The sequence below is a fragment of the Pseudorhodoplanes sp. genome (assembly GCF_046289595.1).
Taxonomy (GTDB): domain Bacteria; phylum Pseudomonadota; class Alphaproteobacteria; order Rhizobiales; family Xanthobacteraceae; genus Pseudorhodoplanes.
Genome location: NZ_JBKBVB010000030.1, coordinates 1 through 40,524 on the forward strand (window position 1 = coordinate 1; position 40,524 = coordinate 40,524).

A 40,524-nucleotide genomic window follows, 5' to 3' on the forward strand; every position below is an offset into this window, starting at 1 on the left:
GCCACGCGCGAATTGATCGCGCCGAAACCGACGAAGACGATGCGAAGCCGCGGTTGCAATGCTATCCCTTCGCCGGACGGCCCGGATTCGCATGGCCGCAGGACTTGCAGCGCTGGTTGTCAGGATCGCCATAATAGGCCTCGAAAACCGGGGGCATGTCGCGCTCGAGAATCTCGATCGACACCGTGCGCTCGAACAGGACGTTGTTGCATCTCTCGCAATACCAGCGATGGGTATCCATCATGCCGTTCTTGCGGATACGCTCGACGATCAGGCCGACGGTCTCGGGTCCGCGCATCGGCGCATGCGGAACATCGGCGGGCAGGAGATAGATCGAGCCTTCGGGCAGCACCACGTCATGTGGCTTGCCCTCATGCTGGATGCGCACGGTCACCGTGCCCTTGAGCTGGAAGAAGAATTCCTCGGTCGGGTTGACGTGATAGTCGGTGCGGGCGTTGGGTCCGCCGACGACCGTCACCATGAAGTCTTGTTCGCGGAAAATCGTCCTTGCGCCAATCGGCGGCTTCAGCTTGTCGGGATTCTCAGCGATCCACTTCATCAGGTTGAATGCAGCGGGCTTTTGCGTCTGTTCGGCCTGCAAGGCGGCGGATTGTGCCATGGGCGCTCCTTAAACGGGGTGTTGCTCCGGCTCCCGCAAACGATTTTCGTCGTATTGCTATTCATTCAACAAGACGACAAAATGTTATTTGTTGATACCAAACAGCAATAAATCCATTCAGCGCCTCACCACGCTGGCGATGGCGCTGCGGGTCTGCTTGCGCAATGTCCGCGCAAAGCCCTCCGCCGCGGGCGACAGCGAGCGGCCGTCCGGCTGAATGAGATAGATATTGCGGGCCACCTGCGGCTCGACCAGGGGCCGGGACACGACGTTCCGGCCATGCGCGAACGACCATGCATAGGCCGGCAGAACGCTCGCGCCGAGACCGGCCTCGGCCAGCATCACCGCGGTGGTGATCTGCGACACTTCGTAAAGCGGCCTGCCGGGATCGTGGCCGGCCTGCACCAGCGTGCCCTCGGTCAGGGTGCGGATCGAGGAGTCGCGGGTCAGCATGATCAGCTTGTGGTCGCGCAGATCGGCCCATTTCACCCGCCGCTTGTTCGCAAGCGGGGAGGCAGGGGCGAAGAACACCGCAAGCGCATCCTGGGCCAGCACCTCGCGGCGGATGCCGTCGGCGCGTTCGTCGAAGGTGCCGATGGCGAGATCGGCCTCGCCCGCGCGGAGCCGGTCGAGAATCTGGTCGTTGCGGACATCGACGATGCCGACATCGATGCCCGGAAAGGCCGCGTTGAAGTCCGCGATCGCCGCCGGCACGATCATGGCTGCAAGGAGAGGCGGCGCCGCGACCACGATGCGGCCGCGCTTCTTGTCGGAGAGATCGCGGGCGTCGCGGACCGCGCGCTCGAGATCGGCGAGCAGCTTGTCGGCCGATTGCAGGAATTCGCGGCCGGCGCCGGTCAGTTCCACCCGCCTTGTGGTGCGGTCCAAAAGCCGGAGATTCAGTTCGCGCTCCAGTTCGCGGATCGACAGCGACAAGGCCGGTTGCGCGACATTCAGACGCTCGGCGGCGCGGGTGAAGGAGCCGAATGCGGCGACGGTGCGGAAAGCCTGAAGCTGGCGCAGGGTGATATTCATAAGTGAATTATATCAATAGATATAACAATGTCATCTTGTCCAATGAATGTCGGAGCCGGAAAGTGGTCGCGGATGACCCGCAAAGCGGGCGCATGACCGTTTTCGCCGGATGGATCGCACGCGGAATGGATCGGACGCGGGATCAGGTATTGCGGACGCACTGGACCGGCCGGCCGCTGCACCGTTTCGAGGATGTCCGTCTGGTCACGGGGCAGGGCCGGTTCGTCGACGACCTCTGTCTGCCGGACATGCTCCACGTCGAGTTCGCGCGCAGCAATCATGCGCGCGGGCTGATCGTGGATCTCGGCATTGCGCAGGCCGCGGCGTTGCCGGGCGTTGCCGCCGTGCTGACCGGTGCGACGCTCGGCCCGCTTGGGCAGGCGGCGGTCAATCGCGTGCTGCCGGACATGCGGCTCCTGCCGTTCACGGTGCTGCCGGTGTCCGAGATCGAGGCGGTCGGCCAGCCGGTCGCCGCGGTTGTGGCGGCGTCGGCGTCGATTGCGGCGGATGCCGTGGCGCTGATCGGGGCCGAGATCGAGCCTTTGCCGCTGCTGGAGGACGCGGAGCCGGTCTATCGCCATGAATACAAGGCGGGCGATGTCGGCATGGCTTTCGCGAATGCCGCGCATGTGGTGAGCGTGACTCTCGACTGTCAGCGCCTTGCGCCGGCCGCCCTCGAACCGCGTGCGGCGATGGCGTCCTGGGACGAGCATGCGCAACTGCTGCATGTCTTCCTCTCGACCCAGACGCCGCATCGCGCGCGAAGCGATATCGCCGCCATTCTCGGTCTTCCCGAAGAACGCATCCGCGTCACAGCGCCCGATGTCGGCGGCGCGTTCGGCGGCAAGGCGTCACTTTATCCGGAGGACGCGCTGGTGGCGCTTGCCGCCATCAGGCTGAAGCGGCCGGTCAAGTGGCGCGGCTCGCGCAGCGACGATTTTCTCGCCGCGTCGCAGGGGCGGGGCGGCACGCTTCACGGCGAACTCGCTGTCGATGCTGACGGTACGTTCCTCGGTCTGCGGGCGCGGCTCGATTATCCCCTTGGGCATTGGCTGCCCTACAGCGCTGCAATGCCCGGCAAGAATGCGGCGCGCTGCCTGCCCGGCCCCTATGTCTGCAACCATGTCGACATCGTGCTTGAGGGCCGCGCCGCGAACACCGCAGCGGTCGGCATCTATCGTGGCGCGGGCCGCCCGGAAGCGGCGATGCTGATGGAGCGGCTCACCGACAAGGCCGCCTTCGCTCTTGGTCTCGATCCGGCGGAAATTCGCCGCCGCAATCTCATTCCCGCCGATGCCTTCCCGTACCGCATGGCGACGGGGTCGGTGCTCGATTCCGGCGACTATCCGCGGCTTCTTGAGAAAGCCACGGAAATGGCCGGATACGACGATGCGCTGCGCGAACGCGATGCGCGCCGTGCACGGGGCGAAATTTGCGGCGTCGGCGTTGCGGTTTACACCGAGCCCTGCGGCCATGGCTGGGAAAGCGCGGAGGTCCGGATCGATCCGGACGGGAGCATCGTTGCAGCCACCGGTTCGAGCGCGCAGGGGCAGGGACGCGTGACCGCCTATGCCCAGATCGTCGCCGATGTGCTGCGGACGCAGCCAGATCGCGTGGCCATCGCGCATGGCGACACGGCAACCTGTCCTCCAGGCATCGGCGCGCTGGCGAGCCGGTCGACCCCGATCGGCGGCAGCGCGCTGCTGCGCGCGGCCGAGCAATTCCGCGAGAAAGCGCGGCTCTGCGCGGCGCGGCTGTTGCAGGCCGAGCCCGATCATCTTGCCCTGACCGAGAGCGGGTTCGAGACCGCAATCCCTGTGCGTCGCACGTTGAGCTGGTGCGACCTCGCCCGCATGGCGCAGACCGACGCGGAGATTGCCGCAGAATTCGGCGCAGGCCTCCGCACGCATTGCGTCTACGAGGCGGAAGGCGAAGCCTGGTCGAGCGGCTGCGTGATCGCGCAGGTTGCCATCGACCGCGACACCGGCGTGCTCTCGGTAGAACGCATTGTCTGGATCGACGACGCCGGAACCATCGTGAACCCGCTGCTGGCCGAAGGACAGTTGATCGGCGGGCTGGCGCAGGGGCTCGGCGAGGCCACGCTCGAACGCATCGTTTACGATGCGGACGGGCAGCTCGTGACCGCAAGCTTCATGGACTATGCTATACCGCGCGCGGCCCATATTCCCGGACTGGTGCTCGGCAAAATCGAGACGCCGAGCCCGTTCAACGCGATCGGGGCCAAGGGCATCGGCGAGGCCGGCTGCGTCGGCGTCCCGGCCGCCATCGTGAATGCTGCGGTGGATGCGCTGCGGCCATTCGGGGTCACCCATCTCAACATGCCGCTGACCGGCGAGAAGCTGTGGTCGGCAATGCAAAACGGACCGGCGCAAGAAGGAACGAAGCGATGAAATACGGCAGGAAGGACGCGAAGGCCTATTCCCGCGAACACATGAAAGGCGTCTGGGCCGCGGCGCTGACGCCGTTCACGGACGACCACAAGATCGACGAGAAGGGGCTGTCGTCAAATCTCGCGCATTGGCACAACGATCTCGGCATCGACGGCGTGTTCATCGCCGGCAAGCAGGGCGAGTTCTTCTCGATGTCGGTCCCGGAGCGCAAACGCACCTTCGAGATTGCGGTCGATGCCGCTAAGAAGCACGGGTTCCAGACCATCATGTCCTGTTCCGACCAGAACATGGACGTTGTGATCGATCTTGCCAAACACGCCGAAGCGATCGGCGCCGATTACATCGTGGTTCACGCGCCGGTGCTGCACTTTTTCAAGGCGCAGGACGAGACGCTGTACGAATATTACAGATATATCGGCGAGCAGGTGAATATCGGCATCGCGATGTGGAGCCATCCGGATTCCGGCTATCTGATGAGCCCGGAATTGTGCGCGCGGATCGCGGAACTGCCGACCGTGGTTGCGATCAAGTATTCGGTGCCGCGCGAGATGTATGCGAAACTCACGAAGCTTGCCGGCGACAAAATCCTCGTCTCGACCGCCTCGGAAGAGGAATGGCTCGACAATATCCTGGAGCTTAACTGGCGGCTCTATCTGTGCTCGAACCCGCCCTATCTGTTCCAGACCGCGGCCGACAAGCGCATTCGCGAATACACCGACCTCGCCTTCAAGGGCGATGCTGCGGGCGCCCGCAAGATCCGCGACAGCCTCAATCCGGTGCGCGAGGCCTTCAAGAAGACCCGGCCGGCGGAAAAGCCGCACGCCCATGCAAAATACTGGCAGTCGCTGCTCGGTCAGGCGGCGGGTCCGGTTCGGCGTCCGATGCTGGAGCTGACGGATGCCGAGAAGTCCGCGATTCGTGCTGCGCTCGCGGGCTGTGGCTTGAAACTTGCTAATCCGGCTAATGAGGCGAGGTCATCGGCGGCGTGAGCGCGAGGGAAGACTTGCAGGACACAAATTGCATCCATGTCACCGGGCTCCCGCCTTGGCATCGCAGAGGCCTCGCTCATGCGCGTTCCGTCGCAGGTTGCTTGACGCTCGCGCGGGGTCGGACACAATCGCCGTAACTTTCGTTTTTGCCGGTTGCCGCGTCGGTATCGGCAGCTTCGGTCACCACAGGAGGGTATCGTGAAGTTAGTCAAATTGGGCGCTGGACTGGCATTGTCGGCTTTGCTCGCGACGAGCGCGGTTGCGCAGCAGCCGGTGAAGATCGGGTTCATCACCACGCTGTCCGGACCGGCCGGATATCTCGGCGCCGATTCCCGCGATGCGTTCAATCTCGCGGTCGAGATGGAAGGCGGCAAACTCGGTGGCGTACCGGTGCAGGTGGTGGTGGAAGACGACGGCCTCAAGCCTGGCCAGGGCAAGCAGATCGCCGACCGCATGCTGAAGACCGACGGCATCAAGCTGTTCACCGGCATCATCTTCTCCAACGTGCTCGGCGCGACCGCCCCGGACGTTTTGGATGCCGGCGGCATTTACGTCAGCAACAATGCCGGGCCGTCAAATTTCGCCGGCAAGGATTGCCACAAGAACTATTTCGTCGTGTCCTGGCAGAACGACACCCTCCACGAAAGCGCCGGCCAGAACGCGACCAATCTCGGCTACAAGAAGGCCTTTATTCTCGCCCCGAACTATCCGGCAGGTAAGGACGCGCTCGCCGGCTTCAAGCGCTATTTCAAGGGCGAGATCGTCGGCGAGATCTTCACGCGCCTCGACCAGACCGATTTCGCACCGGAAATGGCGCAGATCCGCGCGGCCAAGCCCGACATGGTGTTCCACTTCCATCCGGGGGGCCTCGGCATCACCTTCGCGCGGCAGTATCAGCAGGCCGGCCTGCTCGGCACCATCCCGCTGGTTGTGGCTGCGCCATCGGTCGATGCGACCATCGTGAAGGCGCTGGGCGACGCCGCGATCGGCACCAACGGCTCGACGCACTGGAACACCGACTTCGACAATCCGGCGAACAAGAAGTTCATGGAGGCCTGGTCGAAGAAATATCCGGGCCGGCTGCCGACCTATTATGCCGGCCAGGCCTACGACACCGCACTGGCGATCGGTGCCGCGCTGAAAGCGGTCAACGGCGACCTGAAGGACACCGAGAAATTCCGTCAGGCGATGCTGAAGGCGGATTTCGAAGCGGTTCGCGGCAAGTTCAAGTTCGGTCCGAACCAGCATCCGATCCAGGACTGGGTCGCGACCCGCGTCGAGAAGGGGCCGGACGGGGCGCCGATCATCAAGACCATCGGCAAGGTCTTTACCGACAAGGGCGATTTCTACTCCAAGGATTGCAAGCTGTAAGCATTGCGGATCGTTGGCCGGGAGGCGTTACGCCTCCCGGTTTTCGTGCGGGGTGAGGGGACGAACGATATGACGTGTTGTCCGTTATGACGCTGGCACTCGAACAGCTTCTCAACGGCTTTCAGTTCGGCATCATGCTGTTCCTGATGGCGGCGGGCCTGACGCTGATCTTCGGCATCATGAACGTCATCAATCTTGCGCATGGCTGCCTCTACATGATCGGGGCCTATGGTGCGGCGCTGGTGGCGGCGCGCACCGGCTCGTTCCTCCTCGCCGTGCCGGCGGGTCTGCTGTCGGCTGCGATCGCCGGCCTGATCATCGAATTCGTGGTGATCCGCAAACTCTACGACCGCGACCACCTGCAGCAGGTGCTGGCGACCTTCGGCCTGATCCTGTTCATCAACGAAGGCACGACCATGCTGTTCGGCCGAACGCCGCTCTTCGTCGGCATGCCGTCGTTTCTCTCAGGCTCGGTCGAAATCATCCCCGGCATTCCCTATCCGACCTACCGCATCGCCATCATGGTGGTGGGCTTGCTGGTGGCGCTCGGGCTTTATCTTCTGGTCAACAAGACGCGGATCGGCATGCTGGTGCGCGCAGGCTCGACGCATCGCGAGATGGTGCGTGCGCTCGGCGTCGATATCCGGCTGCTCTACACGGTGGTGTTCGGACTTGGCGCGCTGCTGGCAGGGCTTGCGGGCCTGATGGCCGGTCCGCTGCTCGCGGTGCAGGTCGGCATGGGCGAGCAGATCCTGATCCTGACATTTGTCGTGGTGGTGATCGGGGGGCTGGGCTCGATCCGCGGTGCCTTTTACGGCGCGCTGATCGTCGGCGTCACCGATACGATGCTGCGCGCGTTCCTGCCGGGCCTGCTCAAGACCTTCATGACCGCATCGGAAGCTGATGCGCTGGGCGCCGGGCTCTCGTCGATGGGCATTTATCTGGTCATGGCGCTGGTGCTCCTGATCCGGCCGCAGGGGCTATTCCATGCTCAAGGTTGACGAGAAATATGCCGCGCTCGCCGACGCGCCGCCGCAGCGCAGCTGGTGGCCGGTCGTCGGCACCATCGTCTTTATCCTTTGCGCGGCGGCGTTCCCGGCCTTCGCCAACGCCGTCGGCGATCCGTCGCTGATCGGGCTCGCGATCCGCATCACGATCTATGCCATCGCGGCTGCGAGCCTGAATCTCATCCTCGGCTATGGCGGCATGGTCTCGTTCGGGCATGCGGCCTATTTCGGCATCGGCGGCTATGTGGTCGGCATCCTCTATCATCACTTCGTCGACGGCGATCCGTTCCTCGGCTTTGTCCCCGGCACCAACCAGTTCCTGATCACGATCCCGGCCGCGATCCTGGTCAGCGGGCTGTTTGCGCTGGTGCTCGGCGCGCTTTCGCTGCGCACCACGGGCGTGCCCTTCATCATGATCACGCTCGCCTTCGCGCAGATGCTGTTCTTTCTGTTCCTGGCGCTGAAGGCCTATGGCGGCGACGACGGCCTGATCGTGCGGCGGCGCAATGTGCTGTTCGACATCAACATGGCCGACGACACCAATTTCTACTATCTCACGGTCGCGATTGCGGTGATCTACTTCATCGGCTTCGCCCGGCTGGTACGTTCGCCCTTCGGGCTGGTGCTCGGCGGCATCCGCCAGAGCGAGCGCCGCATGGCCGCCATCGGGGTCTCGACCTATCAGTACAAGCTCACCGCCTTCGTCATCGCAGGGATGGGCGCGGGGCTCGCCGGCGCCCTGATGGCCAATTATTCGAAATTCGTCTCGCCCGATATGCTGCACTGGACCAAGTCCGGCGACCTGATGATCATGATCATCATCGGCGGCACCGGCACGCTGTTTGGACCTGCGCTCGGCGCGGCGGTGCTGATCGGGCTCGAAACCTTCCTGACCTCATGGACCGAACACTGGAAATTCTTCCTTGGACCGATCCTGATCGTCATCGTATTGTTCTCGACCGGCGGTTTGGCCTCGCTGTTCTCGGGCTGGAGCCGCAAACGTGAGTGAGCCGCTTCTCAAGGTCGACGGCCTGACCAAGCGGTTCGGCGGTCTGGTCGCCACCAACAACCTCTCGCTCGATGTCGTCGAGGGTGAATTGCACGCGCTGATCGGGCCCAATGGCGCAGGCAAGACCACGTTCATCTCGCAGATCGCCGGCGAACTGCATCAGGATTCCGGCACCATCCATTTCGACGGCACCGAGATATCCGAATGGAAGACGCCGGCCCGCGTCCAGCACGGTCTCGCGCGTTCGTTTCAGATCACGCAATTGCTGCCGGATTATACGACGCTCGACAATGTCGCGCTGGCGGTGCAGGCGCGGCACGGCCATTCCTACCAGTTCTTCGTCGATGCACGGACCCGGACCGATATCCGCGAGGAGGCGCGCACCCATCTCGGCCGCGTCGGTCTCGGCAGCCGCGCCGATATCGTGGTGTCCGAACTGTCGCATGGCGAGCAGAAGCAGCTCGAACTCGCGATTGCGCTGGCGACAAGACCACGGATGATGCTGTTGGACGAGCCGATGGCGGGGCTCGGCACCGCCGAATGCGCGCGCATGATCGATCTGCTGAAAGTGCTGAAGACCGAAGTCACGATCCTGCTGGTCGAGCACGACATGGACGCGGTGTTTGCGCTCGCCGACCGCATCTCGGTCTTGGTCAACGGCGAGCGGATCGCGACCGGCTCGGCCGAGGAAATCCGCGGCAATGAGGCGGTGCGTGTCGCCTATCTCGGCGAGGGCGACGCATGATGCTCAAGGTCGAAAAGCTTGAGGCGCGCTACGGCCGCAGCCAGGTGCTGTTCGATATCGATCTCGCGGTCGGCGAGGGCGAGATCGTGACGCTGCTCGGCCGCAACGGCATGGGCAAGACCACGACGATCCGCTCGATCATGGGGCTGACGCCGCCCGCCGGCGGCAAGGTGGAATTCGCAGGGCAATCGGTCGCCGGCCGCGCGCCGGAAGTCATCGCGCGCGGCGGCATCGGCCTTGTGCCGGAGGGCCGGCAGGTGTTTCCGCTGCTCACGGTGTTCGAGAATCTGGTCGCGACCGCCGCCAACCGGCTGAAGCGCGCCAATCCCTGGACGCTGGAGGACGTCTTCAAGCTGTTTCCGCGGCTGGAGGAGCGGCGCAATCAATTCGCGCGCACGCTGTCGGGCGGCGAGCAGCAGATGCTGGCAGTCGGCCGCGCGCTGATGACCAATCCGCAGCTTCTGATCCTCGACGAGGCGACCGAAGGGCTTGCGCCGGTGATCCGCGCCGAGATCTGGAATTGCATCGCTTTGCTGAAATCGCGCGGCCAGTCGATCCTGATCGTCGACAAGAATCTGTCGGTTCTGAAGCGGCTTGCCGACCGCCATTACGTAATCGAGAAGGGCCGCACGGTGTGGCGCGGCACCAGCGCCGATATGGATCGCGACGCCGATCTCGTGCACCGCTATGTGACGGTGTAGCACAAACGGCGCGCGCCTTATCTGATCCGGGCTGAATCTCTATCCGCTCGTCCCCGCGAAAGCGGGGACCCAGATTCTGGATTCCCGCTTGCGCGGGAATGGACAGGGTTCGTCGCTGCGCCACAGACCGACCCGATCATCACAATCGTCGGTCCATCGGGAAGCACGGCATCCGCAAGCGCGCCGATGCTTGCCGCAACCACCTCTTCGTCGGGCCTTGTCGCATTGGCGATGGCGAGCGCGGGCGTTGCCGGATCGAGGCCGGCCGCGAGCGCGCGATCGGTAAATTGCCGCAGCGTCTTCTTCGGCATGTAGACCACGGTGGTCGCGCCCGGGTCTGCGATGCTGCGCCAGTCGATATCGTCCGGCAGCGCGCCTTTCTCGCCATGGCCGGTGACATATTGCACGCGGCGCGCCGCGCTGCGGTGGGTCAGCGACAAGCCGAGCCGGCCCGCCGCGCCTTGCGCCGCAGTCACGCCCGGCACCACCTCGAACGCAATCCCGGCCTGGCGGCAGGCATCGATCTCCTCGCCCGCGCGTCCGAAAATCATCGGGTCGCCGCCTTTCAGGCGCACCACGCGGCGGCCGGATCTGGCGAGACCCACCATCAGCGCATTGATTTCGGATTGCTTGCAGGATGGACCATGCCCGGTCTTGCCGACCAGCATGCGCCTGGCTTCGCGCCTGGCGAAGTCGAGAACTTCCTTCGAAACCAGATCGTCGTAGAGGATCACGTCGGCCGATTGCAGCGCGCGCACCGCGCGCAGCGTCAGCAATTCCGGATCGCCGGGCCCGGCGCCGACCAGCGTCACCGAGCCTTGGTCCGCGGCGCCGGCTTGCGGTTTCGTCTCGTCCAGCAGCGCGTCGAAATCGGCGCGCGAGGGTTCGCCATTGGGGTTCTGCAATGCGGCGCGGGTGAATAGTTGCCAGAACAGACGCCGGCCGTTGAAGGACAGGTCGGTCTGTTTCAATGCGCTGCGCCAGTTGCGGGCGGCTTCCGCCCAGCGCGCAAAGCCCGCGGGCAGCATCGCCTCGATCCGCGAGCGGATCGCCTGCGCGAAGACCGGGGCTGCGCCATCGGTTGAGATGGCGACGACGAGCGGCGAGCGGTTGACGATGGCGCCGAACGAAAAGTCGCAATAGTCCGGCTTGTCGACCACATTGCTCGGCACGCCGGCAACTTGCGCAGCGCCTTGGAATTGCCGTGCCTCCGCGTCCGTTTCAAAGGCGCCGATGGCGAGCGCGCATCCATCGAGAACGCCGGCGGTCCAGTGCTCATGGTGCAGCTTGACCGAGCCTGCGGGCGGCGCCGCCGCCGCCACAGCCAGCATGTCCTCCGACATCTCGCCGGCATAGACCTCGACGTCTGCACCCGCGGCGGCGAGCAACTCCACCTTCCATGCCGCGGCAGCACTACCGCCGGCGACCAGGACGCGCTTGCCATGCAGGGCGAAGAAAACCGGCAAACGCGCCAGCGCTTCCATGCGCGGGGCTGCGCTCTCAACCGGTATGCGCGGGCTGTCGTGCATGCTGGTCATGATGAACCTTTGGTTGACCCGCCTGAACGACGATTTTCTTCAGTTCGGGCAGGCAGGAACCGCAATTGGTGCCACAGCGCAGTTGCTCGCCGAGGCCTGTGACGTCGGTCGCAGCACCGGTGACGAGCGCGTCGCGGATCGTATTGAGGCCGACGCCGAAACAGGCGCAGATGACGGGTCCGGCATCGGCGACGCCGTCGGCCGTCTGTCCCGACAGCAGCATGCGGCGCTGCCGTTCTTCCAGCCGTTCGGCCGCGAGCAGAGCCTTGGCGGCATCCCATTGCGGGCGCTGCGCGGCTGGACCGGCAAACAGGCAGAAGACAAGCTGTCCGTCCGCGAAGGCCGCGGCGCGGTAGGTCGAACGCGGCTCGTCGAGATACTCGGACAGCGGCAAAGCGCCGGCTTGCGCCCACGCAAAGGCCTGCCAGCTTTCCAGCCTATCGTTTGCCGCGAACAGGAAACCATGACCGCCGCTCGCAGCCGACTGCGCCCACCATGTGCCCTCAGGCAACGCCACCGGCCGCCGACTCAGGATGAACCCGGCGAAGCGATAATCGGCGCGTGCAATCGCGGCGGGCGTGGCCTTGGCTTCGGGCTGGCCGGACAACGGATCGGTGGCCGGTTTGACGAGTTCGCCGACGCGCGCCGACGAGGCGGTCGTGCCGCTCCAGTGAATCGGCACGAACAGCGACCCGCGCCGCTGGCCATCGCTGAGCCGGACCCGCATCACGCAGCGTCCATTGGGTGTTGCGATCCGCACCAGGCTGCCGTCGGCGAGACCCGCATGCAGGGCGTCGGCCGGATGGATTTCCACGAAGGGTTCGGGCAGATGCGCGGCGAGGCGCGGACTGAGCCCTGTGCGGGTCATGGTATGCCATTGATCGCGGATGCGGCCGGTATTGAGCACGAACGGAAAGGCGGCGTCGGTGTGCGATTGCAGGGCGGGCGGCTCCGGCGCGACGAAGCGTCCCTTGCGGTCCGGCGTGAAAAAGCCGCCATCGGCGAAGAAACGGGTTTCCGCGGCTGCGTCTTGCGACGGCTTTGGCCACTGAAACGGTGCAAGCGCATCGAATGCCGCGTTATCGAGTGCGGCGCAGGCGCCGATGTCGAAATCGCGGCTGCCGCCGTTTTCGAAGGCGGAGAGGGCGGCGTGCTCGCGGAAGATGTCGGCCGTGCTTTGGTAAGCGAATGCGTCGCCAAAGCCGAGCCGCTGCGCGACCTGCGCGACCATCCACCAGTCCGGCTTCGCTTCGCCCGGCAACGGCAGAAAGGCGCGCTGGCGCGAGATCCGGCGCTCGGAATTGGTCACCGTGCCGTCCTTCTCGCCCCAGGCAGCAGCGGGAAGCAAGATATGCGCGCCGCTGGTCACTGTGTCATTCGACAGTACATTGTCCGAGACCACGAATAAGTCGAGCTTCTGCAAAGCCGCGCGTACGCCCGCTGCATCGGGCAACGACACGGCGGGGTTGGTTGCCATCACCCACAGCGCCTTGATTTCGCCGCGCGCGATCGCCTCGAACATCTGCACGGCTTTCAGGCCCTCGCGCTGCGCCATGTTCGGCGCGCCCCAGAACCGGCCGACGCGGTCGATCTCGGCCGCAGAGAAGCCCATATGCGCGACAAGCTGGTTGGCGAGCCCGCCGACCTCGCGTCCGCCCATCGCATTGGGCTGGCCGGTGAGCGAGAACGGCCCCATGCCGGGTTTGCCGACGCGGCCGGTTGCAAGATGGCAATTGATAATGGCGTTGACCTTGTCGGTGCCCTGCGCCGACTGGTTTACCCCTTGCGAATAGCAGGTGACGGTGCGTTCGGTGATGCGGAACAGATCGAAGAATTGCACGATGTCGGTCGCGGTCAGGCCGGACTTTGCGGCAACCGCCTCAATACTTGGCGCAATCGCCCGGCAGCGCTCCAGCGTTGCTTCGAAACCGGATGTGTGCGCATCGACATAGGCGAAATCGAGCGCGTCGGTATCGGCAAGATAGACGAGAAGCCCCGCAAACAGAACCGAATCCATGCCGGGGGCAACAGATAGAAACAGGTCCGCTTCTTCTGCCGTGGCAGTGCGGCGCGGATCGATGACAACGAGCGTTGCGCCGCGGTCGCGCTTGTTCTTCATGATGCGCTGGAACAATACCGGATGGCACCACGCAGCATTCGATCCGACCAGAACGATGAGGTCGGCCTGATCGAGATCGGCATAGCAGCCGGGCACGGTATCGGCGCCGAAGGCGCGGCGGTGGCCCGCGACCGAGGACGCCATGCAGAGCCGCGAATTGGTGTCGACATTGGCGGTGCCGACGAAGCCCTTCATCAGCTTGTTGGCGACATAATAATCCTCGGTCAGCAATTGGCCGGAGAGATAGAAGGCGACCGCGTCCGGCCCATCGCTGTCGATGATGCGGCGGAATCCGTCGGCGATCTTGTCGAGCGCGGTGTCCCAATTGGTGCGGCCGAAAGTGCCGTCCGGCCGGCGCAGCATGGGATGCAAAAGACGGGTATCCAGCGCCAGCGTCTCGCCGAGCGCCGAACCCTTTGAGCAGAGCCTGCCGAAATTTGCCGGGTGCTCCGGGTCGCCGGAGATCGCGGCACCGCCGCGCCCGTCGGGTGAGGCCAGCACGCCGCAGCCAACGCCGCAATAGGGGCAGGTGGTACGGACGACCGGCGGGGTGTTGGAGGGGGCGTTCATTCAACCGCAACCGAAGCCTTGTTCTCCGCTCATTCCCGCGAAAGCGGGAATCCAGTCTTCCTGCATCCGGGTCCCGCCTTCGCGCGGACGAGCGGGTGGATGGAGCGCCCGTGGTTCATCCTCAATACACGTCCTGCTGATAGCGGCCGCGCTTCTTGAGATCGGCCACGTACGCAATCGCCTCATCGGTCGAGCGCGCGCCGTATTGTGCGACGATATCCACCAGCGCGCGCTCGACGTCCTTGGCCATGCGCTTGGCGTCGCCGCAGACATAGAGATGCGCGCCGTCGGCAAGCCAGGACCACAGATCGCGGCCGACCTCGCGCATGCGGTCCTGGACGTAGAATTTCTGGTCGCCGTCGCGCGACCATGCGAGGGAGAGCCGCGTCAGCACACCGCTCGCTTTCATGCCGTTCAGCTCATCTTCGTAGAAGAAGTCGCAGTCTCGCCGCTGATGCCCAAAGAACAGCCAGTTGCGGCCGGGCGCGCTCGTTGCCATGCGTTCGTGCAGAAAGGCGCGGAACGGTGCGATTCCGGTCCCGGGTCCGACCATGATGACCGGCATCGATGGATCGGCCGGCAGGGCGAAGGCGTGCGCCTTCTGGACATAGACCTGAATAGGATCGCCCGGCGCGATCCGGTCGGCGAGATAGGTGGAGGCGACGCCGAGCCGGGTGCGGCCGCCGACTGGATAGCGCACGGTATCGACGGTGAGCGACAGCAAACCCGGCTCGACCTTGGGCGAGGACGAAATCGAATAGAGCCGCGGCTGCAGCGGTTCGAGCGCCTCGATGAAGGCTTCCGGGTCGGGCGTGACGCCTGCAAATTTCTCCAGTGTCGCCAGCACGTCGAGCGTTGCCGCATCGCCGTCCGGGTCTTCGCCGGAGGCGAGCGCCTTGGCCTTTTGCCGCCGCTCGCCGCCGGTGATGTAGGAAAATAGCTGGAACAGCGAATCCGGCGCGGGCGAGAGCGCGACTTTCTCGATCAGAATGTCGCGCAAGGCTTCGTCCCCGATCGCGTAGCCGGACGAGACGCCGAGCGCCTTGACGATGGCATCGGCGAGCGCCGGATCGTTCTTCGGAAACAGGCCGAAGGCGTCGCCAACCACATAATCGAGCTTTGCCGCGCTGAGATCGAAATCGAGGTGCCAGGTCTCCTTCTCGGATCCCGGCTTGTTGAGCCGGTAGCGTTTCACGAAGGTCGCCGTCGCCGGGTTGTCGCGCGAGCGGCCTGCGTCGGCTGCGGGTTGCGGCGCCGTGGCAGACTTGACTTCCGCCGGTATGTTCGCCGCAACGGGCGCCTTGTCCATCTCATCGTAGAGCGACTTCAGCATCCGGGCAGTTTCCTTGCCGCCGGGCACGCAGAGGTTCAGCCGCTCTTCCGACCTGTCGAAAATCCTGTCGGCATAGTCGTTACAGTTGTAGCCGCACTGGCCGCAATCCTGCTGGGCCATCGCCGCCATCATGCGCCGCCGCAGCGGGCGGCCCTCGGCGAGCGCCATGCGCTCAGGCATAGGCAAGGTCTGGTCGTGCCATGGCGCTTCGCCATCATCGCCGTCGCCCGCGCCGCCGGGCATCAGCGCGGCATTCTGCTCGGGCGATAGCGCGGTGACGCCCGCGCCATCGAGCGAGACGAGGCCGGCGAAAAAGCCGTTCAGCCATGCCCGCTGCTCCGGCGAGAATGGCGCGGTCTCGGGGATCAGGCTGGGGATCGGGGGAGGCGCGGCGTTCACTCGATCGCCTCCGCATCAAACATGGCTTTCAGCGCCTCGACCTCATGCCGTTTCGCGAAGGCAATGAACGTTTCGTTCGCGGAGGCGCGATGCGCGAGATAGCCCGTCAGCATGCGCTCCACGAGCATCGGTGCAGCCTCTGCCCTCACGTCGCGGTAGATTTCGCGGCCGATCGCGGCATCCGGCCCGTATCCGCCGCCGATGAACACGTGATAGCCGTCGACGGTGTCGCCGTCGTCGTTGACGGCGATACGCGCGCCGATCAGCCCGATATCGCCGATATAGTGTTGCGCGCAGGAATGGTGGCAGCCGGTGAGGTGGATGTTGACCGGTGTGTCGAGCGCCACCCGCGCATCGCACCAATGCGCGATCTCCTCGGCATTTTCCTTGGTATGCGCGCCGGCGAAGCGGCAGCCGGTGGCGCCGGTGCAGGCGACCAGTCCGGCGCGGACCGAGGTTGCTTTGGTGGAGAGGCCCAGTGCGGCGATCTCCGCCTCAACCTGGGCCACCTTGCCGGCCGGTACGCCGGAGATCAGCAGATTCTGCCAGACCGTGAGGCGGATATCGCCATCGCCATGCGCGCGTGCGATCTTTGCAATGCCGCGCATCTGCTCCGCGGTCATCTTGCCGACGGGCAGCACGATGCCGATCCAGTTGAGGCCGTCCTGCTTCTGCGGATGCACGCCGATATGGGCGAGCCGGTCGAACATCGGGCGCGGCTCGAGTGCATCGGCGGGAATGCGGGTGAGGGAGCGGCCGAGCTTCTCCTCCACCGCGCTCAGGAATTTGTCGAAGCCCCAGGCATTGAGCACGTATTTCAGCCGCGCCTTGTTGCGATCGGTACGGTTGCCGTGCTCGATAAAGACGCGGACGATGGCGTCGGCCACCGCAGTCGCGTCTGACGGCTTCACGATCACGCCGGTATCGCGGGCAAAGTCCTTATGTCCGGTGATGCCGCCGAGCGTCAGCTTGAACCAGATGCCGGGCTCGACGTCGAAACCATCCCGAACCACGACAGCCTGGAAGCCGATGTCGTTGGTGTCCTCCAGCACGGCAATAAGGCCGGCGCCGTCGAAGGCGACATTGAACTTGCGCGGCAGGCCGTAGAGCGAACGGTCATTGAGGATGTGATGATGCCACTCCCGCGCATAGGGCCGCGTATCCAGCAATTCCTGAGGATCGATCCCGGCGGTCGGCGTGCCGGTGACATTGCGGATATTGTCGGCGCCGGAGCCACGCGAGCACAGGCCGAGATCCTGAATCGCTTCGACCACATTGGTCGCGTTCTTCGGTTCGATCTCGCGCAGTTGCAGGTTCGCGCGCGTGGTCACATGCGAATAGGGCCCGGCATATTTTTCAGCGACCGCGGCGAGACCGTCCAGTTGCCAGTGCGAAAGGATGCCGTTCGGAATGCGGAGCCGGCACATATACGACGACTGTGCCGGCGCGACATAGAACAGGCCGAAATAGCGCCAGCGGAAATTATCGGCGGGCTTCGGAGCCTCGTTCCTTGCGGCCTGTTCGCGCAGCTTGCCGTAGGCGTCGAACGGATGCAGCTCGCGCTTGAATTTTTCCTGGTCCGAAAGCTTGCCGCCGGCCGCAATGGTGCGGTCCTGCGCCCTGAGATGGATCGCATCCGGGCCGGTCGGCTCGCCCTGATTGCCAGTCTTGCCGCCGTTTCCGACTTTCGCGACGCGGGCGGCGGAGAGTCCGGAGACGAAGCCTTCCAGATAGCGTTTTTGGTCGGGGGTGAAGTCGCCGGACATGTCAGGCCGCCATGTCCAGGGTGATCATTTCCGCAGTCTTTTTGTCCGGGCTCGTCTTGCGCTCGGCAAGCGCGCGCCCGAACGCAATCTCGTTGCGAAACGCACCCGTTGGCAAGCCGGTCCGGATCAGGTCGAGATACCAGAGCCCGTCCGCAATGTCGCCGAACAGCACCGCGCCGACCAGGCGATCGTTTCGGAGAACGAATTTCTTGTAGAGACCGAGGCCCGGGTCGCGGAGCAATATCGTCTCGGTGTCGGCGCCGCCGCTGAAATCGCCTGCCGAAAACACATTGACGCCGGTGACCTTCAGGTTCGTGGCCGCAATGCTGGCGGTGTACCGCGCGTCACGGCCGCGCAGCCGCTCGGCGAGCACCGCGGCCTGTTCGTAGGCGGGTTCGACAAGTCCGACGCAGCGTCCATCATGCTCGGCGCATTCGCCGATGGCAAACAGGCCGGGAATGTCGGTCTGCATCCCGTCGTCGACCACGATGCCGCGGTTGATCGACACGCCAGCGCTGCGCGCCAGCGCCACGTTTGGGGCGATGCCGGTCGCCATCACGACGATATCGGCGCCGATGGTCCGGCCGTCCTTCAGCTCGACGCGTTCGACCTTCTTGCCGCCCGCCAATCGCGCTGTCTCGGCGCTCAGGAGCACATCAATGCCCTTCCTCTCCACCGCGGCTTTCAGCATCCCGGCCGCTTCTGCATCGAGCTGACGCTCCATCAGGCGATCCATCAGATGCACCACCGTGACTTTCGCGCCCGCCTTGGCGAGGCCGTAAGCCGCCTCCAGTCCGAGCAGCCCGCCGCCGATCACCACGGCATTGCAGCGGCCCGCATTTTTCAGCACAGCGACGTCGCGCAGATCGCGGAAGGTCATCACGCCGGCAAGTTCGCGCCCCTCGATCGGCAGCACGAGCGGACGCGACCCGGTGGCGAAGACCAGCTTCGAATAAGGAATGGTGGCACCGCCTGCGAGCCGGACGCGGCGGATGTCGCGGTCAACAGCAATCGCGGCCTGACCGTAGAGCACGGTGACGCCGCGGTCGCGCCACCAGCGCTTCGATTTCAGCTCGATCTCGGAATGCGCGATCTCCTCAGCGAGGACCGACGACAGCAGCACGCGGTTATAGGCGAGAGCCGGTTCCTCGCCGATGACCGCGATGGCATAGCGGCCGAGTGCCTGCGTGGAGAGGCGCTCAACGAGCTTCGCAGCGGCCATGCCATTGCCGACGACGACGAGGGGCTCGCTCATCGTGGTTACGCCGCCTCGACGAAGCGGTGGCGCTCGTAGAGGAATTCGAGGACGCGCTGGCGGCATTTCAGGTAAGTCTGGTTGCCGGCGAGATCGAGCCGCTTGCGCGGACGCGGCAGCGGCACGTCTAGGATTTCGCCGATCCGCGCCGCCGGGCCGTTGGTCATCATCACGATCCGGTCCGAGAGCAGCACCGCCTCGTCGACATCGTGGGTGATCATCATCACCGTGTTGCCGAGCTTCTGATGGATCGCCATCACCGAGTCCTGCAAATGCGCGCGTGTCAGCGCGTCGAGCGCCCCGAACGGTTCGTCGAGGAGCAGTACCTTCGGCTCCATCGCGAGCGCCCGGGCGATGCCGACGCGCTGCTTCATGCCGCCCGAGATTTCGCCGGGGCGTTTGTCCTTGGCGTGTGTCATCTGCACCAGGTCGAGATTGTGCATGACCCAGTCATGCCGTTCGGCGCGCGACTTCGCGCCCGAGAACACCTTGTTCACCGCAAGGCTCACATTGTCGTAGACCGTGAGCCAGGGCAGCAGCGAGTGGTTCTGGAACACCACGGCGCGGTCGGGGCCCGGCTCGTTGACCTCGCGCTCCTCCAGCAGCACACCGCCGCTGGTGGAGGAAATCAATCCGGCGACGATGTTCAGCAGCGTGGATTTTCCGCATCCGGAATGGCCGATGATGGAGACATATTCGCCCTTTTCGACGCCGAGCGTGATGTCGGTCAGCACCTCGGTCGCATGTATGCCCTTGTTGAAGCTTTTGCTGACGTGATCGACTTTCAGATAGCTTTTCATGGTGCTGATCCTTCAGTTTGCGGCGGTGCCGCGCGTCAGAAGCGTTGCGACCAGCGCGACGCAGCGATCGAGGATGAAGCCGATGATGCCGACATAGACCAGCGCGAGGATGATCTCGCTGATGCGCGACGAATTCCAGGCGTCCCAGATGAAGAAGCCGATGCCGACGCCGCCGATCAGCATTTCCGCCGCGACGATCGCGAGCCAGGACAGGCCGATGCCGATACGCAGCCCGGTGAAGATGTAGGGCGCCGCCGACGGCACCATGATCTTCCAGAAAAACTCAAGATGATTGAGCCGCAGCACCGCCGCGACGTTGCGGAAATCCTGCGGGATGTTGCGGATGCCGACTGCGGTGTTGATGATGATCGGCCAGATCGCGGTAATGAAGATCACGAAAATCGCGGCCGGCTGGCCCTGCCGGAACGCCGCAAGCGACAGCGGCAGCCAGGCGAGCGGGGGCACGGTGCGCAGCACCTGGAAGATCGGATCGAGGCCGCGCATCGCCCAGGTCGACTGGCCGACCAGCGTGCCGAGCGCGATGCCTGCGAGCGCCGCAAGCGAATAGCCGACGGCAACGCGCTGCAGACTGGCCGACATATGCCAGAACAGACCCTTGTCGATGCCACCGCGGTCATAAAACGGATCGACGATCAGCTCCCACGTCTCCGACAGCACCTGACTCGGCGGCGGCAATGTTGCGCCGGGCGCGCTGCACAGGATTTCCCAGGCCACAAGCGCGGCCGTGAGCACGACGACCGGCGGAATCAGGCGTTCGGAAACGGACTTCGCTTTCTCGATTGCGCGTTCGGCAAAGGGCGCGCGCTTGACCTGGAGCGGCAGGACCGCAGCCGCCGGCCGCGGAAGCGGAACGGCCGACGCAGTTTCGGTTTTTGCGAGGGGCATGTTCATGTCTGTCTCTCTGGAAGGGCGGAGCGCAAGGCGGGGCCGCGCATCAAGCGCGGCCGCTTTCGGATCAGCTGATCTCCACGCGCTTGATCGCGAGGCTCTTGAGATACGCCTTCGGATCGGCGGGATCGAAGACCTTGCCGTCGAAGAAGGTTTCCTTGCCGCGCGAGGTCGAGGTCGGAATCTGGGCATCGGGTATCGAGAGGGCTTTCGCCGCTTCGCGCCACAGGTCCTCGCGGTTGACCTTCTTGATCAGGCCTGCGGCGTCGACCTCGGGTTCGAACTTGCCCCAGCGGACATCCTCGGTGATGAACCAAAGGTCGTGGCTCTGGAAGGGATAGGATGCGAAGTCGTTCCAGTAGCGCATCATCTGCGGATGCTTCTCCACCACCTTGCCGGGGAGACCATAGTCGAAGCGGCCTTTCACACGATCGGTGATGTCATTGACCGGGCAGTTGATCCAGTTGCGCTTCGAGCAGATCTGCGCCACCTCCTGATGGTTCTCAGGCTTCTCGCACCACATCTGCGCTTCCATCACCGCCATCAGAATGGCCTGCGCCGCCTTCGGATTTTTGTCGACGAAAGAGGCGCGCATGCCGAGCGACTTTTCCGGATGCAGATTCCAGAGTTCGCCGGTGGTGATCGCGGTGTAGCCGATCTTCTGGTGGATGAGCTGCAGGTTCCACGGCTCGCAGACGCAGAAGCAGTCCATCGTGCCGACCTTCATGTTCGCGACCATCTGGGCGGGTGGAACGGTGATGGTCTCGATGTCCTTGTCGGGGTCGATGCCGCCGGCGGCGAGCCAGTAGCGGATCCACAGGTCGTGGGTGCCGCCGGGGAAGGTATTGGCCGCCTTCACCGATTTGCCGGAAGCCTTCTTCTTTTCCAGCGCGTCCTTGAACGCCGTGGTGTCGACGCCGACCTTGAGGTCTTCGTATTCCTTGCCGACCGAGATGCATTGGCCGTTCAGATTCAGCCGCGCCAGGATATACATCGGCGTCGGCACGTTGTTCTGCGTCACCTTGCCCGCGGAGATAAGATAGGGCATCGGCGTGAGAATATGCGCGCCGTCGATGCCGCTGGCTTCGCCGCCGAGCACGAGATTGTCGCGGGTGGCGCCCCAGGATGCCTGTTTGAGAACCTCGACATCCGGCACGCCGTATTTCGCGAAGATGCCCTTTTCCTTGGCGACGAATAGCGGTGCGGCGTCGGTCAGCGCAATGAAGCCGAGCGCGGCCTTCTTGGTCTCGGGACCGGATGCTTCGGCGACGTGAACGCCAAAGGGAAACTGCGTCTTGACCGCGCCGAGCAGCGCCGCAGCGCCTGCGGTGCCTTTCAAAAGCGTGCGGCGGCTCAGTCTGATCTTCGAGGTCTCGCGGTCCTTTGACATCAACTATCCCTCTGTCTCTCTCTGGTTGGCCCGGCGGGGTCCAATGGGTCGCCACAACGAAAAAGCCGCTCATCCGTCCGGGGCCTTCCCTGAACGGGACGGCTCCTTGGGATAGCGGCGTTGCTTGATCGACCCGTCGTTGGATCGGTTGGGGTGCCCGAGGACACGGGCGCCTCTCAGCCCTTTCCTTACAAACTTCGTGCCAGTTTCCGTCGGTAACGATTCCAGAGTGGAGTCAAGTGACTAGGGCGATGCCCGCGAATCGTGCATCCGCGGCAAGCCGAAGATTGGCGCATTGGTGCAGGCAGATTGGCGCTGGATTGTGCATCGCACAAGAAACAGGCGCAATTGCAACTTGACGCGCTACAGCCTACCGCCGCCGGATTTTCCAGCCGTCGAGATGGGCGGCGATGTTGTCGGGATCGAAGGGCGGCCCGGTAAAGGCGCCGACGCGGTCGGCCGGCTCGGACCGCGGGAGCTGGGGCTGCGGCCCGAAAATCTCGTCGTAAAGATCGGGCCGGAATGTCGCCTTCGCCTCGGCAAGCCCTTCCGCCGACATCAATGCCTGGCCCCAGCGGATCATCTGCGCATAAAGCCAGGCCGCCTGTACCTGATCGGGCCGCGCCGCGCCCGAGCGTCCAACCAGAAGATAGCGGTCGCTCGACCGGTAGGTGCCGTCCGGCGAAACTTTCAGGCGGCCGTCGAGCGTGCGCCGGATCACCTCGGGCGCGACGGCGATGCGATCCGGCGCCGACAAAATGGCGGCAACTTCGTCGCGATTGTTCACGTCCTCGACGAACTCGGCGGCGCGGCCATGGGCGCGCACCAGCCGGCGGAACACATCCGGATTGTCCTCGGCCCAGCGCGCCCGCACCGCCAGAACCTTCTCGGCGGCGCGCTGAAAGATTTCCGAGACGAAATGCAGAATGTGTCCGATGCCGAGATCGACCGCGACCGAATTCCAAGGCGCTCCGACACAAAATCCGTCGACATGCTTGTTGGCGAGACTCTCCACCATATAGGGCGGTGGCAGCACGATCAGCCGCACGTCCTGGTCGGGATCGACGCCGCCCGCGGCCATCCAAAAGCGCAAGTGGTAATTGTGGGTGGAATAGGGAAAGGTCATGCCGAAGGTCAGCGGCTCCTCGCCGCGCGCCCTGCGGTCCATCACCACGCGGGCGAGTGCGCGCGACGAGACCATCGGATTGGTCAGATCGCCGTCGGCGGCGTCCTTCAGCGCCGCATACAGCGCGGGCGATACGGTAATGGCATTGCCGTTCAGGCCGAGCCCGAAGGCGGCGATGATCGGCACCTTGACGTGGCCCAATCCAAGGCTCGATGCGATCGCCACCGGGGCCAGCAGGTGGGCCGCGTCGAACAGCCCGATATTGAGCTTGTCGCGAACATTCGACCAGGATACTTCGCGCACCAGCTCGACATCGACGCCTTCCTCCGCCGCAAGGCCCTTGTCGACCGCGACGATCAGTGCGGTGGCGTCGGCCAGCGGGATGAAGCCGATGCGAATGCGCTTGCCGGGGGTCATTTGAACATCTCCGCGGCGGTGATCACCGACTGCGCGATCTCGGCGATCTTCTTGTTCTCTTTCATCGCGGTACTCCGCAACAGCGCATAGGCTTCGTCTTCCGTCAGTTTCTTTGCCGTCATCAGAATGCCTTTGGCGCGATCGATGACTTTGCGTTCTTCCAGCGCATTTCTGGTGCGGTCGAGTTCCTCCTGCAGCTTCGCAAAGGCGTTGAAGCGCGAGATGCAGGTATCGAGGATGTATTTGATGCGTTCTTTCTTCAGCCCGTCGACGATATAGGATGCGACGCCGGCATCGACCGAGGCCTGGATCGAGGCGGAATCGCTCTGGTCGACGAACATGGCGATCGGCCGTTTCACGATGCGGCTGACCTGGAACATCTGCTCCAGCACGTCGCGGCTCGGATTTTCCAGGTCGATCAGGATGACGTCGGGGTCAATCCTGTAGATGCGCGCCAGCAGGTTCTGCATTTCGGCGATGCGGATCACCTCGGTGAAGCCAGCTTCGCGCAGGCCCTCTTCGAGGATCGCCGAACGCACCGGACTCTCGTCGACGATGACGATTTTCAGTGAAAGGTCCGTCCCTGGGGTGGGGGTCATGCCGGGTCGACAAAGCGCTTTGGGGCCGGGTTTGTTAGCCAAATCGCCGGGCATCGCACTGCCAAGGGAATGTGCATATACTGCTATGCGAACCGGCAGGCCATCTGGCCTTCCGCCCCGCGGTCGATTTACAATTCATGCGAAAAATCCGGCGCATGCCCGGGGCAATGCAGGAACGGGGCCATCCGGGCTCGGTCCCTCCCCGCAGAGCAGCGTCAGTGAGGGAGAACGTCAATGTCCGCTGTTTCATCCGCTGTGAAAAGCTCCGTCGCCCCGATCCATGGCCTTCATCATTTTGCCTGGCGTTGCCGGGACGCGGAGGAAACCCGCCATTTCTACGAGGATCTTCTCGGCCTGCCGCTGGCCCATGTCATCAAGGCCGACCGTGTGCCGTCGACCGGCGAATATTGTCCCTATGTCCATGTGTTCTTTGAGATGAAGGATGGCTCCTACATCGCGTTCTTCGATCTCGGCGACAACGAGGCCGCCGCGCCGTCGCCAAACACGCCGCCCTGGGTCAATCATCTCGCGCTGCGCATGAACACCATCGAAGAGGTGATCGACGCCAAGAAGCGGCTGGAGGCGGCCGGCATCGACGTTATTGGCGTCACCGATCACGGCTTCATCCATTCGATCTATTTCTTCGATCCAAACGGCATCCGGCTCGAACTGACGGCGGAGAACCTGTCCGAGCAGCAGGCCGCCGACTTCAAGGCGAGCGCACATGCCGAACTTGCGGCGTGGACCAAGGAAAAGGCCGGGCGGGCAAAGGCGCCGGCGGCCTGAATCCGGTCATTGACGCATGGCAGCGCGGCCTGCAATGCAACGGCCGCGCTTGACCGGAAGGGGCAGGGCCCGCACAACCGTCACGGCATGAACCTCCATCAGACCTTCACCGCGCCGTCCCCGTCGCAGCGCGCCGACCTCACCATGAAGGACGGTGCGATCATCCGGCTGCGCCGCTATGGCAAGCCGGGCGCGACCCGCATCGTGCTGAGCCACGGCAACGGCCTTGCGATCGACGCCTATGCGCCGTTCTGGCTGCCGCTTGCCGAGCGCTACGATCTGGTTGTGTTCGACATGCGCAATCACGGCGAGAACCCGCTGCATACGCAGGAGGGGCATGTCTGGGAAAATTTCTATTCCGACATCGAGGAAATTTTCCAGGGCATCAAGGCGCAATTCGGCGCGGCGCGCACGGTTGCGGCGATGCATTCCCTGTCCTCGATGTCGACGCTGGAACATGCGTATCGCAACCGCGGACGCTGGGACGCGATCTGCGTGTTCGATCCGCCGATGGCGCCACCCGCAGGACATGCGCTTGAGGCCGCGGACGGTCCGGATTCGCAGAAGCTCTCGGAGCGCGCGGCGCGCCGGCAATTCATCTTCGATTCTCCCGAGCAGCTTGCAGAGCAATACCGCAGGCCGGCCTTCGGGCGCTGGCGGCCGGAACAGGCCGGCCTCCTGGCGCGGGCGACCGCGCGCCAAATGCCGGACGGGCGCTGGACCCTGTGCTGTCCGCCCGCCTTCGAGTCTTATGTGTTCGGCTGCAAGAAGGATCCGACGCTGTTTCACCGCATGCGCGATATCGGCGTGCCGCTGCGGATCATCGCGGGCGATCCGGATTCGCCCTATACCAGCCCGGCCGCCGCGATCGCAAAGGCGGCGCGCGATGAACACGGAGTCGATGTGGTCATGGTGCCGGACACCACGCATTTTCTCCAGTTCGAGGAGCCGGAGGCGTGCCGCGAACACCTCGTCGACTTTATCAAGATGCATGGCCTCGACTGACTGAACGAGCAGACTCATGACCTCGCTGTCCGAACTGCGCATTCCCTATGGGGCTTACTGGTCGACCCCGTTCGCGCGCTGGCAGGGCAGCCTGTCCGATCTCAACAGCCTGAAGCTTGCGGCGGCGACCGGCGCGAAAGTCGCCAGGGACAAAGGCTGGGCGCTGGAGACGCTCGACCATGCCGTGCTCGGCATCACGGTGCCGCAGGAGAAGAGCTTCTGGGGCGCGCCCTGGGTGATGACCATGATGGGCGCGCCGTTCGTCACCGGGCCGACGGTGTCGCAGGCCTGCGCCACGTCGGCGCGCGCCCTGTCCGCCGCGGCTGCCGAGATCGCCGGGGGTGCCGCGACCGCCTCCCTCGTCGTCACCTGCGACCGCACCTCAAATTCGCCGGTGGTGGTGCATCCCAATCCGAAGGCGCCGAGCGGCGCGCCGATCATCGAAAACTGGATGCTCGACAATTTCAACGACGAGCCTGTCGGCCATTTCGCCATGGTCGATACCGCTGAGAATTGCGCGCGCGACTGGCAGATTTCCACGCAGGAACAGCATGAGCTGACGGCGCTGCGCTACGATCAGTACCGCAATGCTCTGAAAGATGACAAAGCCTTCCTGCGGCGTTTCATGACGCTGCCCTTCGCCGTGCCCGATCCGCGCTTCAAGAAAGATGTCGCCATGCTCGACGGCGACGAGGGCATCCACGACACCACGCTTGAGGGTCTCGCCAAGCTGAAGCCGGTGCGCGAAGGCGGCACCGTCACCTTTGGCGGCCAGACCCATCCGGCCGACGGCAATGCCGGCATGATCGTGACGGCGAAGGATCGCGTATCCGACTTCACGAGAGAGCCCGGCATCGAGATTCGCATCCTCGGCTTCGGTCAGGCGCGCGAGCGCCACGCCTATATGCCGGCGGCGCCGGTGAAGGCGGCGAAGCGCGCGCTCGGCGCCGCGGGGCTATCGATCGATAAAATCGATGCATTCAAGTCGCACAATCCGTTCATCGTCAACGACATCGTGTTCGCGCGCGAGACCGGAGTCGATCCGGCGAAGATGAACAATTATGGTTGCTCGCTGGTGTTCGGTCATCCGCAGGGACCCACCGGATTGCGGCTGATGATCGAATTGGTCGAGGAGCTTGCGATGCGCGGCGGCGGCACCGGCCTGTTTCATGGCTGCGCCGCGGGCGATACCGCGATGGCTGTGGTGCTGCAGGTTGCGGACCGGCGCAATTGAGAGCTTACCGCTGCGCGCCGGCGCGCCGGGTTTTCGGCTGACGCAAAGCGCAGAAAGTTTCGACCGCCTCGGTCACGGCGCCGGCGATGACCAGCTGGTGCTCCTCCCGACCCATCAGCACCTCCTCTTCGGGATGGATGATGGATCCGGCTTCGAGCAGCACGCTTGGCATGCGCGTCGTGCGCAGGATGATGAGCTGATCGTAGCGATAGACGCCGGTTTCGGCGTCGACCAAGGGCCGCCGCCGCGAGCCCATTTTCGGCTCATTGTGATAATGTGGCGTATAGACCAGCCCGCGCGCCTTGAGGCGCGCGCCGAGAAGCTTTGCGAAGTTAAGGCTGCCGTCGTAATCGGCATTGTCGCGCGAAACGAAGATCGAGTGGCCCTTGAATTTATCGCTAAAGGGCCGCTGCACGCCGCCGAATTCCCACATCGACTTGAAGACGTCGGGCACGGAGTCGTGGTGGATCGAAATCAGCAGGTCCGCCGACATGGCGTTGGCTTGCCCGACCCGGCGAACGAGGCTTGGGATGGCTTCGCCATTCGCCATCAGGAGATGGGCACGATTGAAACCGGCCTCGCGCAGCTTGCCATCGATGACAGTCGCGAGCCGCAGGTTGAACTCGTACTCCCCGACGCCGCGCGCGCTGATCGCGCCGGGGCTTTCCGGCGTATGTCCGACATCGACGATGATGCGGAAGGCTGCCGGATCGCATTGCGGCGCCGCGGCGCGCGGATGCGGTTTGCCGCCCTGGGCATGCACGAGCGAAGCCGCGCACAGCGCGACGATCGCAAGTGTCGCGGCGGCTGCGACCGTGCGCCGTTGTGTCGAGCCTATCGAGCGCATCGCGCGAATCGAACCCCTTGACCGCGGCCTCGAATCTAGGTTGCGGCGGCCGGGCGGCGCAAGCAGAAGCCGGTCCGTGTGTCTTTATTAAGGAGCGTCAGTCAGGACTTTCGGACCGCTCGCTCCCGGGGCAAGATGAGTGCAATGCCAATGCGCCGCCTACGGTTGATTTCGTCGCGGTCGGCCGGGTCGACGGTGATCCGGGTGCCGATCACGAAAGCCATGTGCAGCTCGGCGTAATCCTCGACATCGCGGCCTTCGAGGCCGGCCTCGCGATAGAGCTGTTGCAGGAACCGTACCCGCTCGGCGTTGACGTCACGCACCACGGCCGCGACTTTGGGATTGCGCCGCGCCCAGTCGCGCAGCGTCATCTCAAAGGGGCCGCCCGGCACATCGGGCCGTGACGAGGTCGCGATGCGCAACAGGCGCTCCAGACGCTCCCATGGTGTGCCCGACCGGTCGAGAATCAGCGACTGGATTTCGCTGGTCATCCGCAGCCGCCATTCATCAAGCACAGCAAACAACAGATCGTCGCGACCCTTGAAATGCCAGTAGAAGCTACCCTTGGTGACGCCGAGCTTTTCGGCGAGCGTATCGACCCGCAACGCCTCGACGTTATCCTCCGCGAGCATCACGATTGCGGCGTCGATCCAGTCCTTGCGGCCGAGCGGCGGCTCGGTTGCCGGCTTCTGCGCTTTGGCGGCGGTGCGTGCCATGGTGCCGATCTCGCTCAGTTCTGTTCCGCGCGCGGGCCGACCGCACGCAACAGATCGACCAGCCGCTCATTGCGCCAGGCGATCCAGTCGGGCAGGGAACGCCCCGCGGTGATCTGTTCGGCGGCGGCGATCAGCTTTTGCTGCACGTCGGGCGACGTCATTGCCGGCGCGCCGCAGGCATCCATCCATTTCTGCAATTCGGGCGCCATTTTCAGCACATGCGGCATGCCGCCTTCGCCGCCTGCGAGCGTCAGGGTCGTCAGCGGACCCATCACCGCCCAGCGCGGGCCGAGACCGTAGCGCATGGCATTCTCGATCGCCTGCGGGCTGGCGATGCCCTCGGCGACGCAATGCACGGCCTCCCGCAGCAACGCGAATTGCAAGCGGTTGGCGAGAAAGGCGGTGACTTCCTTGTCGACACGGATCGGCTTTTTGCCAAGCGCAGTGAAGAAATTTAGCGCCCAGTCCACCACCTCCGGCGCTGTCTTTTCGCCGCCGATGATCTCGATCAGCGGCACGAGATGCGGCGGATTGAAAGGATGGCAGACCACGAGCCGTTCGGGATGGCGCATCTGCGCATGCAATTGCGTTGGCGGAATCCCCCCTGTGCTCGATCCGATCACCAGCGTTATCGGGGCAGCCTCTTCGATCTCGGCATAGATCCTCTGCTTCACCGCGAGATTTTCCGGCGCATTCTCCTGCACGAAATCGGAGGCCGCCGTGACGGCGGCGGCATTCGCCACGAAGGCGAGCCGGTCGCCCGGCATGCGATCTTGAGTTGCAAAGCCGATCCGCCGCAGCGCATCCCAGCTGTTGGCGATGAAGGCGCGTGTACGCTGCTCGGCGTCGGCGGACGGATCGCAGGCAATGACGTCGTATCCGCGTGCAAGGTAAATTGCGGCCCATCCGCAACCGACCGATCCGGTTCCGACGAGCCCGATGCGCTTCGGGTGTTCCAGCGGAGTCATCAGAAGTCATCCCCGCGTTATGAGGTCACGGTGTCGCAACGATGCGAATTGACACCGCAAGACCTGCCATCCATACTTGTAGGTATTGAGCCAGGGAGGACATCATGTCAATCAAGAAACTGCTGGCTTCGGCTTGTGCCGTAGCTTTCGTTGCGCTTGCGACGCCGGCGCAGGCCGACATCAAGATCGGTGTCGTGCTGGCGTTGACCGGACCGAATGCCTCGCTCGGCATTCCCTATCGCAAGGGCGTCGAGCTGATGCCGAAGGAAATCGGCGGCGAAAAGGTCCAGCTGATTTTCCTCGACGACGCATCCGATCCGTCAACCGCGGTGAAGAACGCGCAGAAGCTGATCACCGACGACAAGGTCGACATTCTGATCGGCGGCTCCAACACACCCGCATCGCAGGCGATGGGCAATGTGACCTCGCAGGCCGGCGTGCAGCAGGTTTCGCTCGCACCCGCGGCGTTTCCTGCGGACAAGAACAAGTGGATGATCGCGATGCCGCAGCCGGCCAATCTCTGGGCCGCGGCGCTGGTCAATGACATGAAGAAGCGCGGGGTGAAGACCGTCGCCTATATCGGCTTCAGCGACCCTTGGGGCGACATCGCCTATAACGGCCTGAAGGATGCGGCCGACAAGGCCGGCATCCAGGTCGTTACCAACGAGCGCTATGCCCGCGCCGACACCAGCGTCACCGGTCAGGTGCTGAAGATCATCGCGGCGAGGCCCGATGCGGTGATGGTCGGCGGCTCGGGTACGCCCGGTGCACTGCCGCATATTGCGCTCGCCGAACGCGGCTTCAAGGGGCCTGTCTATGCGACGCCGGGCGTGTTCAATCAGGACTATCTGCGGGTGGGGGGTAAGGCGGTCGAAAACGTGATCGGTGTAACCGGTCCGATCGGTGCGCACGAACAATTGCCTGCCGACAACCCCATCAAAAAGGTGTCCGAGGATTTCATCGCGAAATACGAGGGCATCAACGGTAAGGGCAGCTGGAACAGTTTTGCCGCCTTCGCCTATGACGGCGTTCTGACGTTGCAGGATGCGATCGGCCGCGCCCTGAAGAAGGCGAAGCCGGGGACGCCGGAATTCCGGCAGGCCGTGCGCGACGAGGTCCGCAACGTTAAAGAACTGGTCGGCACTAACGGCGTCTATCATTTCCCGGAAGGTTCGTCCTACGGTGTGGACGAGCGCTCCGTGATCCTTGTCCAGGTCAAGGATGGCCAGTGGAAATATCTGCCGAACTGAAAACAGAGCGGGTCGAACCGGCCGGGTGCCTGGCCCGGCCGGTGCGGACGCCGCCGCATTAAACCGACTACGATTCTGGCGGGGACACCGAGGCGCCGTATTATCGTTCCGGCATGCAAGGCCGGTGGCGCGCGGGCGGGAACATGAATTTCGATATCTTCGTTCTGCTGGTTCAGGACGCGTTCGGAACCGGCGCGATCTATGTGCTGATGGCGCTCGGGATCGTGCTGATCTTCAACGTCACCCGCGTGATATTCGTTTCCTATGGCGACCTCGTCGCCTATTCTGCGCTGACGCTCGGCGCATTCCAGCTGCAGCGCATCCCAGGCACCGTCTGGCTGGTGCTGACGCTGGCCGCCATGGCTTTCGTCGTCGAGGCCGCATCCCTGATCCGGCGCGGTAGGGCGAACGAACTGCCCAGAGCGTTCGTTTATTGGGCTCTGATCCCCGGCCTGCCGGTCGCGGCCACCTTGCTTATCGGCGCCCAGGGGCTGTCGCTGCCGATGCAGATGGTGCTGACCATCGCCCTCGTGCTGCCGCTCGGGCCGCTGCTCTATCGTATCGTGTTCCAGCCGATTGCGACGGCGCCGGTGCTGGTGCTCCTGATGGTGGCGGTGGCTTTGCACTTCGCGATCACCGGGCTGGCGCTGTTGTATTTCGGACCGGAAGGCTTCCGCACACAGGCCTTTGTCTCCGGCGACCTGAGCTTCGGCGGGATCGCGATCCCGCAGCAACTGGCGCTGATCGTCGGCGCCGCGGCGATTTTCTCGGCGATCCTGTTCGTGTTTTTCCGGTTCACCGTTTCCGGCAAGGCGCTGCGCGCCGTCGCGATCAATCGCGAGGGCGCGCGGCTCGTCGGCATCTGGACGACCCGCGCCGGCGCCTGGGCCTTCATTCTCGCCTCGGCGATTGCGGCGGTGGCGGGGATCCTCATCAGCCCCACCACCACGATCTATTACGACACCGGGCTGATCGTCGGACTGAAAGGCTTTATCGGCTCGGTGGTCGGCGGCTTCGTCAGCTATCCCTTGGCCGCGGTCGGCGCCGTCATCATCGGGCTGATCGAATCCTTCGGCTCGTTCTATTCGAGCGCGTTGAAAGACGCGATCGTGTTTGCGGCAATCATCCCGATCGTGCTGTGGCGTTGGCTCTATGTAGCCTCCCATGACACCGAAGAACACGAGGAAGAATAGCCGTGACCCCGACCTTCCGCTATTCGGTCATTGCGATCCTCGCGCTGGTCGTGATTGCGATGCCGCTCATGTTCAGCGGATTCATCATCACGCTAATGAACTATATCGGCATCTATACGCTGGTGACGCTCGGGCTGGTGCTCCTGACCGGATGCGGCGGCATCACGTCTTTCGGGCAGGCCGCCTTCGTCGGCATCGGCGCCTATGCGACCGCCTACCTTTCGACCGCACTCGGTCTGTCGCCCTGGATCGGCCTTCTGGCCGGCGTCGTGCTGGTCACGCTCGTTGCTTTGGTGATCGGCTATATCACGCTGCATCTCGGCGGCCATTACCTGCCGATCACGACCATCGCCTGGGGGCTTGCGATCGCCTTCAGCTTCGGCAATTTCGACGCGCTCGGCCAGCATGGCGGGATCGGCGATCTGCCGCCGATTGCTCTGTTTGGCTTCGCTTTCGACGAACCGTCCAGGCTCTATTACGTGATCTGGGCGTTCTGCGGCGCGGCCCTGATCGGCGCCGGCAATCTCCTGCGCTCGCGGCAGGGCCGGGCGATCCGGGCGCTGCGCGGCGGCAAGGGTATGTCGGAAAGCCTCGGCATCGACGTTTTTCTGATAAGGCTCAGCGTATTCGTGCTGGCGGCGGCTTTGGCGGGGCTCGCCGGCTGGCTCTATGCGCACATGACCCGCTTCGTCAGCCCGGCGCCGTTCGGTCTGAATGCCGGGATCGAATATCTGCTGATGGCCGTGCTTGGCGGCGCCGGAACGATTTCCGGTGCGCTGGTCGGCGCATCTGCCGTGGCGCTGATCAAGAACTGGCTGCAGGACATTCTGCACTGGCTGCAGGCATTCATTCCGGGTGTCAGCACCAATGCTGCGGTGTTCGAGATCGTGGTGTTCGGCTGTCTGTTCATCCTGCTCCTGCACAAGTCGCGGTCGGGCATCGTTCCGCTGGTGCGCCAGTTCCTGCCTTTCACGTCGGCGGCGATCCCGCCGCCGGCCGTCGCACCCTCCAAACTGCCTATTCTGCCGGCGGTCGAGCGCGGGCAGGTCTTGCTCAGCGTCGCGGGGCTGACCAAGCAATTCGGCGGTCTCGTCGCCGTCGACAATGTGTCGTTCGAGGTCAAGGCGGGCACGATTACCGCATTGATCGGCCCGAACGGCGCCGGCAAGAGCACGACCTTCAACCTGATCACCGGCGCACTTCCTGCAACATCCGGCAAGGTCAGCTTTACCGGACGCGATCTCGCAGGCGTCAAGCCGCATGAGGTCGTTTCGCTCGGCATGGCGCGCACGTTCCAGCATGTGAAGTTGCGCCCGACCATGAGCCTTCTGGAAAATGTGATGCTGGGCTGCTATCGGCGTACGCGATCGGGCTTTCTGGCCGGCGCATTGAAGCTCGATCGCGCCGAAGAAGCGGCGGTGTATGCCGAGGCGATGCGTGAACTCGAGCGGGTCGGGCTTGCCGACAAGGCGCATGAACTCGCCGGAAATCTCGCGCTCGGCCAGCAGCGTGTGCTGGAGGTGGCGCGCGCGCTTGCCGCAGGGCCCTCGCTGATCATGCTGGATGAGCCCGCGGCCGGGCTGCGCAGCCTGGAGAAGAAAGCGCTCGGCGATCTTCTCCGTACGCTGCGCGCCGACGGCATGACGATCCTTCTGGTCGAACACGACATGGATTTCGTCATGAGCCTCGCCGACCGCGTGGTGGTGCTGGATTTCGGCAAGAAGCTGGCCGAGGGCGTGCCCGCGGAGATTCAGGCCAATCCGGCGGTCCAGGAAGCCTATCTCGGGAGCGTCGAATGACAACGATGCTCGAAGCCAGGGACCTGTCGGTCTCCTATGGCAAGCTGACGGCGGTGAAGGGCGTGAGCTTCGCCGTCGAGGAGGGCAAGATTGCTACCATTATCGGCCCGAATGGGGCGGGGAAAACCACGCTGCTGAAAGCGCTGATCGGGCAATTGCCGTCGAGCGGTAGCGTCGTCTATGGCGGTGCGGATATCGGCAATATGGAGGTCGAAGCGCGGGTGGAACGCGGCATCGTGCTGGTTCCGGAAACCCGCGAGCTGTTCACCGACTTGGCGGTCTCCGACAATCTTCTGCTCGGAGCTTTCACCCACCGGCGCAAGAGCGCCCAGGTGAAGGAGGATACCGAACGTGTCTATGCGCTGTTCCCGCGACTGAAGGAACGCCGGGCGCAGCTTGCCGGTACGCTGTCCGGCGGCGAGCGCCAGATGCTGGCGCTTGGACGAGCCCTGATGGGGCGGCCGAAGCTCCTGATGCTGGACGAGCCAAGTCTCGGTCTTGCGCCGCTGATCGTGCGCGAGATTTTCCGAATCATCGCCAAACTCGGCGAAGAGGGCGTCACCATGCTGCTGGTTGAGCAGAATGCGCGCGCCGCGCTCGAAACCGCCGACTACGGCTATGTACTCGAATCCGGCGAGCTCGTGCATCAGGGAATTGCATCCGACCTGATGCGGGACCCGAAAGTGATGGCGACCTATCTCGGAAAGAGCGCGGGGTAGCGGGCATTCTAAACCACTGTCGTCGTCCCCGCGCAGGCGGGAACCCATAACCACTGCTCTGGAATATAGGTCCCCGCTTTCGCGGGGACGACAACAGGCGATACGGGAGCGAGGCGTGGATTTCTCCTTCACCGAAGAACAGATCCTTTTGCGCGACAGCGTGCGCAGGCTGATGGAGCGTGTGGCGACGCCCGACTATGTGGCGCGGCTCGATCGCGAAAAGGCCTTTCCCTATGAATTGTTCGATGCCTGGGTCGAGGCCGGCCTTTTCGGGCTGCCGTTTCCGGAAGAGCTTGGCGGCGCGGGCGGATCGGTGCTCGATCTCGCGCTGGTCTGCGAGGAGATCGGACGCACCAGCGCCGATCTCGTCATGGCCTATGCGGGCGGCCTGTTCTGCGGACTGACGGTCGCGCGCAAAGGCTCCGATGCGCAGAAGAAAAAATGGATCCCGGCGCAGATCGAAGGCCGCATCAAATTCTCCATCGGCATCTCCGAACCAGATGCCGGCTCCGATGTCGGCGCCATCCGCACCGTGGCGCGCAAGGACGGCAGCGACTGGGTTCTGAACGGCCGCAAGGTCTGGCAGTCGGGCGCGGGCGCGAAGGACAACGTGATTTGCCTTTATGCACGCACCGACACCGAGGCGCATTACCGTCAGGGCATGTCGCTGTTTCTGGTTGATAACAACCGGCCGGGCATCGAGATGCGCAAACTCGACATGCTCGGGCGCTATTGCATGGGCACCTACGAGGTGACGCTGGACAATGTCCGGGTGCCGGACGACCAGCTGATCGGCGGCGTCAATAAGGGCTGGGACTGTCTGCTGTCGGGGCTACAGACCGAGCGCATCACGGTCGCGGCCTGCGATGTCGGCTCGGCGCAGGGCGCGGTCGATCTTGCCCTTGCATATGCCAAGGAGCGCAAGCAATTCGGTCGTGCGATCGGCAATTTCCAGTCGATCGCGCATATGCTGGCCGACATGCAGACCGAGGTCGAGGCCGCGCGCTCACTGATGTATCGTGCCGCCTGGATGGTTGATGCCGGCAAGAACGCCATGAACGAAATCAACATGGCGAAGCTGTTCGCCTCGGAAGTCTATGTGAAAGTCGCCAATCTCGGCATGCAGATTTTCGGCGGTTATGGTTATTCCATGGAATATCCGATGCAGCGGCATTATCGCGACTCGCGGATCGCGACGGTGGTTGCCGGCACGTCGCAGATCATGCGCAACATGATCGCCGGCGGCATGGGACTGAAGCCGCAATAGCGGCTGGTCATTGCCGGCCTTGACCCGGAAATCCATCTTCGCAAGTTGATATATGTGCGCCGTTCAAGCCCGCGCATGACCGGAGTGGCTACGCCGCACCGTGCCGGCGCCGCTCCCACTCCGCCGCGAATTTTGGCGCGACCTTGCGAATGCGCTCGATGTCCATCCGCCCGGTGCGCGACAGATACGACATCGCGAAGTCGTAAGGCGGCAGTGCCATGTGCTCGTCGAAATGCTCGTACCATTGCGCGCTGGCATTGGCAGCGGTGACCAGCTTGTCGAGGATCGGCTTGCGTTTTGCCTGATATTCGCCGAGTGCTGCGCGCAAGTCGCGGGGATGGGCGCGGATCGCCCGCGCAAGCGCGATCGCATCTTCGATGGCAAGCCGCGTGCCCGAGCCGATCGAGAAATGCGCGGTGTGCAGCGCGTCGCCCAAAATTACTTTGTTGCCGGCCGACCATCGCTGGTTCTGTATGATGGGAAATTGCCGCCACACCGAACGGTTGGAAACGAGGGGATGGCCGTCGAGCGTGCGCGCGAAGATGCGCTCGAGCGCGGCGCGGGTCTCGTCCTCGTTCATCTTGTCGAAGGCCGCGGCAAAGAAGGTCTGCTCGGTACATTCGACGAGGAACGTGCTCATGCTCGGCGAATAGCGGTAATGATGCGCGTTGATCGGTCCGTGTGCTGTGTCTAGAAACGTCTGGCTCAGGGTGTCGAACACCTTCGTCGTTCCGAACCAGGCAAAGCGATTGGTGAGATAGGCGACGGTGGCGCCGAAGCCCGCTTCGTCCGAGCGGCGGACAACGGAGTTGACGCCGTCGGCGCCGACGATGATGTCGGCGGTGGCGAATTCCGACGGGTCTTTGACCGAGCGGCCGAAGGTAACGGAGATGCCGTTATCGCGCGCCTGCTGCTGCAGAATCTGCAGGAGGCGCAACCGGCCGATCGCAGTGAAGCCGATGCCGTCGAGCATCACGCGCTCGCCGCGGTGATGGATGGCGATGCCGCTCCAGCGTTCGAGCTGCGGCGTAACGGCGTTGAAGATCTCCGGATCGTCCTCTTTCAGAAATTCGAGCGCATCCTCGGAAAACACCACACCGAAACCGAAGGTGGAATCGGGCGGGTTCTGCTCGATCGCTTCCAGCGAGAGGTCGAGTCCGCTGCGCTTCAATAGAAGCGCGAGATAGAGCCCGGCAGGCCCCGCGCCGACAATGACAATCCGCATGTTCAAGTCCCGACAGTTTGAACGACTGTACAAATTGACAAAGGACGTGGCGAAAGTCCATACTAGTCAGTATGGGATCGGGATCAAACCCGGCAAACCGGCTGATTGAATGGCAGGGAGGAAATCATGAGCACGAACAAGGTGATCGTCACCATCGCCCCGACCGGCGGCATGGCTTCGAAAAAGCAGAATCCCAATATCCCTACCCAGCCGCAGGAAATCGCCGACGACGTTTATCGCTGCTTCAACGCAGGTGCGAGCCTCGTCGCGGTGCATGCGCGCCGACCGGACGATCAAGCCACCTGCAATCCGGAGATTTACCGCGACATCAATGCGCGCATCCGGGAGAAGTGCGACATCATCATCAACAATTCGACCGGCGGCGGCATCAACGGCGACATGGTCAGGCAGGGCCCGAACGGCTATCCGGAGATCATCTGGGAGGAAAGGCTGAAGGGTATGGAAGCAGGCGCTGAAATGTGCACGCTCGATCCCACCACCATCGTCGCCACCTTCGAGGGGCGCGAAATCCTGATGAATACGTCGCCGGAACGCTGCAAGTTTCTGGCGAGCGAGATGCAAAAGCGCGGCATCAAGCCGGAATGGGAAGTGTTCTCGCCGACCCATCTTCTCCAGGACGTGCAGGCATGCCTCGATGCCGGGCTCGATACCAAGCCGTATTTCGTGAACTTCGTGCTGAATGCGAACAAGGGCTTTCAGGGCGCGATGCCCTATACACCGAAGATCCTGCAGCAGATGGTGGAGCTGATGCCGCCGGGGGCGATCTTCAATGTCAGTGCCATCGGCATCGCGCAGCTTAATGCGGCGGTGCAATCGCTTCTGCTCGGCGGCCACGTGCGTGTGGGCCTCGAGGACAACCTGTATTATTCGAAAGGCCGCCTTGCCAACAATGTAGAGCTGGTCGAGCGCATCGTGCGCATCATCCGCGAATTCGGCCTAGAGCCGGCAACGCCCGCCGAGGCGCGGGAAATCATCGGGCTGCCGCAACTGAAGGCGAAGAGCGCGGCGTAGTCCAGCGGCGTCATGACCGGTCTCGTGCCGGGCATCCACGTCTTAACGGACTTGCGAAACCGCAAAGACGTGGATGGCCGGGACATAGGCGAGCGAAGCGACGCCGTCCGTTGGATGGCTATGCCCGGCCATGACGAATCATTTAGGGTTCGCGCATAACATCGAACACATGCCCTTCGTCTATATCCTCGGCACAAACACCCCGCGCGGCCCGATCACCTATGTCGGCTGGACGCTTGACCTTGCGCGCAGGGTCAAGCAGCACAATGCCGGGACGGGTGCGCGATCGACGCGCGGGCGGGTCTGGTCGCTTTTGCATTCGGAGCATTTCGAGACGCGCGAGGAAGCGATGAGTCGGGAATGGTACCTCAAGCGCGACCGGACGTTTCGAAAGACGGTGCTGGCCGCGCTGCTTACTCCCCCGACGCGCCGGGGAAAGCGTGCTCGATCAGCCGTTTCTGCACCGCGTTAAGGTGCGCGCGCATCGCGGCTTCGGCCTGCGCGGCATTGCGTTCGGCAATCGCGTTGGCGATCTTGCGGTGATCTGCGGCATACGCCGCCTGGTTGTTGATGCAATGGGCGGTCTCGCGTCCGTGCCGCCAGGCGCCTTCCAACGCCGTTTCCAGGACAGCATCGAAAATCGCGATCAGCAGCGGATTGCGTGCTGCGGCCGCAATTCTCCGGTGAAAAGCCGCGTCCGCCTTTTCGTAGGAGAGGGGGTCTTTGGCGTCGCGGCTGGCATCGGCAGCTTCGAACAGGCGGTCGATATCGCCGGAGGTGGCGCGTAGGGCCGCAAGCCGCGCCTGCATCGGCTCGATCGCAAGCCGCGTTTCCAGCACGTCGACCGGATTGGTCAGCCGCGCCATCTCATGCACGAGACTTTCGGTGGCGTGCCGCGCATCGGTTGCGAAGGTGCCGCGTCCATGCTGGCGACTGATCCGGCCTTCGGCTTCCAGCAAGCCAAGCGCCTGACGCAGCACGCGACGGCTTATACCAAGCTCTGATGACAATTCACGCTCGGAGGGCAAGCGGCCCGAGCCGAGCCGGCCCGGTCCGCGCAGCCGCCCGTTGTCGATCATTGCGCGAATGCGGTCGGCCGCATCGCGGAAACGCACTCTGGCTTCCTCGCGCGGCGATGTGTCACGCGATACCGAACGTGTGTCGGAGACCTGATAGGATGCGTTGTCCAAGCGCAGACTCCATGCAGGTCGCGCCTTGTCCGCAAAGCGCGCCCGAGCCCACTATACCAGTGCGTACCAGTTACGCCAACTGGTGCGGAATCCGCAATTGACCGACGAACCTGCTTTGCTAGCTTTTTGTTGAAATCAAGCGCGTATACCGGCGGAGAAGCGACCATGAACCCACCCGCAAACGTCCATCGCCTGCCTAATCGCGATGCAGCGCTGAAGGCGCTTTATGAGGATGTCGCGGCCAAAAACATGTTTCCCTACTGGGCGCAGACCAAGGATGTCGCCAATGACGAAGACCGCGTCCTGATGGCCCCTCAGAAGGCTGTGCCGTACCTCTGGCGCTGTGCAGAGGATATCGAACCAATTCTGGACCGCGCCGTCGAATTGATCAAAATGGACGACTCCGAGCGGCGCTCGCTGGTGTTAATGAATCCGGGCCTTGCGCCCAAGCGCGCGACGGTCTCGACCATGTATACGGCGTATCGCCTCAACGACGCCAACGAGATCATGCCGCCACACAAGCATTCGCCGAACGCGATCCGCTTCGGCCTGAAGGGCAAGGGCAATTTCACCGGGGTCGACGGCGAGAACATCGTGTTCGGTCCCGGCGACATGGTGCTGACGCCGAACGACACCTGGCACAATCACGGCACCGTCGGCGACGAAACCGCCCTTAATCTCTCGGTGCTCGACTTCCCGCTGGTCGAAACTCTCAACGCCGTCCACTTTGACCACAACTACATGGAAGAAGAGAACGGCAAGATGGTGCCGAAGAAGCAGCAGAGCGAGCGCTTCACCCCGGATTATTCGCAGCGCATTTATGGATATGGCGGTCTCATGCCGCGCTTTGCCAGCAAGGAGAAGCGCGGCGCCGGCTTTTCTTCGCCGATGTTCGTCTATCGCTGGGACATGATGCGCGAATTGCTGGAGCGCCATAAGGACTGGGACGGCGATCCTTACGAGGCACTGATGGTCGAATATGTCGATCCGACCACCGGCAAGCCGGTCTTCAAGACCATGACGTTCTTTGCGCAAATGTTGCGGCCGGGTGAAAAGACCCTTCCACTGCGCCAGACAGCCAACCTTCTGGTGTCACCGTTCGAAGGGCAGGGCTATTCGATCGTCGATGGCCAGCGTTTCGACTGGAACAAGTTCGATACGCTTGCGGTGCCGGGCGGCTCATGG

General features: G+C 63.8%; 35 protein-coding genes. 18 read left to right on the forward strand and 17 right to left on the reverse strand.

The window, feature by feature from the left end:
• Positions 1-61 precede the first annotated feature (61 nt).
• Positions 62-619, reverse strand: coding sequence for a 3-hydroxyanthranilate 3,4-dioxygenase (locus tag ACK41X_RS08645; RefSeq protein ID WP_409721401.1), 558 nt, complete (start codon positions 617-619; stop codon positions 62-64).
• A 117-nt stretch (positions 620-736) separates the two neighbouring features.
• Positions 737-1,654 (reverse strand): LysR substrate-binding domain-containing protein, encoded by a 918-nt coding sequence (locus tag ACK41X_RS08650; protein WP_409721403.1) that lies wholly within the window; start codon positions 1,652-1,654, stop codon positions 737-739.
• A 125-nt stretch (positions 1,655-1,779) separates the two neighbouring features.
• On the opposite strand from ACK41X_RS08650, the gene ACK41X_RS08655 reads away from it, so the two are divergent.
• The 7 genes from ACK41X_RS08655 to ACK41X_RS08685 all read left to right on the forward strand — a co-directional run bounded on the left by ACK41X_RS08655 (position 1,780) and on the right by ACK41X_RS08685 (position 9,887).
• On the forward strand, positions 1,780-4,065 hold the full coding sequence (locus ACK41X_RS08655; protein WP_409721406.1) for a xanthine dehydrogenase family protein molybdopterin-binding subunit: 2,286 nt from the start codon (positions 1,780-1,782) through the stop codon (positions 4,063-4,065).
• Positions 4,062-5,054 carry a dihydrodipicolinate synthase family protein gene (locus ACK41X_RS08660; protein WP_409721409.1) on the forward strand — a complete coding sequence of 331 codons (993 nt, stop codon included), beginning with the start codon at positions 4,062-4,064 and terminating at the stop codon, positions 5,052-5,054. Before ACK41X_RS08655 ends, ACK41X_RS08660 begins: the two co-directional genes overlap by 4 nt.
• A gap of 198 nt (positions 5,055-5,252) precedes the next feature.
• Positions 5,253-6,425, forward strand: coding sequence for an ABC transporter substrate-binding protein (locus tag ACK41X_RS08665; RefSeq protein WP_409721412.1), 1,173 nt, complete (start codon positions 5,253-5,255; stop codon positions 6,423-6,425).
• An 86-nt stretch (positions 6,426-6,511) separates the two neighbouring features.
• The gene (locus ACK41X_RS08670) at positions 6,512-7,426 is read left to right on the forward strand and encodes a branched-chain amino acid ABC transporter permease (protein WP_409721487.1); all 915 of its coding nucleotides are present in this window, start codon (positions 6,512-6,514) and stop codon (positions 7,424-7,426) included.
• Entirely contained in the window at positions 7,413-8,441 is a 1,029-nt protein-coding gene (locus ACK41X_RS08675) for a branched-chain amino acid ABC transporter permease (RefSeq protein WP_409721415.1), read from the forward strand. Before ACK41X_RS08670 ends, ACK41X_RS08675 begins: the two co-directional genes overlap by 14 nt.
• Positions 8,434-9,186, forward strand: coding sequence for an ABC transporter ATP-binding protein (locus ACK41X_RS08680; protein WP_409721418.1), 753 nt, complete (start codon positions 8,434-8,436; stop codon positions 9,184-9,186). The genes ACK41X_RS08675 and ACK41X_RS08680 overlap by 8 nt, the downstream gene beginning before the upstream one ends.
• A complete protein-coding gene (locus tag ACK41X_RS08685; protein WP_409721490.1) occupies positions 9,186-9,887 on the forward strand; it encodes an ABC transporter ATP-binding protein in 702 nt (233 codons plus the stop codon). The genes ACK41X_RS08680 and ACK41X_RS08685 overlap by 1 nt, the downstream gene beginning before the upstream one ends.
• Positions 9,888-9,904: 17 nt before the next feature.
• On the opposite strand, the gene cysG is transcribed toward ACK41X_RS08685, so the two are convergent.
• The 10 genes from cysG to ACK41X_RS08735 all read right to left on the reverse strand — a co-directional run bounded on the left by cysG (position 9,905) and on the right by ACK41X_RS08735 (position 24,108).
• Positions 9,905-11,425, reverse strand: a complete 1,521-nt coding sequence (gene cysG / locus ACK41X_RS08690; RefSeq protein WP_409721420.1) for a siroheme synthase CysG — start codon at positions 11,423-11,425, stop codon at positions 9,905-9,907.
• On the reverse strand, positions 11,388-14,114 hold the full coding sequence (locus ACK41X_RS08695) for a molybdopterin-dependent oxidoreductase (RefSeq protein ID WP_409721423.1): 2,727 nt from the start codon (positions 14,112-14,114) through the stop codon (positions 11,388-11,390). Before ACK41X_RS08695 ends, cysG begins: the two co-directional genes overlap by 38 nt.
• 121 nt (positions 14,115-14,235) lie before the next feature.
• Positions 14,236-15,846, reverse strand: a complete 1,611-nt coding sequence (locus ACK41X_RS08700) for a sulfite reductase subunit alpha (protein WP_409721426.1) — start codon at positions 15,844-15,846, stop codon at positions 14,236-14,238.
• Positions 15,843-17,612, reverse strand: a complete 1,770-nt coding sequence (locus tag ACK41X_RS08705) for a NirA family protein (protein ID WP_409721428.1) — start codon at positions 17,610-17,612, stop codon at positions 15,843-15,845. Before ACK41X_RS08705 ends, ACK41X_RS08700 begins: the two co-directional genes overlap by 4 nt.
• A gap of 1 nt (position 17,613) precedes the next feature.
• Entirely contained in the window at positions 17,614-18,867 is a 1,254-nt protein-coding gene (locus ACK41X_RS08710) for an NAD(P)/FAD-dependent oxidoreductase (protein ID WP_409721430.1), read from the reverse strand.
• A 5-nt stretch (positions 18,868-18,872) separates the two neighbouring features.
• Positions 18,873-19,667: an ABC transporter ATP-binding protein gene (locus ACK41X_RS08715; RefSeq protein WP_409721432.1), complete on the reverse strand. Its 795-nt coding sequence runs from the start codon at positions 19,665-19,667 to the stop codon at positions 18,873-18,875.
• A gap of 12 nt (positions 19,668-19,679) precedes the next feature.
• Positions 19,680-20,579, reverse strand: coding sequence for a nitrate ABC transporter permease (gene ntrB, locus ACK41X_RS08720; protein ID WP_409721434.1), 900 nt, complete (start codon positions 20,577-20,579; stop codon positions 19,680-19,682).
• A 64-nt stretch (positions 20,580-20,643) separates the two neighbouring features.
• The gene (locus tag ACK41X_RS08725; protein WP_409721436.1) at positions 20,644-21,966 is read right to left on the reverse strand and encodes a CmpA/NrtA family ABC transporter substrate-binding protein; all 1,323 of its coding nucleotides are present in this window, start codon (positions 21,964-21,966) and stop codon (positions 20,644-20,646) included.
• Between the two features lie 370 nt (positions 21,967-22,336).
• Positions 22,337-23,509 carry a CmpA/NrtA family ABC transporter substrate-binding protein gene (locus tag ACK41X_RS08730; protein WP_409721438.1) on the reverse strand — a complete coding sequence of 391 codons (1,173 nt, stop codon included), beginning with the start codon at positions 23,507-23,509 and terminating at the stop codon, positions 22,337-22,339.
• Positions 23,506-24,108 carry an ANTAR domain-containing response regulator gene (locus tag ACK41X_RS08735; protein WP_409721441.1) on the reverse strand — a complete coding sequence of 201 codons (603 nt, stop codon included), beginning with the start codon at positions 24,106-24,108 and terminating at the stop codon, positions 23,506-23,508. Before ACK41X_RS08735 ends, ACK41X_RS08730 begins: the two co-directional genes overlap by 4 nt.
• A 234-nt stretch (positions 24,109-24,342) precedes the next feature.
• Here ACK41X_RS08735 and ACK41X_RS08740 point away from each other — a divergent pair, with 234 nt between their 5' ends.
• The 3 genes from ACK41X_RS08740 to ACK41X_RS08750 all read left to right on the forward strand — a co-directional run bounded on the left by ACK41X_RS08740 (position 24,343) and on the right by ACK41X_RS08750 (position 27,133).
• On the forward strand, positions 24,343-24,894 hold the full coding sequence (locus ACK41X_RS08740; RefSeq protein ID WP_409721444.1) for a VOC family protein: 552 nt from the start codon (positions 24,343-24,345) through the stop codon (positions 24,892-24,894).
• 87 nt (positions 24,895-24,981) lie between these two features.
• Positions 24,982-25,899, forward strand: coding sequence for an alpha/beta fold hydrolase (locus tag ACK41X_RS08745; protein ID WP_409721446.1), 918 nt, complete (start codon positions 24,982-24,984; stop codon positions 25,897-25,899).
• Between the two features lie 16 nt (positions 25,900-25,915).
• Complete coding sequence (locus tag ACK41X_RS08750) at positions 25,916-27,133, forward strand: thiolase family protein (RefSeq protein ID WP_409721449.1); 1,218 nt, start codon at positions 25,916-25,918, stop codon at positions 27,131-27,133.
• A 4-nt stretch (positions 27,134-27,137) separates the two neighbouring features.
• On the opposite strand, the gene ACK41X_RS08755 is transcribed toward ACK41X_RS08750, so the two are convergent.
• The 3 genes from ACK41X_RS08755 to ACK41X_RS08765 form a co-directional block, all read right to left on the reverse strand.
• Positions 27,138-27,980: an N-acetylmuramoyl-L-alanine amidase gene (locus ACK41X_RS08755; protein ID WP_409721452.1), complete on the reverse strand. Its 843-nt coding sequence runs from the start codon at positions 27,978-27,980 to the stop codon at positions 27,138-27,140.
• A 101-nt stretch (positions 27,981-28,081) separates the two neighbouring features.
• Positions 28,082-28,696: a TetR/AcrR family transcriptional regulator gene (locus ACK41X_RS08760; RefSeq protein ID WP_409721453.1), complete on the reverse strand. Its 615-nt coding sequence runs from the start codon at positions 28,694-28,696 to the stop codon at positions 28,082-28,084.
• Between the two features lie 14 nt (positions 28,697-28,710).
• Positions 28,711-29,664, reverse strand: a complete 954-nt coding sequence (locus ACK41X_RS08765) for a 3-hydroxyacyl-CoA dehydrogenase NAD-binding domain-containing protein (RefSeq protein WP_409721455.1) — start codon at positions 29,662-29,664, stop codon at positions 28,711-28,713.
• Between the two features lie 104 nt (positions 29,665-29,768).
• On the opposite strand from ACK41X_RS08765, the gene ACK41X_RS08770 reads away from it, so the two are divergent.
• The 5 genes from ACK41X_RS08770 to ACK41X_RS08790 all read left to right on the forward strand — a co-directional run bounded on the left by ACK41X_RS08770 (position 29,769) and on the right by ACK41X_RS08790 (position 35,892).
• Positions 29,769-30,914 (forward strand): ABC transporter substrate-binding protein, encoded by a 1,146-nt coding sequence (locus ACK41X_RS08770; RefSeq protein WP_409721458.1) that lies wholly within the window; start codon positions 29,769-29,771, stop codon positions 30,912-30,914.
• A 143-nt stretch (positions 30,915-31,057) separates the two neighbouring features.
• A complete protein-coding gene (locus ACK41X_RS08775; RefSeq protein ID WP_409721461.1) occupies positions 31,058-32,107 on the forward strand; it encodes a branched-chain amino acid ABC transporter permease in 1,050 nt (349 codons plus the stop codon).
• A gap of 2 nt (positions 32,108-32,109) precedes the next feature.
• On the forward strand, positions 32,110-33,906 hold the full coding sequence (locus ACK41X_RS08780; protein ID WP_409721464.1) for an ABC transporter permease subunit: 1,797 nt from the start codon (positions 32,110-32,112) through the stop codon (positions 33,904-33,906).
• Positions 33,903-34,625 carry an ABC transporter ATP-binding protein gene (locus tag ACK41X_RS08785; protein WP_409721466.1) on the forward strand — a complete coding sequence of 241 codons (723 nt, stop codon included), beginning with the start codon at positions 33,903-33,905 and terminating at the stop codon, positions 34,623-34,625. The genes ACK41X_RS08780 and ACK41X_RS08785 overlap by 4 nt, the downstream gene beginning before the upstream one ends.
• 115 nt (positions 34,626-34,740) lie before the next feature.
• On the forward strand, positions 34,741-35,892 hold the full coding sequence (locus tag ACK41X_RS08790) for an acyl-CoA dehydrogenase family protein (protein WP_409721470.1): 1,152 nt from the start codon (positions 34,741-34,743) through the stop codon (positions 35,890-35,892).
• Positions 35,893-35,980: 88 nt separating this feature from the next.
• Here the strand turns inward: ACK41X_RS08790 and ACK41X_RS08795 are convergent, their stop codons facing one another.
• Complete coding sequence (locus tag ACK41X_RS08795) at positions 35,981-37,117, reverse strand: FAD-dependent monooxygenase (RefSeq protein WP_409721472.1); 1,137 nt, start codon at positions 37,115-37,117, stop codon at positions 35,981-35,983.
• Between the two features lie 126 nt (positions 37,118-37,243).
• On the opposite strand from ACK41X_RS08795, the gene ACK41X_RS08800 reads away from it, so the two are divergent.
• Entirely contained in the window at positions 37,244-38,149 is a 906-nt protein-coding gene (locus ACK41X_RS08800) for a 3-keto-5-aminohexanoate cleavage protein (RefSeq protein ID WP_409721475.1), read from the forward strand.
• Between the two features lie 169 nt (positions 38,150-38,318).
• A complete protein-coding gene (locus ACK41X_RS08805) occupies positions 38,319-38,621 on the forward strand; it encodes a GIY-YIG nuclease family protein (RefSeq protein ID WP_409721478.1) in 303 nt (100 codons plus the stop codon).
• Here the strand turns inward: ACK41X_RS08805 and ACK41X_RS08810 are convergent.
• Positions 38,563-39,339 carry a FadR/GntR family transcriptional regulator gene (locus ACK41X_RS08810; protein WP_409721481.1) on the reverse strand — a complete coding sequence of 259 codons (777 nt, stop codon included), beginning with the start codon at positions 39,337-39,339 and terminating at the stop codon, positions 38,563-38,565. The two genes, ACK41X_RS08805 and ACK41X_RS08810, sit on opposite strands and share 59 nt — an antisense overlap.
• Before the next feature lie 165 nt (positions 39,340-39,504).
• Here ACK41X_RS08810 and ACK41X_RS08815 point away from each other — a divergent pair.
• The coding region (locus tag ACK41X_RS08815; protein WP_409721484.1) for a cupin domain-containing protein at positions 39,505-40,524 on the forward strand (1,020 nt) is incomplete at its 3' end.

Bases quoted from the DNA above. Each gene is read 5' to 3' on its own strand.
- ACK41X_RS08645 (WP_409721401.1), bottom strand. From the start codon at position 619: ATGGCACAATCCGCCGCCTTGCAGGCCGAACAGACGCAAAAGCCCGCT.
- ACK41X_RS08650 (WP_409721403.1), bottom strand. From the start codon at position 1,654: ATGAATATCACCCTGCGCCAGCTTCAGGCTTTCCGCACCGTCGCCGCA.
- ACK41X_RS08655 (WP_409721406.1), top strand. From the start codon at position 1,780: ATGGATCGGACGCGGGATCAGGTATTGCGGACGCACTGGACCGGCCGG.
- ACK41X_RS08660 (WP_409721409.1), top strand. From the start codon at position 4,062: ATGAAATACGGCAGGAAGGACGCGAAGGCCTATTCCCGCGAACACATG.
- ACK41X_RS08670 (WP_409721487.1), top strand. From the start codon at position 6,512: ATGACGCTGGCACTCGAACAGCTTCTCAACGGCTTTCAGTTCGGCATC.
- ACK41X_RS08675 (WP_409721415.1), top strand. From the start codon at position 7,413: ATGCTCAAGGTTGACGAGAAATATGCCGCGCTCGCCGACGCGCCGCCG.
- ACK41X_RS08685 (WP_409721490.1), top strand. From the start codon at position 9,186: ATGCTCAAGGTCGAAAAGCTTGAGGCGCGCTACGGCCGCAGCCAGGTG.
- cysG (WP_409721420.1), bottom strand. From the start codon at position 11,425: ATGACCAGCATGCACGACAGCCCGCGCATACCGGTTGAGAGCGCAGCC.
- ACK41X_RS08695 (WP_409721423.1), bottom strand. From the start codon at position 14,114: ATGAACGCCCCCTCCAACACCCCGCCGGTCGTCCGTACCACCTGCCCC.
- ACK41X_RS08705 (WP_409721428.1), bottom strand. From the start codon at position 17,612: ATGTCCGGCGACTTCACCCCCGACCAAAAACGCTATCTGGAAGGCTTC.
- ACK41X_RS08710 (WP_409721430.1), bottom strand. From the start codon at position 18,867: ATGAGCGAGCCCCTCGTCGTCGTCGGCAATGGCATGGCCGCTGCGAAG.
- ACK41X_RS08715 (WP_409721432.1), bottom strand. From the start codon at position 19,667: ATGAAAAGCTATCTGAAAGTCGATCACGTCAGCAAAAGCTTCAACAAG.
- ntrB (WP_409721434.1), bottom strand. From the start codon at position 20,579: ATGAACATGCCCCTCGCAAAAACCGAAACTGCGTCGGCCGTTCCGCTT.
- ACK41X_RS08725 (WP_409721436.1), bottom strand. From the start codon at position 21,966: ATGTCAAAGGACCGCGAGACCTCGAAGATCAGACTGAGCCGCCGCACG.
- ACK41X_RS08730 (WP_409721438.1), bottom strand. From the start codon at position 23,509: ATGACCCCCGGCAAGCGCATTCGCATCGGCTTCATCCCGCTGGCCGAC.
- ACK41X_RS08735 (WP_409721441.1), bottom strand. From the start codon at position 24,108: ATGACCCCCACCCCAGGGACGGACCTTTCACTGAAAATCGTCATCGTC.
- ACK41X_RS08740 (WP_409721444.1), top strand. From the start codon at position 24,343: ATGTCCGCTGTTTCATCCGCTGTGAAAAGCTCCGTCGCCCCGATCCAT.
- ACK41X_RS08745 (WP_409721446.1), top strand. From the start codon at position 24,982: ATGAACCTCCATCAGACCTTCACCGCGCCGTCCCCGTCGCAGCGCGCC.
- ACK41X_RS08750 (WP_409721449.1), top strand. From the start codon at position 25,916: ATGACCTCGCTGTCCGAACTGCGCATTCCCTATGGGGCTTACTGGTCG.
- ACK41X_RS08755 (WP_409721452.1), bottom strand. From the start codon at position 27,980: ATGCGCTCGATAGGCTCGACACAACGGCGCACGGTCGCAGCCGCCGCG.
- ACK41X_RS08760 (WP_409721453.1), bottom strand. From the start codon at position 28,696: ATGGCACGCACCGCCGCCAAAGCGCAGAAGCCGGCAACCGAGCCGCCG.
- ACK41X_RS08765 (WP_409721455.1), bottom strand. From the start codon at position 29,664: ATGACTCCGCTGGAACACCCGAAGCGCATCGGGCTCGTCGGAACCGGA.
- ACK41X_RS08770 (WP_409721458.1), top strand. From the start codon at position 29,769: ATGTCAATCAAGAAACTGCTGGCTTCGGCTTGTGCCGTAGCTTTCGTT.
- ACK41X_RS08775 (WP_409721461.1), top strand. From the start codon at position 31,058: ATGAATTTCGATATCTTCGTTCTGCTGGTTCAGGACGCGTTCGGAACC.
- ACK41X_RS08785 (WP_409721466.1), top strand. From the start codon at position 33,903: ATGACAACGATGCTCGAAGCCAGGGACCTGTCGGTCTCCTATGGCAAG.
- ACK41X_RS08795 (WP_409721472.1), bottom strand. From the start codon at position 37,117: ATGCGGATTGTCATTGTCGGCGCGGGGCCTGCCGGGCTCTATCTCGCG.
- ACK41X_RS08800 (WP_409721475.1), top strand. From the start codon at position 37,244: ATGAGCACGAACAAGGTGATCGTCACCATCGCCCCGACCGGCGGCATG.
- ACK41X_RS08805 (WP_409721478.1), top strand. From the start codon at position 38,319: ATGCCCTTCGTCTATATCCTCGGCACAAACACCCCGCGCGGCCCGATC.